Below are 54602 nucleotides of genomic sequence, written 5' to 3'. Positions count from 1 at the left end.
ACGACGGTCTCAAGGACGAGATCGAGGAAGGCGTGAACATCCTGCTGGGACGCGAGTGGACCCCTTATGACGTGCTGACCAAGGCCCTGGTCGCCGGCATGACGATCGTCGGCCACGACTTTCGCGACGGCATCCTGTTCGTGCCCGAAGTGCTGCTTGCTGCCAACGCCATGAAGGCGGGCATGGCGATCCTCAAGCCGCTTCTGGCCGAAACCGGCGCGCCGCGCATGGGCAAGATGGTGATCGGCACCGTCAAGGGCGACATCCACGACATCGGCAAGAACCTTGTCGGCATGATGATGGAAGGCGCCGGCTTCGAGGTGGTGGACCTGGGTATCAACAACCCGGTCGAAAAATACCTCGATGCGCTGGAAGCCGAGGACGCGGATATCCTGGGCATGTCGGCGCTGCTGACCACGACCATGCCCTACATGAAGGTCGTGATCGACACGCTCAAGGAAACCGGCCGGCGCGACGACATCATCGTGCTGGTGGGCGGCGCCCCCCTGAACGAGGAATTCGGCCGCGCCATTGGCGCCGACGCCTATTGCCGCGATGCCGCGGTCGCGGTGGAAACCGCAAAGATGCTGGTCGCGCGCAAGCACAACCAGGGCGCCGCGCGGGCCTGAATCGCGGCCATTCTCCGAACGCAACAGGACCCCCGGCCCGACCGGGGGTCTTTTCGTTTTCGGCCCTCGCGTTCAACGCCCCCCCCCTTTCGTCCGCCGCGCATCCCCCCTATCCTGCGCGCCGAATGAACCGGAGTATCCCATGACCGACCTGCCTTCCGCCGCCGAGATCCTCGCCGCCTGCGGCTTCGACGCCGCCACGCTGTCCGGCGGGACCCTGGCGGTGCACAGCCCCATCGACGGGGCCGAGATTGCCCGAATCGCCGAAACCCCGCTGGCCGACATGCCCGCCGTGATCGGCCGCGCCACCGCCGCCTTCGAGGCCTGGCGCCGCGTGCCCGCGCCCCGGCGCGGCGAGCTGGTGCGCCTGCTGGGCGAAGAATTGCGCGCGGCAAAAGCGGCGCTGGGCGCGCTGGTCACGCTCGAGGCCGGCAAGATCGTGTCCGAAGGGCTGGGCGAAGTGCAGGAGATGATCGACATCTGCGACTTTGCCGTGGGCCTGTCGCGCCAGCTCTACGGGCTGACCATCGCCTCGGAACGGCCGGGCCACGTGATGCGCGAAACCTGGCACCCGCTGGGCCCGGCGGCGGTCATCACGGCGTTCAACTTTCCGGTCGCGGTGTGGTCGTGGAACGCCGCGCTGGCGCTGGTCTGCGGCGATCCCGTGATCTGGAAACCGTCGGAAAAGACGCCGCTGACCGCGCTGGCCTGCGCGGCGATCTTTGCCCGCGCGGTGGCGCGCTTTGGCGACGACGCCCCCGAGGGCCTGATGCAGGTCGTCATCGGCGGCGCCGATCTGGGCGCCGCGCTGACCGCCGCGCCCGCGGTGCCGCTGGTCTCGGCCACCGGCTCGACCCGCATGGGGCGCATCGTCGGCCCGGCGGTGGCCAGCCGTTTCGGCCGGTCGATCCTGGAACTCGGCGGCAACAACGCCATGATTGTCGCGCCCTCGGCGGACCTGGAAATGGCGGTGCGCGCGATCGTCTTTTCAGCCGTGGGCACGGCCGGGCAGCGCTGCACCTCGTTGCGCCGCCTGATCGTGCACCATTCGATCCGCGACGCGCTGCTGGAGCGGCTGATCCGCGCCTATGCCAGCCTGCCCATCGGCGACCCGCGCAAGGCCACGACGCTGGTCGGGCCGCTGGTCGATGCCGCCTCGCACGAGCGGATGCAGGCGGCGCTCGACCGCGCGCGCGCGGATGGCGGTATCGTCCACGGCGGCCGCGCGGCCTCGGGCGCGCCGCAGGGCGGTGCCTATGTCGAACCGGCCATCGTCGAAATGCCCGGCCAGACCGCGGTGGTGCGCGAGGAAACCTTTGCGCCGATCCTCTATGTCATGGGCTACGAGGACTTCGACGAGGCCCTTGCGCTGCAAAACGACGTGCCACAGGGCCTGTCGTCGTGCATCTTCACGTTGAACCTGCGCGAGGCCGAGGACTTCCTGCAACGCTCGGATTGCGGGATCGCCAACGTCAACATCGGCCCCTCGGGCGCCGAGATCGGCGGCGCGTTCGGCGGCGAGAAGGAAACCGGCGGCGGTCGCGAGAGCGGTTCGGACGCCTGGAAGGGCTACATGCGCCGCGCCACGAACACCGTCAACCACTCGGCCTCGCTGCCGCTGGCGCAGGGCGTTCGTTTCGACGTCTGAGCGTGCGGACCCCGCCGGGAGGGTTTTCCACCCTCCCGGACCCTCCCGGAGGATATTTGCGGCACAAAGAAGGGCCGGATTGACAGGGCGTCGATCGGCCCCGTCCCTGGGCGTCCCATACCCCGGGGCCAGGCATTCGCGGCCCGCCACCAAGGGGGCCGCGCCCCCCTGACCGACCCTGGGTCTGGCCGCAAACGGGGTCCCTTGCGTCGCTGTCAGTCGCGGGGGCCGGGCCGTCGGCGGATAGGGTGCAGAAAATCCAACGGGGCATCTGCATGTTTCTCTCCGTCTTCGATATTTTCAAGATCGGTATCGGCCCGTCGTCGTCGCATACGATGGGGCCGATGGTGGCGGCGGCGCGCTTCCTGGACCGGCTCAGGGCGTCGCCCTTTCGGGTGCACGGTCTGCGGGCGTCGCTGCATGGCTCGCTGGCCTTTACCGGCGTCGGGCACGCAACCGATCGGGCGGTGATCCTGGGTCTGGCCGGCTTTCAGCCCGAAAGCTACGACGCCGACCGGGCCGAGACCGCGCTCGCCGCGATCCGCGCGACACGGACCGTCACGCCGCCCGATCTGCCGGTTCTGGCCTTCGATCCCGACAAGGACCTTCAGTTCGATTACGGCCCCGCGCTGGCCGGGCATGCGAACGGTCTGATCCTGATGGCGACCGATGCACAGGGCGACGTGATCGCGCAAGAGACCTATTTCTCGATCGGCGGCGGTTTCGTGGTGACCGAGGCCGAGCACGCGGCCGGTGCCGCGGCGCAGGCCGGCCCCAGGGTGCGCTATCCGTTCGAAAGCGCCGCGGCGATGCTGGACATGGCGCGCGCCTCGGGCCTGTCGATCGCCGCGATGAAGCGCGCGAACGAGTTGAGCCTGCGCGACGAGGCGGCGCTCAAGGCCGGGCTGCACCGCATCTGGGCGGTGATGAACGCCTGTATCGAGCGCGGCCTGGCCGGCGAGGGCATTCTGCCCGGCGGGTTGAAGGTGCGCCGCCGTGCCAAGGCGATCCACGATGCGCTGCTGGCCGAGCGGGGCCTGAACCTGACGGCACCGCATGTCATCAACGACTGGATGTCCACCTATGCGATGGCCGTGAACGAGGAGAACGCGGCCGGCGGGCAGGTGGTCACGGCGCCGACAAACGGTGCTGCCGGGGTGATGCCGGCGGTCATCCGCTATTGGCTGGACCATGTGCCGGGCGCCAGTCACGACCGGGTCGAGGACTTCCTGCTGACCGCAGCGGCGATCGGCGGGTTGATCAAGCACAACGCCTCGATCAGCGGGGCGGAATGCGGCTGTCAGGCCGAGGTTGGCAGCGCCGCGGCGATGGCGGCGGCGGGGCTCTGCGCGGTGCTGGGCGGCACCCCCGAGCAGGTCGAGAACGCCGCCGAAATCGCGCTGGAGCATCACCTGGGCATGACCTGCGACCCGGTGAAGGGGCTGGTGCAGGTGCCCTGCATCGAGCGCAACGGCCTGGGCGCGATCAAGGCCGTCAGTGCGGCCTCGTTGGCGTTGCGCGGCGACGGGCAGCATTTCATGCCGCTCGACAATTGCATCGAGGCGATGCGCCAGACCGGCGCCGACATGAGCGAGAAATACAAGGAAACCGCGCTGGGCGGGCTGGCGGTGAACGTGCCCAACTGCTGAGGGGCGAAGAACGTCAGACACCGGCCTGTGATCGCATTTGTCGCAGCCGGTGCGGGTCTTGCGGCGGTTTCTCGGCGGGATAGATCGGTTTCCTGTCAGCCGGGATGGCCGGGTGCCCTGGATCGGCGGCCCCCTGTGCCAGCCCAGGCACGGACCGGCGCGCGGCGGTTTTTGGGCGAAAGCGAGCGGCAGGTCGCGGACAGAGTAGACGCGTCGCGAACCGGAGTTTAGGTCCGGCGTCATGACCCTTGCAGCCTCACCTTCCAGCACCGACCGGGTGCCATTGGGCATCGTGCTGATGGTGGCCTTTTGCGCCATTGCGCCCTTGATCGACGTGGCGGCGAAATTCGCCTCGCAGTCGGTGACCGTCACGCAGGTGACGTTCTTCCGCATGGTGGTGCAGGCGCTGTTGATGGCGCCGGTGGTGGCGGTGATGCGCCAGTCGCTGCGCCTGTCGGCCAAATCGGCGGGGCTGCTCATGGCGCGCGCGCTCATGCTGATCGGTTCGACCTATGCCTTTGTCGGGGCGGTTCAGGTCATGCCGATCGCCGACGCGCTGGCGATCGTCTTCGTGGAACCCTTCATCCTGCTGGCGCTGGGCTTTCTGCTGTTCGGCGATCAGGTTGGCCCGCGCCGGATCCTGGCCTCGGTCATCGGCTTTCTGGGCGCGCTGCTGGTGATCCAGCCCAATTTCGCGATCTTCGGCGCGATTGCGCTGTATCCGCTGGCGACCGCAGGGTTCTTTGCCGTCTACATGCTGCTGACCCGCCGCATCGCGCGCGACCACCCGCCTGAATCGATGCAGTTCCACACCGCCTGGATGGGCATGGCGCTGATGGTGCCGGTGCTGGCCCTGGGTCACGGCGCCGACCTGCCCCTTTTGCAACTGAGCAATCCGCCCCTGGCTGTCTGGGGGCAGCTTGCCGGGCTGGGGCTGGCGGCCACGGTGTCGCATATCGCGATCACCTATGCGCTGCGCTACGCGCCCTCGGCCACGCTGGCCCCGCTGCACTATCTGGAGATCGTCAACGCCGCACTGTTCGGCTGGCTGTTCTTTGGTGACTGGCCCAATCCGATGAGCTGGGCGGGCATCGTCGTGATCGTCGCCTCGGGGCTCTACATCATCGCGCGTGAGCGGCATCTGGCCAGAGCGGCGCGCCGGCAAGCGCCGCCAGCAGTTCGTCCAGTTCGCTGACCGGCAGCAGCAGCAGCATCGACGGGCCATCGGGGGTCAGCACCACAGGTCCGCCGGTCGCCGCGTTCGAGGTGCCGATGCGGGCGTCCGGGGCGAAATGCAGCGGCGAGGTGGGCCAGCGCAACCCCACCGAGTCGCAGCGCATCGGCGCCGTCGGATACAGCGAGACCCGCGTGCCCCGGGGCAGCGACAGCGCCAGCCGGGGCGGGCACAGCAGGCACAGGTCGTGGCCGGTGTCCAGGATCACGCGGCGCGACGGGTTGCGCAGAAGTGTGCTCATCGCCGCCAGCGTGTGGTCCAGCCGCGCGCCGGTAAAGCCGACCGCCAGGGCAAAGGGCGCGTCGACAAACGCCAGCGCCTTGTCAAAGTCGGTTTCCTCCTGATCGGGGGTATGGCGCAGGCGGTCGGGGCCCAGCGCGGCCCGGGCCCGGGGGCTGATCGAATCGAAATCGCCGGTCGCCAGGTCTGGCAGGTGTCCCATGGCCAGCGCGGCGTCGGCGCCGCCATCCACCGCGATCAGGCGGGGCGCGCGGGCGAGGGCGCGGGTCAGGGCCTCGGCGCTGGAGGCGCCACCTCCCACCAACGTGATGCCCGGGGCTTTTGCAAAAGGGTCCGACATAGGGTTTTCTTGTCAATTGCGGCGCGGGAAGGCAAGCTGCGCCACAATCCGATCAAGAAATTACCTTGCGCGTTTCATACTGGCGCACCCTGAGGCAGGCACTGTCGGGCTTGAAAGTAATAGGGGACTTAAGCGTATGGTCGGTCCGAACAAAATCCTGACGGTGTCTTATGGCACTTTCTCGTGCACGCTCGAAGGGTTCGACGAGCCGTTCGACACGATGAAGGCGATTGCCGAGTATTTCCGCGATCTGGCCGCCGAGGACCGGTATTTCGGGGCCGAGCCGCCGACGCCCGACGCCGAAATGCTGCACCGCATCGCCGAGCGCGAGATCAAGCGCCGCGTCGATGCCAAGATCGAGGACAACGGCGTCATACTGCGCCCGCAGATCGACTCCGACGCCGAGGGGGCGGCGCAGGCCGGGATCCCCGCTGAGAGACATGCCGATGTGCGCGGCGGTCGGTCCCACGCCCGCAACGCCGTGCGGGCTGGCGCCGACGCGGCCGTCGCAGCCGCCCCGGTCGTGCCTGCCGCCGCCCTCGCCGCCGCCCTCCCCGCCGACGACGCGGCAGACGATGGCGCGGCGCTGAGCGGTATCTCGGCCAAACTGCAACGCATCCGCGCCGCCGTCGCCCAGGTCCGCGCCTTCGAGACCAGCGACGACGACGAGCCCGTCGCGACGCTGATGCACGCGCCCGAAGAAACCCCCGAAGACACCATTGTCGAATCCGAACGCCTCGCCGCCGAGGAAGCCGCCCGGTTTGAAGCCGAGCGCGCCGCCGCCGAGGAGGCCGCCCGTGTTGAGGCTGAACGCCTCGCCGCCGAGGAGGCCGCCCGGGTTGAAGCCGAGCGCGCCGCCGCTGAGGAGGCCGCCCGGGTTGAAGCCGAGCGCGCCGCCGCTGAGGAAGCCACCCGGGTTGAGGCCGAACGCCTCGCCGCCGAGGAGGCCGCCCGTGTTGAGGCTGAACGCCTCGCCGCCGAGGAGGCCGCCCGGGCTGTGGCGCCGGCCACCTCGGACGATCTCGCGGACGAGGGCACCACCGAGGCGCAGCCCGAACCTTTCCGCGACGCCGACAGCGATCGGCTGGCCGCCGAACGGCGCCGCCTGGAAGAGTCGGTCCGCGCGGATATCGCCCGCCGCAATGCCGAGCGCGGCGCGCAGCCCGCCGCTGACGCTGAACAGCCGGCGGCCCCGCGTCGCCGCGTGGTGGTCGTCCGTCCCGGGCAGCCCGCGGCCCCGGCCCAGACGCTGGCCCAGACGCCTGCCCAGACCGCGGCCCAACCGCAAGCCCGCGAACAGGCCGCGCCTGGTGCCGCCGCTCCGGCGACCGAGGCGGCGCGCCAGGCGCCGGAACGCACCGACGGCCTGTCCGAAGCGGCGCTTCTGGCGGCGGTTGCGGCCGCGACCCCGGAAGCCGCCGCCGCCCTGGCCCCGACGTCGCCCACCCCGGCGACCGAAGCCGCCCCGCAGACCGATACGCAAGACACCGTGCGCGCCGCGCTGGCCGCCTTTGCCGATGCCGGTTCCGTCGAGGATACCGCCGCCGCAAGGTCCGGGGTGGCCGAGGATCTGGCCGACGAGGACGACGACTCGGCCGATCCGCGCGACCTGATCGCCGAGGACGAGATCGACGAGGCCGCGATCGAGCGCCGCGTCGTCGAGGCCCTGGGCGACACCGGCTTGGGCGCCGAGGACGAGGCCGGACTGGTCGCCGAACTGGCGGCGGTCGAACGCGACGCCGAGGCCCAGCGCCGGGCCGAGCGCCTGCGCCGCGCCGCGCTGAACAGCGAGGCGGATGCCTCGATGGATCGGCTCATCACCGAGGCCGATTCGCACCTGTCCGGGGCCGAGGCCCAGCGCCGGCAATCGACCATCTCGCACCTCAAGGCCGCGGTCGTGGCGACCCGTGCCGACGAAGAGGCCGGCGCCGCGCGCAATCCCGAGGACGAGGAACGCGCCGAGATCGCCCGCTATCGCCAGGATCTGGAACGCACCGTGCGCCGCCCGGCGGCCGAGGGCAGCGACGATGGCACGCCGCGGCGCCCCAGCCGGCCCCAGGCCCAACGCACCGAACGGCCGCGCAACGCCCAGCCGCCCCTGGTGCTGGTCAGCGAACAGCGCATCGACCGCCCCGCCCAAAGCGAGGCCGAGGCCGTCCGTCCGCGCCGGATCGCCACGGGTGCGCTGGCGATGGAGGAACTCTTCGACGAGGACACGCCCGCGCCCGCCGCCCCGCGCGGCAAGGCCTTCACCGATTTCGTGGGGCCGATGCACCTGACCACGCTGGCCGAACTGACCGAGGCCGCGGCTGCCTATGTCACGCATGTCGAGGGGCTGGAGGAATTCACGCGCCCGCAGGTCATGCGTCACGTCGTGGCGACCGGCCAGCCGATGACCCGCTCGCGCGAGAACCTGCTGCGCACCTTTGGCACGCTGATGCGGCAGGGCACGATGCAACGCTCGCGCCGGGGGCAATTCGAACTGTCGCGCGATTCGGAATTCGGCGAGCAGGCCCGCCGCTTTGCGCAGGGCTGACCCGCCGGACCCTGGACAGGGCCCCCGGAAACGACAAAAGGCACCGCGCAGGCGGTGCCTTTTTCGCTGACGGGCGGCGCGGCGCGGGCGGCGGGGTCTAGTCCCCGTTCCTGCCGGATTCGGCGGGGTCCGCCTGGCCGACGCCCTTGAACACCGCCTTCAGCGGGAACGCCCAAAGCACGCCCAGGCCCACGTAGATCGCCAGCTCGGCCAGGATCGGGGGCCGCCCGAACAGCCGTTGCGCCAACCCCATGAGGCTGACCGCGACAACGATATAGGCCGGCAGGGCGACCACCAGCACGAACAGGGACCAGCGGCGGCGCGCTTTGTAGGACAGGGCCATGGTTCAGTCCGCGAACGGGTCGGTGACAAGGATCGTGTCTTCGCGCTCGGGCGAGGTCGAGAGCAGCGCCACGGGGCACTGGATCAACTCCTCGATCCGGCGGACATACTTGATCGCCGCGCCTGGCAGGTCGGCCCAGCTGCGCGCACCCTCGGTCGATTGCGACCAGCCCTCGATCTCCTCGTAGATCGGGGTGCAGCGCGCCTGCTGGTCGGCGGCGGTGGGCAGATAGTCCAGCCGCTGCCCGTCCAGTGCATAGCCGACGCAGATCTTCAGCGTCTCGAACCCGTCGAGCACGTCGAGCTTGGTCAGCGCGATGCCGTTGATGCCGGAAATCGCGCAGGTCTGGCGAACCAGCGCGGCGTCGAACCAGCCGCAGCGGCGCTTGCGGCCGGTGACGGTGCCGAATTCATGCCCGCGGGTGCCCAGACGCTCGCCATCGGCGTCGAACAATTCGGTGGGGAAGGGGCCCTCGCCCACGCGGGTGGTATAGGCCTTGACGATGCCCAGCACGAAATCGATCGCGTTCGGTCCCATGCCCACGCCGGTCGCGGCCTGACCGGCGATCACGTTCGACGAGGTGACATAGGGGTAGGTGCCGAAGTCGATATCCAGAAGCGATCCCTGCGCGCCCTCGAACAGGATGCGTTTGCCGGCGCGGCGCATGTCGTTCATCACCTTCCAGACCGGGGCCGCATAGGGCAGGATCTGCGGCGCGATCGCGTTCAGCATCGCCACGGTGGCGTCACGGTCGATCGGCTCCAGCCCCAGACCGGCGCGCAGCGGGTTGTGATGCATCAGCGCGCGGTCCACGCGCAGTTCCAGCGTCGCCGGGTCGGCCAGATCCGCCACGCGGATCACCCGGCGGCCGACCTTGTCCTCATAGGCCGGGCCGATACCGCGCCCGGTGGTGCCGATCTTGGCCTTGCTGTCGGCGGCCGAGGCCTCGCGCGCGCGGTCCAACTCGCCGTGATAGGGCATGATCAGCGGCGTGTTCTCGGCGATCATCAGCGTTTCGGGACTGATCTCGACGCCCTGTTCACGGATCTTGGCGATCTCGGTCACCAGGTGCCAGGGGTCCAGAACCACGCCGTTGCCGATGACCGACAGTTTGCCGCCGCGCACCACGCCCGAGGGCAGCGCGTTGAGCTTGTAGACCTTGCCATCGATGACCAGCGTGTGGCCGGCGTTGTGCCCGCCCTGGAACCGCGCGATCACATCCGCGCGCTCACTGAGCCAATCGACGATCTTGCCTTTGCCCTCGTCGCCCCACTGGGCGCCCACGACAACAACATTGGCCATGACAGGAATCCTTCCCGGTTTGCTGAAGCCGAGCGTTCTATAGCGATGTGTGCGGTGCAGCGAAACAGTCTTTTCGCCCCACCGGGCCCGAGGCGGGCGCAAAGCCCGCTCTGGACAGGGGCGCCGGCAGTTGGCACGAAGGGAACGAACCGGACAAGGAGCCCCCGCATGGCCATTCTTTCCCGCTGGGCGATCGCCTTCGTGTTGCTGGCGCTGACCTGGAACCCGACGTCGTGGAACTACCTGCGCTGGGCCGAGCGGAACTGGCAGGCGCAGATGCCGCTGGCCGTTCTGGGCGGGTTGCTGCTGGCGGTCGGCTATATCGTCTACCTGCGCGCCACGCTGCGCTCGATCGGGCCGATCGGCATGGCGCTGGTGGCGGCGGTGTTCGCGGCGCTGATCTGGGTGCTGGTCGATTGGGGGGTGCTCAGGGCCGACAATCCCGTGATGAACCAGTGGCTGGGGATCGTCGCGGCCTCGCTGGTGCTGGGGATCGGGCTGAGCTGGTCGATCCTGAGACGGCGAATCAGCGGGCAGGCAGATGTGGATGACGTGGACGAGGTGTGACCCGCGATGCTCGGTTACCTGACCTTTGGCACCGACGATCCGGCGCGCGCGGCGCGGTTCTACGATCCGGTTCTGGGCGCGCTGGGCTATGCGCGGCTGGAAACCGACCCGAACGGCTGCGGCTATGGCCGGCCGGGCGCGGATCACTGCGATTTCTGGATCAACGCGCCGTATGACGGGCGGCCGGCCAGCGCGGGCAACGGCACGATGGCCTGTTTCGTCGCCCCCTCGCGCGCGGCGGTCGATGCGTTTCACGCCGCCGGGCTGGCCCATGGTGGCCGGGACGAGGGCGCGCCGGGCCTGCGCGCCTATGGTCCGCATTTCTACGCCGCCTATCTGCGCGACCCCGACGGCAACAAACTGTCGGCCGTTTGCGAGGCCGCGCCCTGACCAAAGCCGCGGCCAAAGGGCTTGCACCCTATTCCCGCTGGGCATAGATAGGCGCGAACCGTTGCAAAGGCCGCCCCATGCAGACTGTCGTCCTGATCATCCACCTTGTCCTGGCGCTGTCGCTGATGGGCGTCGTGTTGCTTCAGCGGTCGGAAGGCGGCGGTCTGGGGATCGGCGGGTCGATGGGCCCGCAGGCGGGTCGCCCGCCGATGACGGGGCTGGCCAAACTGACCTGGGCATTCGCCGCGGCCTTCATCTGCACCTCGCTGGCGCTGACGGTGATCGGGGCCTCGAATTCGGCGGAAACGTCGGTGCTTGAGCGACTGGGCGTGTCCGCCCCGGCAACCGCGCCGGCACCCGCCCCCGCGACGCCCGATGTGCAACTGCCCGATGTCCAGTTGCCCCCGGCCGGCGACAGCCCGGTCCTGCCCCCGCGCGGCAACTGAGCCATTACCTAGATTTTGGGCCGGACGGTCCGTTGACGCTGCATGTTGCGTCCGTCTTGCGGAGAGCCGGGACTTGGGGTATATCCCGACTCCCGTGATCCGTTTCTTTTTGCTGCGACGAACACGGGAGTTTCCAGCATGGCGCGCTATGTCTTCATCACCGGCGGCGTGGTGTCCAGCCTGGGCAAGGGGCTGGCCTCGGCCGCGCTGGGCGCGCTGTTGCAGGCCCGGGGCTTTACCGTCCGGTTGCGCAAGCTGGACCCCTATCTGAACGTCGATCCGGGCACCATGTCGCCTTTCGAACACGGCGAGGTGTTCGTCACGGACGATGGCGCCGAAACCGACCTGGACCTCGGCCATTACGAGCGATTCACCGGCGTGCCCGCGCGCAAGACGGATTCGATTTCCTCGGGGCGGATCTATTCCAACGTTCTCGAAAAGGAACGCCGCGGCGATTACCTGGGCAAGACGATCCAGGTGGTTCCCCACGTGACCAACGAGATCAAGGATTTCCTGCGCATCGGCGACGACGAGGTCGATTTCATGCTCTGCGAGATCGGCGGCACGGTGGGCGACATCGAAGGCCTGCCCTTCTTCGAGGCGATCCGCCAGTTCATCCACGAACGCCCGCGCGGCCAGTCGATCCTGATGCACCTGACGTTGCTGCCCTATCTGGCGGCCTCGGGCGAGTTGAAGACCAAGCCGACGCAGCATTCGGTCAAGGAACTGCAATCCATCGGCCTGGCCCCCGATGTGCTGGTCTGCCGGTCCGAACACCCGATCCCCGAAAAGGAACGCGCCAAGATCGCGCTGTTTTGCAACGTCCGCCCTGAGGCCGTGATCCCCGCCTACGACCTGAAAACCATCTACGAGGCGCCGCTGGCCTATCACCGCGAAGGGCTGGATCAGGCGGTGCTGGACGCCTTTGGCATCACCCCCGCGCCGCGCCCCAACCTGGCCCGGTGGGAGGACGTCATGGACCGCTTGACCCACGCCGAGGGGCAGGTGCGCATCGCGGTGGTCGGGAAATACACGCAGCTCGAAGACGCCTACAAATCCATCGCCGAGGCCCTGACCCACGGCGGCATGGCCAACCGGGTCAAGGTCAAGGCCGAGTGGATCGATGCCGAGCTCTTTGAAAAGGGCGACCCCACGGCGGTGCTGGAAGGGTTCCACGCGGTTCTTGTGCCCGGGGGCTTCGGCGAGCGCGGCACCGAGGGAAAGATCCGTGCCGCGCAATGGGCGCGTGAGAAGAAGATCCCCTACCTGGGCATTTGCCTGGGGATGCAGATGGCGGTGATCGAGGCCGCGCGCAACCTCGCCGGCATCGAGAACGCGGGATCCGAGGAATTCGACCACGAACGCGGCGCCAGACGGTTCGAACCGGTGGTCTATCACCTCAAGGAATGGGTGCAGGGCAACCATGTCGTCGAACGCAAGGTCGGCGACGACAAGGGCGGCACGATGCGGCTGGGCGCCTATGACGCGGCGCTGGACAGCGAATCGCTGGTCGCCCAGGTCTATGGCAGCACCCGGATCGAGGAACGCCACCGCCACCGCTACGAAGTGGACATCCGCTACCGCGACAAGCTGGAAGCCTGCGGGCTGCATTTTTCCGGCATGTCGCCCGACGGCCGTCTGCCCGAGATTGTCGAGCATCGCGGCCACCCGTGGTTCATCGGCGTCCAGTTCCACCCCGAGTTGAAGTCGAAACCCTTCAAACCGCACCCCCTGTTCGCCGATTTCGTGCGCGCCGCGGTCGAGGTCTCGCGCCTGGTCTGACCCGGTTACGGCGCGCCGCAAAGCGCGTCGCGCAGCGCCGTCTCGTGGCCCAGGCCCAGGATCCAGCCCTCGTCTGCCGGCCCCGGGGGCGGGGCGAGGAGCGGCGCGAGCGTGGGCAGCGCGGCCAGCGCGCGCGCCATCACGCGGACCTGCACCTGATCCTTGACGGTCCCGGGGCCCAGCCGGGCCGCCACCTCGGCCCCCAGGATCGAGGGAAACACCTCGGCCAGGATCACGGGGCGGGTCGGCGGATCGAAGGGCCAGACGGCGATCTGACCGGGAAAGGCGCCGCGCAGGTGCTCCAGCGCGGCGATGCCGGTCAGGGTCTGCGAGCCGACCGCCCCCGCGCCGCCCAGCTTCCACACCGATTGCGCGCCGCGCGCCTGCCGGTCGCAGGTGCGCAGGTCGTCGAACCCGTGGTCGCGGCGCGCGCGGCCCTTGCGCGGCAGATGCGCGATGTCGCGCCGGGTCGGGTTGAACCAGAACGGGCCGATCCCCGGCATGCGCGCATTGATCGCCGCCGCCACCTCGAACCGGTTCGAGCGGTTGTCCGCGCTGTCGCTCAGATGCCGCGCCAGCCACGCCCAGACCGCCATCGCCCGCGGCTGGCCGGTCAGGGCCTGGGCAAAACCCCGCGGATAGCCAAAGGCGAAATCGGCACCGATCAGCAGGGTCTGCCCGGCGGCCAGGGTCTGGGCAATCAGCGCGCGCAGCCGTTCCAGCGCCAGGGCCCGGGTCGCAAGATTCCAGCATTGACCATCGTCCAGCCCCAGCCAGATCGAATCGGCGCCCAACCGGGGCCGGTTGGCGGCGGACCAGTCGAGAATGGCGATCCGGTCCGGTGTCATGCCCGGGCCTCGGCCTGCGCCAGGTCCTGGGGGGTGTTGACGTTGAAGAACGGGTCCGGCGGCTGATCCCAGCAGACCACGCCCGCGCCCTGTTCGGCGGCCCAGCGGCCAACCTTGCGTTCCCCGCGCGACAACGCCGCGCGCAGCGCCTCGCGCAGGCGGACGGGCCAAAGCGCGACCGTCGGGTGACGCCGCATCCGCCCCTCGGTGTCGGGGCTGGCGGCCATGGCGAACCCGGCCGCGCCGAGCCGAACCGCCAGATCGGCCGGCGGAAACGGGGTGTCGGCCGCCAGACTCAGCACCGCCGTCGCGCCCTGCGCGGCGGCCCAGTCCATGCCCGCCAGAACGCCGGCAAGCGGCCCCGGAAAGCCCGGCACGCCGTCGGCCAGGACGGGCAGGCCGAACGCGGCAAAGCGCGCCGGGTCGCCGTTCGCGCTGATCGCCAGAAGCGGAACCTGCGGCGCCAGCCGCGCCAGCGCGTGCGCCAGCATCGGCCGCCCCGCAAGCGGCATCAGGGCCTTGTCGGTGCCCCCCATCCGCGTGCCCAGCCCGCCCGCCAGAACGATCCCTGCGATCATCGTCTTTCCCCTGCGTCGCGGGCAGGCTATCAGGGCAGCGAACCGGAACAAAGGGGGGCGCATGGGCGCGCTGGGGTATGTCATGGCCGGGGCGCGCGGCGCGGGCGACAGGCTGCTGGCCGACGTCGCCGCGACGCTGGCCGCCGAAGGCTGGCCTCTGGCGGGCGTGGTGCAGGTGAACACCGACCGCCCCGGCTCGCGGCGGTGCGACATGGACCTGCGCGTTCTGGGCCGTCCCGAGGTGATCCGCATCAGCCAGTCTCTGGGCGAGGCCAGCCAGGGTTGCCGGCTGGACCCCGAGGGGCTGGAAACCGCCGTCGCGCTTGTCCAGCGCACGATGACGCCTCTGCCGCGCCTGCTGATCGTGAACAAGTTCGGCAAGGCCGAGATCGAGGGTCGCGGCTTTCGCGCGTTGATCGGCGACGCGCTCTCGCAGGGCGTGCCCGTCGTCCTGGGCCTGAAACCGGACAATCTGCCCGGGTTTCAGGCCTTTGCGCAGGGATTCGGCCAACCCCTGCCCGAGAACGCCGCGGCGGTTGTCGCCTGGTGCCGGTCGCAGGCGACGGAAATCTGAAACGCCCCCTTGATCTTCCAGTGACTGGAAGCCTCATATGAGAGAGGACCGGATACAGGAGGTCCCGATGACCGATACCCAAACCCTGCGCGTTGACGGCATGACCTGCGCAGCCTGCACCGCCCGGATCGAGCGGATGCTGGGCCGCGAAGAGGGCGTCACCGGGGTGCGCGCCAATCTGATGACCGGCACCGTCGCCGTGGACGGCGCCGCCGAACCCGCCCGCCTGGCCGAACGGCTGACGGCCGCGGGCTTCACCGCCGCCGAGGATGTGACGCGGCTGGCGATCGGCGGGATGACCTGCGCCTCGTGCGTGGCGCGGGTGGAACGGGTGCTGGAAAAGGTGCCCGGTGTGACCGCGGCCAGCGTGAATCTGGCGGGCGAAAGCGCGACGATCCACCATCTTGCACTCAACGGTCTGTCCGAACGCCTGGCACAGGCCGTGCGCGCCGCCGGATACGAGGCCCGGGTGGCGACGGAAACCAGCCGCGCCGATGTCGTCCGCCAAAAGGCCCGGGATCAGGCCCGTCTGGCCCGCGCCGTGCTTCTGGCTGCCGTGCTGACCGTGCCCGTCTTCGTGCTGGAGATGGGCGGCCACCTGGTTCCAGGCTTTCACCATTGGCTTTATGCGCAGGTCAGCCAGAAAACGCTGTGGATCGCGCAATTCCTGCTGACCTCGGCGGTGCTGTTCGGCCCGGGGCTCAGGTTCTTTCGCGCGGGGGTGCCGGCTCTCCTGCACGGCGCGCCCGACATGAACAGCCTGGTCGTGCTGGGATCGACCGCGGCGTGGGGCTATTCCACGGTCGCCACGTTTGCACCCGGTCTGCTGCCCGAAGGGTCCCGCGCGGTCTATTTCGAGGCCGCGGCGATGATCGTCACGCTGATCCTGCTGGGGCGCTGGCTGGAAGCGCGCGCCAAGGGGCGCACCGGGGCCGCGATCACGCGGTTGGTCGGCCTGCAACCGCAGACCGCGCGCCGCGACCGGGCCGGCCTGCTCGAGGAGGTCGCGATCGCCGAGATCGCCGTCGGCGATCTCTTGCACCTGGCGCCGGGGGAACGGGTGGCGGTGGACGGCACGGTCGCCAGCGGGCACTCGTGGCTGGATGAGAGCATGATCTCGGGCGAGCCGGTGCCGGTGGAAAAGGCCGAGGGCGCGGCGCTGACCGGCGGCACGGTGAACGGCACGGGCGCGCTGACCTACCGCGCCACGGCGGTGGGCGGGGACACCGTCCTGGCCCGCATCATCCGCATGGTCGAGGAAGCCCAGGGCGCCAAGCTGCCGATCCAGGCGGCGGTGGACAAGGTGACGCGGGTGTTCGTGCCGGTGGTGATGGCGGCGGCGGCGCTGACCTTTGTCGCGTGGATGGTCTGGGGCCCGGGCCTGTCCCATGCGCTGGTCGCGGGGGTCGCGGTGCTCATCATCGCGTGCCCTTGCGCGATGGGGCTGGCGACGCCGACCTCGATCATGGTGGGCACCGGGCGCGGGGCCGAGATGGGCGTGCTGTTCCGGCGCGGCGACGCGCTGCAAACCATGCAGGCGGTGCGGGTCGTGGCCTTTGACAAGACCGGCACCCTGACCGAGGGCCGCCCCGAGCTGGTCGCGATCCATCCCGACGACAGCCTGCTGGCGCTGGCCGCGGCCGCGGAATCGGGGTCCGAACATCCGATCGCCCACGCCATCGTGCGCGCGGCCCGGGACCGCGGCCTGACCCTGCCCGTGGCCCGCGATGTCACCGCGCTGACCGGCTTTGGCCTGTCCGCAACGGTCAACGGCGCGCGCGTGCTGATCGGGGCCGAGCGTCTGATGACGCGCGAGGGGATCGCGCTGGGCGATCTGCCCGCGCGCGCCGCAGCGCACGCCAGCCGGGGCGAGACCCCGCTCTATGTCGCGGTCGAGGGCCAGCCGCCCGCGCTGATCGTTGTCGCGGACCGGGTGAAACCCTCGGCCCGCGCGGCCATCGACGCCCTGCATGACATGGGCGTCCAGACGGCGATGATCACCGGCGACACGCGCGCCACGGCGCAGGCCATCGCCGCCGACCTGGGCATCGACCATGTGGTGGCCGAGGTCCTGCCCGACGGCAAGGTCGCCGCCATCGAGGCCTTGCGCGCCGGCGGCCGGACGGTGGCCTTTACCGGCGACGGCATCAACGACGCGCCGGCGCTGGCGGCGGCCGACGTGGGGCTGGCCATCGGCACGGGCACCGATGTCGCGGTCGAGGCCGCCGAGGTGGTGCTCATGTCTGGCGACCTGCGCGCCGTGGTCAACGCGATCCACCTCAGCCGGCAGGTGATCCGCAACATCCGCCAGAACCTGTTCTGGGCCTTTGCCTATAACGCGGCGCTGATCCCGGTGGCGGCGGGCGTGCTGTATCCGGTCTATGGCCTCAGCCTGTCGCCGGTCCTGGGGGCGGGGGCCATGGCGCTGTCGTCGATCTTCGTGCTGACCAATGCGCTCAGGCTCAGGCGCTTGCGCCCGGCGATGGAGGGCACCGCATGAGCATCTCCGACGCCGCCCGGGCCTCAGGGCTGCCGGCCAAGACGATCCGCTACTACGAGGCGATCGGCTTGATCCGCCCCGCGCGCAACGCCAACGGCTACCGCAGCTTTTCGGACGCCGATATTCATCGCCTGGCGTTTCTGAACCGCGCGCGCGGCCTGGGTTTCTCGATCGAGGATTGCCGCGCCCTGCTGGGTCTTTACGACGATCAGGACCGCGCCAGCGAGGACGTCAGGCGCCTCGCCTCGGCGCATCTGGCGCGGATCGACGCGCGCATCGCCGAACTGCGGGCGCTGCGCGCCACCGTGGCCGGCCTGGTCCACGCCTGTGCCGGCGATGGCCGGCCGGATTGCCCGATCCTCGACGATCTGGCCGACGGCCCGATCCGCGCCCGCCGCATGCCTCCCCCGACCTGAGAAAACCCCATGACCATCGAGATCCTTGGCCTGAAAACCTGCGATACCTGCCGAACGGCGCGCAAGGCGCTGCCCGAGGCCGCCTTTCGCGACATCCGCGACAGCCCCCTTGCCCCCGACGAGATCGCGGGACTGCTGGCGCGGTTCGGCACGGCGCTGGTGAACCGCTCTTCGACCACCTGGCGCGCCCTGTCCGAGGCCGAGCGCGCCGTCGATCCGGCCACGCTGCTGGCGCGGCATCCCGCGCTGATGAAGCGTCCGGTGATTCGTCACGGTGATTCGCTGCTGCTGGGCTGGACGCCCGCCACCCGCGCGGCGCTTGGCCTGGCATGAGGCGATTCGTCGTCGTCTCGGGGGCTTCAGGCGGCGGAAAATCGACCCTGATCGCGGCGCTGGCGGCCCAGGGGATCGCCACCGTCCCCGAACCGGGCCGCCGGATCGTCGCCGCCGCGCTGGCCGGGGACGGGCGCGGGCTGCCCTGGGCCGAGCCCGCGCTCTTTGCCCGCCGCGCGGTCGCGCTGGCGCTTCAGGACTGGCAGGCAGCCTGCGCCTTGAGCGGGCCGGTGGTCTTCGATCGCGGCCTTCTGGATGCCGTCGCGGCGTTCGAACACGCGACCGGCGCCTTGCCGCCCCAGGCCGAGGGGCTGGGCGCCCGCTACCATCGGCAGGTCTGGCTGGCGCCGCCTTGGCCGGCACTCTACCGGCAGGATGCCGAACGCCGGCAAGGTCCCGCGCAGGCGCTGGCCGAATACCACCGCCTGCGCGCGTTCTTGCCGCGATTCGGATATGAAATCAAAGATTTGCCCAGGGTGCCGGTCCTCACGCGCGCGGCGATCCTGCGCGCCGCGCTGGCATGAGAAAACCCGCCGAGCGCCCCGGCGGGTTTCGGTTCCGCCCGGCGTGGCCCGGTCAGAGCAGCTTGAGGTCGCTCGCCGACGCGCGGCCGTCACGTCCGGACTGCATTTCGAAGGAAATCTTCTGGTTGTCCTGAAGACCCTTCAATCCGGCGCGTTCCACGGCTGAAATATGCACAAAGACATCCTTGCCGCCGCCGTCCGGCGCGATGAAACCATAGCCCTTCGTCGCGTTGAACCATTTTACGGTGCCAGTGGCCATTTCCGTATTCCATCCTCTTTCAGTTTCCCCACGACGAGATTGTCGGGAGCCGTGCAGCCAGGCCTTCGGATCGTGCGGGCTGCCTGAGCAAGGCGGGCGGACGCAGGAAGTCTGTTGTCACGGCGGCAGGATGACACGAATCGTCAACAAATCAAGGGTGCTCTTGGGGGCGGGACGGCTTCGCGCTTGACTTCGCCGGGCCAAAGTCCCATCTGCCGTGGTTCCCGCGTGGCGCCTTCGGGACGGGCCGCGCCCAGGCTCAAGCGTCGCCCCCGTGCCGGCGCCCGAAAGGACCACGATGACCGATTTCTCGATGCTGGGGCTGAACCCGGCGCTGCTGGCCGCGCTGACCCGCGCCGGGCTGGAAACTCCGACGCCGATCCAGGCGCGCGCGATTCCGCCGCTGATGGACGGGCGCGACCTAATGGGGCTGGCGCAGACCGGCACCGGCAAGACCCTGGCCTTTGGCCTGCCGATGCTGCACCGGCTGGCCGGGCAGGGCAAACCCGCCGCCAAATCCGCGCGGGCGCTGATCCTGGCCCCGACGCGCGAACTGGTCCAGCAAATCGCCGAGGCGCTGTCGTCCCTCGGACAGGGCAGCCAGACCTCGATCGTCACGGTGGTCGGCGGGGCGTCGATCAACCGGCAGACCGACCGGCTGGTGCGCGGCTGCGACGTGCTGGTGGCGACGCCCGGCCGGCTGATCGACCTGCTCGATCGCGGCGCCGTGTCGCTGGCGCGCGTGCAGATGCTGGTTCTGGACGAGGCCGACCAGATGCTCGACCTCGGCTTCATCCATGCCCTGCGCAAGATCGCCCGCCACCTGCCGGCCGAGCGCCAGACGATGCTGTTCAGCGCCACCATGCCCAAGGACATGTCCGAGGTCGCCGACACCTATCTGAACCGTCCCGTGCGCGTGCAGGTCGCCCCCCCCGGAAAGACCGCCGAAAAGATCGACCAGGCCGTGCATTTCGTCGCCCAGGGGGACAAGGCGACGCTGCTGGCCGAGTATCTGCGCAAGCACCCCGGCGAGCTGGCGCTGGTCTTCGGCCGCACCAAGCACGGGTCGGAAAAGCTGTCGCGGCTGCTGGACAGCTGGGGTTTCTCGGTCGGATCGATCCACGGCAACAAAAGCCAGAGCCAGCGCGAACGCACGCTCGCGGCCTTCCGCGCCGGCGAGATCCAGGTGCTGGTGGCGACCGATGTCGCGGCGCGGGGGCTCGATATTCCACTGGTCGCGCATGTCTACAATTTCGACCTGCCGAACGTGCCGGAAAACTACGTGCACCGTATCGGCCGCACCGCGCGCGCCGGACGCGAGGGGCGCGCGGTGGCCCTCTGCGCCCCGGCCGAAATGGCCGACCTGCGCGCGATCGAGGCCCTCACCCGGCAACCGATCGAGGTGATCGGAGGCACCGCCTGGCCCGAGACCATGGCCGCCGAGGCCCGCACAAAGGCGCGCGCGGCAGCGAACCAGGGCCGGGGCGGCCGGCCAGGCGGCGGGCGCCCGGGCCAGCCGGCGGGCCAGAAGCCCGGCGCCAAGCCCAACCCGAGAACCGGCCAGAAGCCGGCGCCGCGAACGGGCGCGAAATCCGGCGCGGCGCCGGCGACCGACGGCGCGGCGAAACCCGCCAAACCCCGCCAAAACCGGGTGCACCCCGCCTATGCCGAGGCCATGGCCGCCGGGAAACCGCGCCGCCCGCGCCGCCCGCGTCCCGATCGCTCGCAGGGCTGATCCGCCCCATCATCTTGTCGGAAATACGCACGGGGTTTCCAAAGGGGGGCGTGCCCCCCTTTGGGCGGGGTGCAGGGGGCGGCCCCCCCGGTTCATTCCGCCGCCCGGGAATAGTCGGTCAGGGGCGGACAGACGCAAAACAGGTTGCGGTCTCCCCAGACGTTGTCCACTCGACCCACGGGCGGCCAGTATTTGTCCACCCGGAACGATCCCGGCGGAAAGCAGCCCTGCTCGCGCGAATAGGCGCGGTCCCAGTCCGCGACCAGGTCCTCGACCGTGTGCGGCGCGTGGCGCAGCGGGCTGTCCTCGGCGCGGATCTCGCCCGTTTCCACGGCGTCGATTTCCGCGCGGATCGCCAGCAGCGCGGTGACGAACCGGTCGATCTCGGCCTTGGTTTCGCTTTCCGTGGGCTCCACCATCAACGTGCCGGCCACCGGCCAGCTCATGGTCGGCGCGTGAAAGCCGTTGTCGATCAATCGCTTGGCGATGTCCTCGACGGTGACGCCAGCCTCGGCGAACGGCCGGGTGTCCAGAATGCATTCATGCGCGACGCGGCCCTTGTTGCCCATGAACAGCACCTTGTAGGCGCCGCGAAGCCGCGCCGCGATATAGTTCGCGTTCAAGATCGCCACGCGCGTCGCCTGGGTCAGGCCGGGCCCGCCCATCATCAGCACATAGGCCCACGAGATCAGCAGGATCGAGGCCGAGCCATAGGGCGCGGCGCTGACCGGCCCCTCGGTGCCGCCGGTCTCGGGGTGACCGGGCAGGTGGGGGGCCAGATGCGCCTTGACACCGATCGGCCCCATGCCCGGCCCGCCGCCGCCATGCGGGATGGCAAAGGTCTTGTGCAGGTTCAGGTGGCTCACGTCGCCGCCGATCTCGCCGGGTTTCACCAGGCCCACCATGGCGTTCATGTTCGCGCCGTCGATATAGACCTGGCCGCCCTGGTCATGGGTGATGCGGCAGACCTCGCGCACGGTTTCCTCGAACACGCCATGGGTCGAGGGATAGGTGATCATGCACGCCGCCAGCCGGTCGCCCGCCGCGGTGGCCTTGTCGCGGAAATCCTCGACATCGATGTCGCCGTTGGGCGCGGACTGGACGACCACCACCTCCATCCCCGCCATCTGCGCCGACGCCGGGTTGGTGCCGTGCGCGGACATCGGGATCAGGCAGACCTTGCGCTGGGCGTCGCCCCGCGCGCGGTGATAGGCGAGGATCGTCATCAGCCCCGCGTATTCCCCCTGCGCGCCCGAGTTGGGCTGCATGGACATCGCGTCATAGCCGGTGATCTCGCACAGTTTCGCGCTCAGGTCGGCGATCACCTCGGCATAGCCCTGCGCCTGGTCGGGCGGGCAGAACGGGTGCAGGCTGCTGAACTCGGGCCAGGTGATGGGCATCATTTCGGCGGCGGCGTTCAGCTTCATGGTGCACGACCCCAGCGGGATCATCGCCCGATCCAGCGCCAGGTCGCGGTCGCTGAGCCGGCGCATGTAGCGCATCATCTCGGATTCGGCGCGGTTCATGTGGAAGATCGGATGCGTCAGATAGGCGCTTTCGCGTGCCATCGCCTGCGGAAAGCCCAGTTGCGCGCGGTGCGGGGGAACGCCGTCGATGCCAAAGGCCCGCAGCACGCTGACCAGCACCGTCTCGTCCGTGGTCTCGTCCAGCGCGATGCCGACCCGGTCGCGACCAATCTTGCGAAAGTTCAGCCCCTCGTGCCGGGCCGCGGCAAGGATGCCGGCCTGCCCGACGCCGACCTCGACGGTGATCGTGTCGAAAAACGCCGCGGGTTCGACCCTGGCACCCGCCGCCTTCAACGCGCGGGCCAGCCGTTCGGTCATGAAATGCACCCGTTCGGCGATCGCGCGCAGACCGGCGGGGCCGTGGAACACCGCATACATCGACGCCATCACCGCCAGCAGCGCCTGCGCCGTGCAGACATTCGAGGTGGCCTTTTCGCGGCGGATATGCTGCTCGCGGGTTTGCAGCGCCAGGCGATACGCCTTGTTGCCGCGCGAATCGACCGACACACCGACCAGCCGCCCCGGCATCTGGCGCTTGTGCGCGTCGGCGCAGGACAGGAAGGCCGCGTGCGGGCCGCCATAGCCCATCGGCACGCCGAACCGCTGCGCCGAACCGACGGCGATGTCGGCGCCCATCGCACCGGGTTCCTTCACCATGCACAGCGCCAGCAGATCGGTCGCCACCACCGCCACCGCCCGGGCGGCGTGCAGCGCGGCGATCGCGTCGGTGAAGTCGCGCACATGCCCATAGGTGCCGGGATACTGGAAGATCGCGCCAAAGACGGCCGAGGGGTCCAGGTCCTCGGGTTGGGCGACGATCACGGCGATGCCCAGTGGCGCGGCACGGGTTTGGATCACGGCGATGGTCTGCGGGTGGCAGTTCGCATCGACGAAAAAGCCCGTGGCCCTGGATTTCGCGACACGGTGCGCCATCACCATAGCCTCGGCCGCGGCGGTCGCCTCGTCCAGCAGCGAGGCATTCGCCACCGGCAACCCGGTCAGATCCGCGACCATGGTCTGGAAATTCAGCAAGGCCTCGAGCCGCCCTTGCGCGATCTCGGGCTGATAGGGGGTGTAGGCGGTATACCAGGCGGGGTTTTCCAGGATGTTGCGCTGGATCGCCGGCGGCGTGATCGTGCCGTAATATCCCTGCCCGATGAGCGAGGTCATCACGGTGTTCTTTTCCGCCACCGCGCGCATCCGCGCCAGCAGGCCGCCCTCGGACAACGGCGCCCAGGGCAGCGGTTGTTCCTGACGGATCGACGGCGGCACGGTCTCGTCGATCAGCGCCTCGAGGGACGGGCACCCGACCGCCTCCAGCATATCGGCCATCTCGGCGGGCGAGGGGCCGATGTGGCGGCGGTTGGCGAAATCGTAGGGGTTATAGTCGGTGGGCGTGTAGGGCATGGGGCACTCTCGCGGGGGGCGGTGACGGGGCCGTCAGAGTCAACGGCCCGGCCAGGCGATTGCGGCGCGGGCGCTCAGCCGCCCGGACCGGGCGGACCTCAGGCGATGAAGTCCTTGTAGGCGTCCTCGGACATGTAGGCATCCAGCGCGGACAGGTCGTCGATCTTCATCTTGAAGAACCAGGCCGCGCCCAGCGGGTCCTCGTTCACCAGCGCAGGATTGTCTGACAATGCGTCGTTCACGGCGACGATCTCACCATCCAGCGGGGCCAGGATGTCGCTGGCCGCTTTCACGGATTCGATCACGCAGACCTCGTCGCCCTTGGAAACCTGCGATTCCAGCTCGGGCAGTTCCACAAAGACAACATCGCCCAGTTGTTCGGCGGCGTGCTCGGTGATGCCGACAACGACCAGATCGCCATCGACGCGCAGCCATTCGTGTTCTTCGGTGAATTTCATGTCAGGGCCTCATTTGCGGAAGTTGGAAGGACGGAAGGGCAGGGCGGTGACGCGCGCGGGCAGGCGTTTGCCGCGCACCTCGCCAAAGACCGGGGTGCCGGGGGCGGCCAGTTCGGCGGGCAGATAGCCCATTGCGACGGGCGCTTGCAGCGAGGGACCGAAGCCGCCCGAGGTCACGATTCCCACCGGATCGGCGGCGTCGGCGGTGGCGAACAGCGGCGTGCCCTCGCGCATCGGCGCGCGCCCCTCGGGCAGCAGGCCCACGCGCAGGCGGCCCGTCCCCTGGGCCAGGTCGCGCTGGATGCGCGCGGCGCCGGGAAAGCCACCCTCGATGCGGCGGCGCTTCTGGATCGCCCAGCCCAGCGCCGCCTCGATGGGCGAGGTGGTGGTGTCGATGTCGTGGCCATAGAGGCACAGCCCGGCCTCGAGCCGGAGCGAATCGCGCGCGCCCAGTCCGATCGGCGCGACCTCGGGCATGGCCAGCAGCGCGCGGCACAGGGCCTCGGCCTGCGCGTCAGGCACGGAAATCTCGAACCCGTCCTCGCCGGTATAGCCCGAGCGCGAGATCCACAGCGCGACCCCGTCCCAATCCAGCACGCCAACATCCATGAACCGCATCGCGGCGACGCCCGGCACCAGGCGGGCCAGCGCCTGTTCGGCCTCGGGGCCTTGCAGGGCGATCAGGGCGCGGTCGGTGATCGGCTCGACCCCCGGCAGATGCGCGCGCAGATGGGCGATATCGGCGTCCTTGCAGGCGGCGTTGACCACCAGGAACAGGTGATCGCCCCGATTCGCGATCATCAGGTCATCGAGAATGCCGCCCGCCTCGTTGGTGAACAGGGCATAGCGTTGCCGCCAGGGCGCCAGGCCCTGCACGTCCACCGGCACCAGCGCCTCGAGCGCCTGCGCCGGGGCACGCAGGATCACCTGCCCCATGTGCGAGACATCGAACAGCCCGGCGCGGGCGCGGGTGTGATTGTGTTCGCCCATCACGCCCATCGGGTATTGCACCGGCATTTCGTAGCCGGCAAAGGGCACCATCTTTGCCCCCAGCGCGATATGCAGATCATAGAGCGGGGTGCGCCGCAGCTCGGTCATGCCGTCCCTCATTCGTTGGCCGGATGACCCGGCACCAATCCCGGCGCGATCCTCGCGCCCTTGGTGCCCCCTCTGTCCCTGCCCGGTGAAACCGGACGCCTGAGATCGTTATCCCTTCGGCGGGCGCGGCTGCGCCACTCTCCAGAGCTGTCGTTGTGAATACGGTCCCTTGCGCCTGAGAGATTACCGGGGCGGTTGCTCCTTCGGCACCGGCGGGGGTGGAGCCCGCCGGATTCTCCCGTCTTCACGACGCTTTCGATAGCAACTGCGACATGGGGCTGGCAAGGGGTTTGTATGCCGGTGCACACGGGGCCTCTTGCAACCCGCCCGGTGCCCGGGCATCCCTGTACGGACAGCAAACCGAGGCCGCGCATGTCCGACCCTTTCTTCTTTGGCTATGGCTCGTTGGTGAACCGGGCGACGCATATCTACACCCCGGCGCACCGGGCCCGACTGTCGGGCTGGCGGCGGGCGTGGAAGCACACGCAAGGCCGCCAGACGCCCTTTCTGACCGGGGTGCGCGATGCGGGCAGCGCGATCGACGGGCTTGTGGCGCTGGTGCCCGGCGCGGATTGGGCTGCCCTCGATCAGCGCGAGGAGGGCTACGGGCGCCACCCGATCGACCAGGGCCTGACGGTCGAGGGCGCGATGCCGGTCGCCGCCCAGGTCTATGCCGTGGCCCCCGAAACGATGGTCGTCCAGGCCGATCCGGCGCCGATCCTGATGAGCTATCTCGACGTCGTGGTGCAGGGCTACCTGCGCGAGTTCGGCGAACGGGGCGCGCGCGATTTCTTCGCCACCACCGACGGTTGGGACACCCCGGTCCTGAACGACCGCGCCGCGCCGCGCTATCCCCGCGCGCAGGTGCTGACGGGGGCGGAAACCGCGTTGGTCGATGCGCTGCTGGCTTCGGTCGGCGGGCGGGTGATCTGACCCGAACTCGCGGCATCAGGGCATGAAAAAACCGGGCGCGAGCGCCCGGTTTCGGGATCGTGGGCCAGGAACCCTCAGTTGATCGACAGCGCGACAAAGCGCGGGTCGCCGTTCGAGCGCACCATCAGCAGAAGCGTGCGGCGACCGGCCTCGTGCGCGGCATCGAGCTGCGCTTGCAGATCGGCGGCCGAGGTGACGGGTTGCTGCCCGGCTTCGGTGATCAGGTCGCCGGCGCGCAGGCCCTTGGTTTCCGCGTCCGAGCCGGGCTCGACGCTGCGGATCACCAGGCCGTTCACCCCGGCGTCCAGGCCCATGTCATTGCGCATCTGGTCGGTGAGCGGCATCACCTCGAGGCCCAGAACAGTGGTCGGCGCCTGCGGTTGACCGGGCGCCACACTGCCCGAGGCGGGCATCAGGCGTTCCTCGTCGCGCTGGCCCAGCGTCACATGCAGCGTCTGCTCCTGGCCATCGCGGAACACCACGACCTCGACCGCGCGGCCGATGCCGGCGTCGGCGACGCGGCGCACCAGGTCGCGGGTGTCGGCCACGTCGCGGCCGTCAAAGCGGGTGATGACGTCGCCGGTTTCGACCCCGCCGGCGCGCGACGGGCCGTCCATGACCTCGGTCACCAGGGCGCCGTGCGGGCTGGGCAGGCCCAGCGAATCCGCGATGTCGGCGCTGACGTCCTGGATGCGCACGCCCAGCCAGCCGCGGCGGGTTTCGCCGAACTGCTGAAGCTGGTCCACGACGCGCTGCACCACATGCGAGGACATCGCGAAACCGATGCCGATCGACCCGCCGTTGGGCGACAGGATCGCGGTGTTCACGCCGATCACCTGGCCGCTCATGTTGAACAGCGGTCCACCCGAGTTGCCCCGGTTGATGGCGGCGTCGGTCTGGATGAAGTCGTCGTAATTGCCTTGCAGAGCGCGGCCCCGGGCGGACACGATCCCGGCCGAAACCGAAAAGCCCTGTCCCAGCGGGTTGCCCACGGCCAGCACCCAGTCGCCGACGCGGGCGGCGTCGCTGTCGCCGAAGCTGACAAAGGGCAGGTCGTGTTGGGTGTCCACTTTCAGCAGCGCGATGTCGGTCGCGGTGTCGGTGCCGACCAGCGTGGCATCGGCGCGGGTGCCGTCGAAGAACTCGATCGAGATCTCGTCGGCATTCTCGATCACGTGATTGTTCGTGACGATATAGCCGTCAGCCGAGATGACAAAGCCCGACCCCAGCGCCTGGCTCTGACGCGGGCGCGGTTGCTGCTGCGGGCCGCCGTTCGGTCCATTGTGGTTGAAGAAGTCGTTGAAGAAGTCCTGGAACGGCGAGCCGTCCGGCAGTTGCGGAATGCCCTGGTCGAGGTTCGCGGTGACCGTCGTCGATGTCGTGATGTTGACGACAGCCGGGCTGACCTGATCGGCCAGATCGGCAAAGCTGACCGGACGGTCCTGCGCGTAGACGGGCAGGGCCAGGGCGGCCACGAGCAACACCACTCCCAGGAGGTTCAGCCAGCGCAAGACCGTCCATCCGGCGGTCGGTCGTGCGATGGCAAAGGCGCTGCTGGCGCCTGCCCGGTGATGCATCATGATGAATTCCCCTTGGTCTTTGTCCTGAACACCCGGGCGTCCCGGCCCGGGGGCGTGGCCGACTGTAGGGGCATCGCCGGCGAAGGCAAACACACAAACCCGTTTCCACGGCGGGCTTTCAAGCGAAGGTGAAAACCGGTGACGCTACCGCGAGGCGAAGGGCGGCCCTCAGCCGTGGATGCGTTCGAGCGCGCGCGCCAGATCCTCGCGCAGCGCGTCAAAGGGGCGGTCCACGGTGACCCCCGGCTTGCCGACCAGCACATAGTCCCAGCCGGCGCGCCCGCGCGTGCCCAGCATCGCCTGCGCCAGCGCCCGCAGGCGGCGCTTGGCGCGGTTGCGGGTGACGGCATTGCCGACCTTCTTGGAACAGGTAAAGCCCACGCGGATGCCCTGCGCGGCTTCGCCGCTGTCGCGCTGTCGCGCTTGCAGCAGAAAGCCCGCCACGGGGGCGCGGCGGGCACGCGCGGCGGCCAGGAATTCGCCGCGCTTTGTCAGGACCGTCAGGCATGACAAAACCGCCGGGTCCACCTGGGCCCCCGGTGTCGGGGTGATCAGGGGCACATCCGGCGGTGTCATCGTGGTGACGGGCTGCTGGCCTCAGGCCGGCAGGCTTACGCCGAAAGGCGCTTGCGGCCGCGGGCGCGGCGAGCGTTCAGAACCTTCTGGCCGCCTTTGGTCGCCATGCGGGCGCGGAAGCCGTGGCGCTTCTTGCGAACCAGGTTCGAGGGCTGATAGGTGCGTTTCATCGCTCCGGTCCTTTGTCTTGCACCCGAATACACTCGGGGATTCGGATGGGAATTCCTTCTGAAGGCCGGGCAATAGCCGGGCCTTGGGGCCAAGTCAATCGACCGGCGCCCGCGAAAGCGGAAAAAAGCGCCCGCCGCGTGACTGTTTCCCGCGCGCGGGGCCCGATGGCGCATCGCCCCGCCCCGAATGCACCGCGCAGGCCGGCGACGCTTGCGGTTTCGGACGGGGCCTGCCACCTAGTCTGTAACGATTGCCCGTCGGGTTCCGTCTTGCCCGGGGAACGGAAGAGGACCGACATGACCCTGCGCCGCTGGTTGCCGCTGATCGTCATCGCCCTGGGGGCGGCCCTGGGCTTCGTGTTGCTTCGCGACCGCGTCGGCTTTGACGTGCTGCGCGACAACCAGTTGGCGCTGCTGGCCTATCGGGCAGATCATCCCGTGCTGATGCCGGTGCTTTTCGTCGGAGCCTACGCCCTGTTCGTGGCCTTTTCGCTGCCCGGGGCCATCTGGTTCACGCTGGCCGGCGGCTTTCTGTTCGGGGTGATTCCCGGCGTGCTCTACAATGTCGGTGCGGCGACGATCGGGGCGCTGGCGCTGTTTCTGGCGGTGCGCACCGGCCTGGGCGAGGGGTTGCGGGCGCGCATCGACGCCTCGGACGGGGCCGTCCGGCGGCTGACGGACGGCCTGCGCGCCAACGAGGTGCCGGTGCTGTTGTCGATGCGGCTGATCCCGGTGGTGCCGTTCTTCATCGCCAACCTGATCCCCGCGTTCCTGGGGGTCGGCGCGGCGCGCTTTGCCTGGACGACCGCGCTGGGCATCGTGCCGGGGGGGCTGGTCTATACCTGGGTCGGCGCCGGGACGGGCGCGGTGTTCGCGCGGGGCGAGGCCCCCGACCTGGGCATCATCTTCGAGCCCTTCGTGCTGGGGCCGATCCTGGGGCTGGCGGCGTTGTCGCTGCTGCCCGTCTATCTGAAAAGCCGGAGGCGCTGATGCAACGGATCAAGACCGACCTTTGCGTGATCGGCGCTGGCTCGGGCGGGTTGTCGGTGGCGGCCGGCGCGGTCCAGATGGGCGCGCGCGTCGTCTTGATCGAGGGCGCCCTGATGGGCGGCGACTGCCTGAACCACGGCTGCGTGCCCTCGAAGGCGCTGCTGGCGGCGGGCAAGGCCGCGGCCGCGCACCGGCGCGGCTTTGCCGGCGTCGCGGCGGATGAGCCCGCGCTGGATTTCGCCGCCGCCGGGGACCATGTCGCGCGGGTGATCGCCGCCATCGCCCCCCACGATTCGCAAGAGAGGTTCGAAGGGCTGGGCGTCGAGGTGATCCGCGACTGGGCCGAATTCACCAGCCCGCGCGAGGTGCGGGCGGGCAAGACGCTGATCCGCGCCCGCCGCTTTGTCATCGCCACCGGCGCGCGGCCGCTGATCCCGCCGATCCCGGGGCTGGACGCGGTGCCCTGTCTGACGAACGAGACGCTCTTTTCCCTGCGCGAGCCTCCGGGCCATCTGCTGATTGTCGGGGGCGGGCCGATCGGGCTGGAAATGGCCCAGGCGCATCGGCGTCTGGGGTGCAAGGTCACGGTGATCGATGGCGCCGCCGCGCTGGGCCGCGAGGACCCCGAGGCCGCCGCACTGGTGCTGGCCCGCCTGCGCGCCGAGGGGGTCGAGATCGTCGAGCACGCGCCGATCGAGCGGATCGCCGGGCGCGCGGGCGCGATCGAGGTGCAGGTCGCCGGTGGCACGGTGATGATGGGCACGCATCTGTTGATGGCCGTCGGGCGCAAACCGTCGCTGGAGCGGCTGAATCTGGACGCGGCGGGCGTGCGGACGGACCGCGGCGCCGTGGCGGTGGACGACCGTCTGCGCAGTTCGAACCGGCGGGTCTACGCCATCGGTGACGCGGCCGGGCGCGGCCAGTTCACCCATGTCGCGGGGTATCAGGCCGGGGTGGTCCTCAGGTCGCTGTTGTTCGCGCTGCCCGCCCGGGCGCGCACCGACCACATCCCGCGCGTGACCTACACCGATCCCGAACTGGCCCAGATCGGCCTGACCGAGACCGAGGCCCACCGTGCCCATGGCGCCGAACTGACCGTCCTTCGGCAGGCGTTTGCGGACAATGACCGCGCCCGCGCCGAGGGGCACGACGAGGGGATGCTGAAGCTGATGGTGGTGCGTGGGCGCGCGGTCGGGGTGACCATCGCCGGACCCGGGGCCGGCGACTTGATCGCGCCCTGGGCGCTGGTTCTGGCCAACCGCTTGAAACTGGGCGCGATTGCCGCGGCCGTTTTGCCCTATCCCACGATGGGAGAACTTTCAAAACGCGCCGCAGGTGCCTATTTTACGCCCAGACTTTTTGATAATGCCTTGGTGAAGCGGGTGGTCAGACTGGTGCAGACTTTGGTGCCGTGATCGCCCTTCGGTGGGTCAGGTATGTTCTTTCGGACGCTCTCGGGCCGATTTCTGCTGTTGATGCTGCTCTTCGTGCTGTTGGCCGAGGTGCTCATCTTCGTGCCCTCGGTCGCCCGCTTCCGCGAGGACTATCTGCTGACCCGCCTGGAACGGGCGCAGATCGCGGCGCTTGCGCTGCTGGCCTCGGACGGGCAGATCAGCGACAAGCTGGCCGAGGAACTGCTGAACACTGCCGGCGTCTACAACGTGGTCCTGCGCCGCGACGCGGTGCGCGAACTGGTGCTGTCCTCGCCCGTGCCGGGGCCCATTTCGGCGACCTACGACCTGCGCAACCCGCCCTTGCCCGACCTGATGCAGGACGGGATCAGCGCGATGTTCGTCGAGGACGGCACCGTGATCCGCCTGATCGGCGACCCGGTGCAGGAAGCCGGCCTGCTGATCGAGGTGACGATGGACGCCGGCCCCCTGCGCGACGGCATCCGCGATTATGCGCTCAGGCTCTTGTGGTTGTCGCTGGTCATCACCCTGGCCACCGCCGCGCTGCTGTTCCTGTCGGTGCAAACCCTGATCGTCACGCCGATTCGCCGCGTCGTCGCCTCGATGGCGGCCTATGCCAAGGCCCCCGAGGACGCGCGCAGCATCATCGCCCCCGACGCCCGCGTCACCGAACTGCGCGAGGCCGAGGAAGCCCTGCAACACATGCAGGAGGACCTGACCCAGGCGCTCAGGCAAAAGGAACGTCTGGCGCAACTGGGCGGGGCCGTGGCGCGGATCAGCCACGATCTGCGCAACATCCTGTCCACCGCGTCCCTGGTCGCAGACCGGATGGAGGGGTCCTCGGACCCGGCCGTCAACCGCGCCGCGCCAAAGCTGCTGAACGCGATCAACCGGGCGGTCAACCTGTGCGAAAGCACGCTGGCCTTCGGCAAGGCCGAGGAACCGCCGCCCCGCCTGACCCAGATCGCCCTGCGCCCGCTGATCGAGGACGTGACCGATGCCGAACGCCTGGCCGGCGCCGGCTCCGAGGCAGTCGAATTCCTGGTGGACGTGCCCGCGTCGCTGACGCTGCGCGCCGACGCCGAGCAGATCTTCCGCGTGCTCTCGAACCTGATCCGCAACGCCCGCCAGGCGATCGAGGCCACCGGCCAGCCCGGCACGATCGAGATCAGCGCCCAGGATCAGGACGACGGCACGGTGATCCGCGTCATCGACACCGGCCCCGGCCTGCCGCAACGCGCCCGCGACAATCTGTTCGCTGCGTTCCAGGGCGGTGCGCGCAAAGGGGGCACGGGGCTGGGGCTGGTCATCGCCGCCGAGTTGGTGCGCGGTCACGGCGGGCGGCTCGAACTGGTGCGCAGCGATGCCGAGGGCACCGAGTTCCGTCTCTGGCTGCCGCATGGCGGGTGATCGCGGCGGGTGAAAAAAAGGCACGCAGAAAACCGTTCTTACCCCCTTGCAATGCCCGGCGGCTGACGGTAGATCACCCCCCACAGCGGACCCGTAGCTCAGCTGGATAGAGCACCAGACTACGAATCTGGGGGTCGGGCGTTCGAATCGCTCCGGGTCCGCCATGAAATTCAAGGGCTTAGACGGAAACGTCTGGGCCCTTTTTCTTGCCCCGGACCACCCGGTCCGCCGCATCGAACGCATCAGGCTTTCGCATCGTTCGGCGCACATTTCCGAATTTGCCAGAACCGCCGCGCCCCGGCATTCTGGGCCGAAAAGGGAGATGCGCCATGACCCGCAACCCGGGCCCCTACGACCTCTGCATTGCCGATCGCGCCTATTCCAGCTGGTCGCTGCGCGGCTGGCTGCTGTTCGACGCCTTCGGGCTTGTGCCCCGGCTGGTGGTGACCCGGCTCTACGAGCCCGGCTTTGCCGAATCGCTCAAGGCCTTCGCGCCGGCCCGCACCGTGCCGGCCCTGCGTCTGCCCGAGGGGGTCTGCATCGGCGACAGCCTCGCCATCGCCGAGGAACTGGCCAGCCGTCATCCCGGGGCCGGGCATTGGCCATCGGATCCGCGGGCGCGCGCCGTTGCCCGCGCGCTGGCGGCCGAAATGCACGCCTCGTTCCCCGCGTTGCGCAGCCATTGCCCGATGAATCTGCGCGTATCCTACAGCGATTGCAGCCTGCCGCAGCCGGTGCGCGAAGACCTTCACCGTCTGGAAACGCTGTGGGCCTGGGCGCGGGCGGAATGCGGGGCTGGGGGGACATGGCTGTGCGGCGCTTACAGTGCCGCCGATGCATTCTTTGCCCCTGTCGCGGCGCGGGTCGCGGGATACAACCTGCCGATGGGGCCGCAGGCCATGGACTATGTCCAGGCGCATCTGGCGCACCCCTCGTTCCGGCGCTGGCGGGCGATGGGGCAGGTGGACGGGGCGGATCAGCCCTTTTACGACCGGCCCTATCCGCGCCGCCCCTGGCCCGGTCCCGCGCCCTTGCCGGCCGAGGTCTGCGACGGCCCTTCGGTCAACGCGACCTGCCCCTACTCCGGGCGGAAGGTCACGCATTTCCTGCGTGTCGGCGTCACGGTGCTGGGCTTTTGCAACGCCTTTTGCCGCGACAAGACGCTTGCCGATGTCGAAGCCTGGCCCCAGGCGCTGTCATGTCTCGAGACGTGACAAGGCCCAGCGGGCGGCATCGCGCACCGTGTCGTCAGCATCCGCCAGCCGATCCCGCGCCGCCCCGGCCAGCCGGGGGGACCCGCTGTTGCCGATGGCATAGAGCACATTGCGCACGAATCGGTCCCGCCCGATCCGCTTGATGGGCGAGCCCGAGAAGCGCGCGCGAAACCCGGCGTCGTCCAACGCGGCCAGGTCGGCCAGCGGCGGCGCGATCAGGTCCGCGCGCGCCGCGTAGCGGACCTCGCGCGCCCGGACCGCGAACTTGTTCCACGGGCAGACCGCCAGACAATCGTCGCACCCGTAGATGCGGTTCCCCAGACCCGGGCGAAGAGCCGGGTCCACGGGACCGTGATGTTCGATCGTCAGATACGAAATGCAGCGCCGCGCATCGATCTGGTAGGGCGCGGGAAAGGCCCCCGTCGGGCAGGCATCCAGACAGGCCCGGCACGCGCCGCAGCGATCCACGCCCGGCGCGTCGTGGTCCAGCGCCAGCGTGGTGAAGATCGCGCCCAGAAAGAACCAGTTCCCCAACGCGCGGCTCACCAGATTGGTGTGCTTGCCCTGCCAACCCAGACCCGCGGCGGCGGCCAGCGGCTTTTCCATCACCGGCGCGGTATCGACAAAGACCTTGATCTCGCCCCCCGCGCGTTCGATCAGCCAGCGGCCCAGCCGCTTCAACCGCTTCTTCACCACGTCGTGGTAGTCGCGGTTTCGCGCATAGACGCTGATCGCCCCCGCCTCTGGCCGCGCGATCGCGGTCATCGGGTCGTCGTCCGGAGAATAGACCTCGGCCAGCATCACCACCGACCGGGCCTCGGGCCACAACGCGGCGGGATCGCCCCGCCAGGTCATCCGCTCTGCCATCCATCCCATCTGGCCGTGGCGCCCCTCGGCCACGAATCGCGCCAGCCGCCCGGCGGCCTCGGGGATCGCGTCGGGCCGCGTGACACCCATCGCCGAGAACCCCTCGGCCAGCGCCTGCGCCCGCAAGGCGGCGGTCAGCGACATGTCCTCGCCCCTTCTTTGTGCCGGAAATATCCTCGGGGGGTGAGCGCCTTGGCGCGAGGGGGGCTGACAGCCCCCCTGCCCGTGGCACACGGGCGCGGGGCTCGATGCCCCCGCGCCGCGCCGGGCAGGGTTCAGAAATCGAGATCGGCATAGCGCCGGGGCGGGGGAAAGCCCGGGACCTGGTCGGCCAGCAGCGGTCGAAAGGCGGGGCGCGACTTGATCGTCTGATACCAGGCCTTCACCGCCGGCGCCCGCTCCCAATCGATGTCGTTGATGTAATCCAGGCAACTCAGATGCGCCGCGGCGGCGAAATCGGCCAGCGTCATCGCGTTGCCGGCGATCCAGCGGCGGTGCTCCAGCAGCCAGCCCAGGTAATCCAGGTGATACTTGATCCGCGCCGAGCCCAGCTTGATCTTCTCGGAATCGGGGTAGCCTCGGCCCATGATCTTCTTGTTCACCCGCTCGTAGAGCAGGTTTGCCGTCACCTCGGTGTGGAACTTGTCGTCGAACCAGGCGCACAGGCGGCGCACCTCGTAGCGCCCGGCCGGGTCTTCGGGCATCAGGGCGGGGGCGGGGTGAACCTCGTCCAGGAATTCGCAGATCGCCTGGCTTTCGGTCAGCAGCCGACCCTCGTAGCGCAGGATCGGCACCTTGCCCGCAGGGTTCAGGCGCAGGAACTCGGTCCCGCCTTCCCAATAGCGTTCTTCCTTCAGCGTGAAGGGGATGCGCTTTTCCGCCAGCGTCAGCCGCACCTTGCGGCAAAAGGGCGACAGCGCGACGTGGTGCAGTTGATAGGGCGCGGCTTGCATGGCGGCTCGGGGCTGGACCCTATCCCTTTGCACGCGACGGCCGGGAATTTCAACCGCCGAAACAGGCCGAGCGGTTGTCGCGCGCAATCGTCGCGGCGCCGTCGGCGATCGATGCGGCCCTGCGGCCGAGGAACCCGTCGGGCCGCGCCGCGTCGCGGGTTTGCGGCGCGGGCAGCACGGCGGCCAGCAGCGCGGCCTCCTGCGCCGTCAGCGCGCGCGCGTCGCGGGCAAAGTAGCGTTGCGCGGCGGCCTGCACGCCAAAAATGCCCTCGTCGAATTCCGCCAGGTTCAGGTAAACCTCGAGTATGCGCTGTTTGGGCCACAGGATTTCGACTAGCGGGGTCATGACCGCCTCGAGCGCCTTTCGCAGCCAACTGCGCCCGTGCCACAGAAAGGTGTTCTTCACCACTTGCTGGGTGATGGTCGAGGCGCCGCGATCCGCGCCCTCGGCAAGGGCCGCGCGGATCGCGCGCAGGTCGAACCCCCAGTGGTTGCAGAAATTCACGTCCTCGGCGGCAACGACCGAGCGCGCCATCACCGGCGCGATGGCGTCGAAATCGACCCATTCCTGGGTGATGCCGCCCAGGCGCCGCGATTCGCCCCACATGTAGAGGCCCCCCGGCGGATCGACCACCCGATAGAGCGCGATCCACGCCACCAGCAACGCCGCCACACCCGAGGCGGCCAGCGCAGCCCAGCGCGCCAGCCGCCGCAGCCCCATCGCCGCGCGGTCCAGCAGCCGCGGTTTCGACGTCTTCCTGTTTCTGCGTTTGCCTGCCATGCGCGCAGTTAACGGCCCCCGCGCCCCGGCTGCAAGCCCGTGGATGGGGCATGGACAGGCCCGCGCGCTGTGATAGCGTCGCGTCGATCACAGTCAACGAGGCCCCCAGATGATGAGACTTCACTACAGCCCGACCTCTCCCTACGCGCGCAAGGTTCTGGTGTTGCTGAAGGAAACCGGGCAAGAGGCGACAGTGACGCTGCAAGGCGCCATGGGCTCGCCCGTCGATCCCGGCTCGATGCCGCTGGGGGCGAACCCGTTGGGCAAGATCCCGGCGCTGGAACGGCCCGACGGCTGCACCCTTTACGACAGCCGGGTGATCTGCCGTTACCTGGCGACACTGGCCGGGTCGGGCCCGGCGCTCTATCCCGAGGGCGCCCGCCTGTGGGAGGTCCTGACGCTGGAAGCCACCGCCGACGGCATCCTGGATGCGGCGATCCTCATGCGCTACGAGACCGCGCTGCGCACGCCCGCGCAACAATTGCCCGAATGGATCGAGGGGCAGTGGGCCAAGATTGCCCGCGCCCTCGACGCGATCGAGGAACGCTGGATGGCGCATCTCGAAGGGCCCCTGTGCATGGGCCAGATCGCCGTCGGCTGCGCGCTCACCTATCTGGACTTCCGCCACGCGGCCCGCGACTGGCGCGCCGGCCGTCCCGCCCTCGCCGCGTGGGAGGCGCGCTTTGCGCAACGCGCCGCGATGCAGGCGACCCTGCCGCCCGCCGCCTGACGGGGGGCATCATGGGGGCATCGCTGTTGCCCGCGTCGGCCTATCTGGCGGCGTGGGGGTTTCTGGTGATGAATGTCGCCACGCCCGGACCCAACGTGCTGAACACGATCGCACTGGCGATCGGGTCGGGGCGGAGGGCGGCGCTGGGCGCGGCGCTGGGCACCGGCCTGGGCATCACCGTGTGGTGCCTGGGCATGGTGCTGGGGGTATCCGCGCTGCTGGCGGCGTTGCCGGTGGCGCGGATGCTTCTGACCCTGGTCGCCATTGGCCTGCTGCTGTGGTTCGCCAGCCGCTACCTGAGCCGGGCGCGCGCCGGCATCGCCGCGCGCCGCAATCGTGCACCGCCCGCGCCGCAGGGGCGGGCAGGGGTGACCCTGACCGGGGGCCTGCTGCGGTCGGTGTCGATTCTGCTGGCCAACCCCAAGGCACTGACGACCTGGCTGACGATGACGGCGATCTTTCCCGTCGCCCAGGCCAGCCCGGCCGACGTGGCGCTGCTGTGCCTGGGATCGTGCATCGTCGCGGGCGGCGTGCACGCGCTTTATGCGCTGGCCTTTTCGACCGCGCCGGCCGCGCGCGCCTTTCTTCACGCCGCGCCCTGGATCAATCTGGGCGTCGGGCTGTTCTTCGGCGGCTTCGCGGCAACCCTTGCAGCAGGGCTTTTGCGGCTTATCTGAACGGTGTGCCGGGCGACGGCACGCCCGCACCCCAGAGGCCATGGTGCGGCATAATTCCCCATTTTCGCGGCTGGACGGACGTTCAAATCGCCGTTAAACACCCGGCTTGGAGGCTGCAGGACACTGCGGCTCGTTTCGGCGTATCTGCCGGACCCATGACCTTGAAATGGAGAATGCTCGTGTCCCAAGCAGACGACAACGCAGGCACTCGCCGGGATTTTCTGTATTACGCGACCGCCGGTGCGGGCGCCGTGGCGACAGGGGCGGCCGTCTGGCCGCTGGTCAACCAGATGAATCCCTCGGCTGACGTGCAGGCCCTGTCTTCGATCTTCGTCGACATCAGTGGCGTTGCCGTCGGCACGCAGCTGACCGTGAACTTCCTGGGCAAGCCGGTGTTCATTCGCCACCGCACCCAGGACGAGATCGACGCCGCCCGTGCGGTGGCGCTGAGCGATCTGGTCGATCCGACCGCCGAGAACGCGAATCTCCCGTCCACAGCCGAGGCCACCGACGAAAACCGGACCACCCCCGGCAAGGAAGAATGGCTGATCATGACCGGCGTGTGCACCCACCTGGGTTGCGTCCCGCTGGGCAACGGCGCCGGCGATTTCGGCGGCTGGTTCTGCCCCTGCCACGGGTCGCACTATGACACCGCGGGCCGCATCCGCAAAGGTCCGGCGCCGCAGAACCTGCATATCCCCGTTGTCGCCTTTGTCGACGACACCACCATCCAGCTCGGCTAAGGGAGACGAGGCATGTCCGGGATTCCCCACGACCATTACGAGCCCAAGACCGGCCTGGAGAAGTGGCTTGACCGCCGCCTGCCGATCGTCGGGCTGATCTATGATACCCTGATGATCCCCACCCCCAAGAACCTGAACTGGTGGTGGATCTGGGGTATCGTCCTGGCGTTCTGCCTGGTGTTGCAGATCGTCACCGGTATCGTTCTGGTGATGCACTACACGCCGGAATCGACGATGGCGTTCAATTCGGTCGAGCATATCATGCGCGACGTGAACGGCGGCTACATGCTGCGCTACCTGCACGCCAACGGCGCCTCGCTGTTCTTCTTCGCGGTCTATATCCACATCTTCCGCGGCCTCTACTACGGCAGCTACAAGGCCCCGCGCGAGGTGACCTGGATCATCGGCATGCTGATCTACCTGGCGATGATGGCGACCGGCTTCATGGGCTATGTGCTGCCCTGGGGGCTGATGTCGTTCTGGGGCGCCACGGTGATCACCGGCCTGTTCGGGGCGATCCCGGGCATCGGCCCGACCATCCAGGAATGGCTGCTGGGCGGACCGGCGGTCGGCAACTATACGCTGAACCGCTTCTTCTCGCTGCACTACCTGCTGCCCTTCGTGATCGCCGGTCTGGTGATCCTGCACATCTGGGCCTTCCACACCACGGGCAACAACAATCCCGCCGGCATCGACGTGCGCAAGGGATCGAAAGAGGAAGCCGAGAAGGACACGCTGCCCTTCTGGCCCTATTTCGTCATCAAGGACCTGTTCGCGCTGGTCGTCGTGCTGCTGGTGTTCTGGGCGATCGTCGCCTTCATGCCGAACTTCCTGGGCCACCCCGACAACTACCGTCTGGCGAACCCGATGCAGACCCCGGCGCATATCGTGCCCGAATGGTATTTCCTGCCATTCTACGCGATCCTGCGCGCCTTTACCGCGGATGTCTGGGTCGTGATCGCGGCGCATTGGGTCAGCTTCGGCATCATCGACGCCAAGTTCTTTGGCGTGCTGGCGATGTTCGGCGCGATCCTGGTGCTGGCGCTGACGCCCTGGCTGGACACCTCGTCGGTGCGTTCGGGACGGTTCCGCCCGATGTTCAAGTCGTTCTTCTGGCTGCTGGTGGTGGACTTCGTCGTGCTGATGTGGGCCGGTTCCATGCCGGCCGAGGGCATCTACACCAACATCGCGCTGATCGGTGCGGCATACTGGTTCGCCTATTTCCTGGTGATCCTGCCGTTGCTGGGCGTGCTGGAGCGTCCGACCACCCCGCCGGCCACGATCGAGCAGGATTTCAAGGCGACCGTGAAAGCGCACGCCAAGAAATCGGGCCCCGCGCCCGAGCAGATCCCGGCCGAGTGATCGAGAGGAAGAGGTGAATACCATGATCCGCAAACTTGCCCTTTCGACCCTGACGGTCGCGGCGCTGTGCACCGCGCCGGTGATGGCGGCGGAAGGCGGTCATATCCATGACTACGCCTTCTCGTTCGAGGGCCCCTTCGGCACCTATGACCGCGCGCAGCTTCAGCGCGGCCTTCAGGTCTACAACGAGGTCTGCTCGGCCTGTCACGGCCTGGAGCTGGTGACGTTCCGTTCGCTCACCGATGCGACCGGCCCCGGCCTGGACCCCGACATCATGCGCGCCTTCGCGGCCGAGCATGAGGTGCCGGACGGCCAGGGCGGCTATCGCACCGCCGGCGCGCCCGACCACTTCCCCGGCTCGTCGCTGGAGAACGCGCCCGACCTCAGCCTGATGGCCAAGGCGCGCGCGGGCTTCCACGGCCCCTATGGGCTGGGCATCAACCAGCTTCTGCACGGCATGGGCGGCCCGGAATACATCGCCTCGTTCGTGACCGGCTTCACCGGTCAGGAAACCGAACAGGGCGGCGCGATCTTCTACGAGAACGCGGCCTTTGGCGGCAATGTCGCCATGCCTCCGATCCTGTCGGACGGGCTGGTCGAATACTCGGACGGGACCGAGGCGACCGAGCACCAGATGGCGCAGGACGTCGCCGCCTTCCTGATGTGGGCCGCCGAACCGCATCTGGTTCAGCGCAAGATGTGGGGCTTTGTCGGCGTCGTCTTCCTTGTGCTGCTGGCTTCGCTGCTCTACCTGACCAACAAGCGCCTGTGGGCGCCGGTCAAGGATCAGGCCAAGAACAGCTGATCCGACCCGGATCACAGACCCGTGAAACGCGCCCCCTGGGGCGCGTTTTGCATTCCGGGGCTCTGGCAAGGGGCGCTGGGCTTGGCTAGGTTTGCACGAAACGCACGGGTTTTCGCATGAAAGTTGCCGTTTTCTGCCTGACGACGCTGGCCGCCGGCCTGGGCGGTTTGCCTGCCGCGGCGCAATGGGTCGCCGTCGGCCGCTGGGGCGAGCCCGACAACTTCCGCTTTGTCGCGCCCGGCACCTGGATGGTCTGGACCGCCGGCCGCGACGCGGTCGAGGTCAGCGCCGAGGGGGACAACCACGACGGCCGGCTGACCTTCTGGTGCCGGCCCGACGCACCCGAGGGCGGGATCCGCTTCAGCCAGTATTTCGGTGACGCGCTGCCTCCCGGCCCCGAGGGCAAGGACCAGCCCGTCGTGCTGGTCGTGGACGGCCAGCGGTTCGAGCGCGTCCTGGCCTATGAGCCCGCCGGCCGGCAGTGGCAGGTCAGCGGCGGGCTGGAACAGGATTTCCTCGAGGCGTTCGGCTGGGGCACCCGGATGGAGGTGCAGACCCCCTCGGGCACGTTGGTGACCCGGCTGGGGTTGAACGGCAGCGGCACCGCGCGCAGCGCGCTACGCCGGGCCTGCGGGCTTTGATCCGGGCCGGAAGAGGCGCCCGCGCAGGGGTCAACGCCCCAGATAGGCGGCCAACGCCGGCGGCGGGTTGTCCAGCAGCGCCCGTGTCGGCGCCGGGGGATGGGCGCGCCCCTCGGCCACCAGCAAGGTCTGGTCGCACAGCCGCAGCGCATCCGCCGGATCGTGGGTGATCATCAGCACCGTTGCGCCGGTTTCCGCGGCGATCCGGCCAACCAGGTCCAGCATCGCGGATTTCAGCGCCGGCCCCAGCGCGGCAAAGGGTTCGTCCAGCAACATCAGGGGGCGCGCGCGCAACAGCACCCGGGCAAGGCCCGCGCGGCTGATCTGCCCGCCCGAAAGCTGCGCGGGCTTGCGCGACTCGAGCCCCCCGAGCCCTGTGTCGGCCAGGGCGCGCAGCACCGCGGCACGATCGTCGGGGCCGAGCCGCAGATCGGGGTCGAGGCCCAGCGCGACATTGTCGAAAACGCTGAGATGGGGCAGCAGGTTGTGATCCTGGAACAGGATGCTGAGCGGTCGGCGCGCGGGGGGCAGCCCGTCGATGCGCGTGCCCTGCCAGCGGATCGCCCCTGCGGCAAGCGGCACGAACCCGGCCAGCGCGCCCATCAGCGTCGATTTTCCGGCCCCCGACGGCCCCATGACCGCGACACGCGCGCCCATCGGCACGCCGAGGTCGGCCTCAAGGCGAAAGTCGTCCTGCACGATCGACAGGGATTCAAGCGTCAGCATCGCGGCCTCCGACCAGGCGTTCCACCAGCACAAAGGCGCCCAGCGCAAGCGCCAGCAGCAGCACCGCCACGCCCTGCGCGGCATCGCTGCGATAGGCGCCCATCAGCCGTTGCATGGCCATGGGCAAGGTTTCGGTTCCGGTTTGCCCGAACAGCACGATGACACCCAGGTCACCGATCGACAGGGCCGCACCCAGCCCCAGCGCAAAGCCCATCGGGCGGCGCAACCGGGGCCACAGGACCAGCCGCAGATGCGCGCGCGCGGACAGACCCAGCGCGGCCGAGAGGCGGGCGAAATCGGCCTCGGCCTGGCGGGCGGCGGGCAGGGTGGCGCGCAGCGCAAAGGGCAGGGCCATGGCGGCGTTGACCAGCGCGGTGACCGGCAGCGCCAGGGTCGCGGGGGCAACCAGGGGATTGAGCACGATGAACAGCCCGGTGCCGATCACCAGCGGCGAGGCGACCAGAGCAGCCATGCCCAACCCCTCGGGCCAGCGGCGGGCCCGTCCGGCCAGGGTCAGGGCGAGCGTAAAACCCGCCAGCAGCAACGTGGAGCCGAGCGCCACCGCCAGCGACCGCCCGGCCGCGGCCCAGACGGTGACCGGCATCGCCGCCAGATGCGGCACGCCGCGCAGCAGAACCACCGCCAGCGGCACCAGAAGGAACAGTGCGGCGGCCGCGATCGCCAGTGAATCGAGGCCCCGCGCCAGGCCGCCGGGCGGGGCGGGGGCCGTGCGGTCAAGACTGGCCAGCGCCGATCCGGGCAGCGGCACCAGCGCCAGGGCCGCCAGCGCCAGCCCGCCGACACCCGCCTGCATCAGCGCCAGAAGCGCCGCGCGGCCCAGGTCGAAATCGAAGCGAAAGGCCTGATAGATGGCCAGTTCCAGCGTGGTCGCTGCCGGTCCCCCGCCCAGCACGAGCGCCACCGCGAACGAGGTCAGGCAGATCAGGAACACCGCCGCCAGTGCCCCGGGCAGGACACGGGCCAGCATCGGGCCCTCGATCAGGCGGAACCGGGCGCGCGCGCCAAAGCCCAGCGACTGCGCCAGGCGCAGATGCTCGGCCGGAATGCGCCCCCAGCCTTGCAAGAGCAGGCGCACCGACAGCGGCAGGTTGAAGAACACATGCGCCAGCACCACGCCGTGCAACCCGTAGATGCCGATCCGCGCCAATCCCAGCGCGGCCAGCGCCTCGTTCAGCAGCCCGTTGCGGCCAAAGACCGCCAGCAAGCCCGACACGGCGACCAGCACCGGCAGCAGGAACGGCGCGCCCATGACCGCGATCAGAGCCCCGCGCCCGGCAAAGCGGCGGCGCGCCAGCGCGCGCGCGACCGGCACCGCCAGCGCCACCGACAGCAGCGCCGACAGCGCGGCTTGCAGCACGGTGAAGCGCAGCGCGGCCCAGTCGGCCGGCTGCAACCCCTGCGTCGATTCGGCGCGCCACAGAACGGCGCCCAGCGCCCCCAGGTTCAGGGCCACCAGCACCGCCGCCACAAGGGCGGCGGCCAGGGGCCAGACCGGGGGGTCACTGCGCCAGCGCATTCCGCCACTCGGCCAGCGCCGGGTCCCGCGCCGCCAGCGCCGCCTCGGGCGCGAGCAGCAGCGACGGGTCGGGCTGGATCAGCGTGTCGAACCCGTCGGGCAGCCCGTTCGCGGGGGTGACGGCGGGATACATCCAGTTCGTTTCCGGGATGACCGACTGGAACGCGTCCGAGGTCATGAACGCCAGAAAGCGGCGCGCCAGTTCGGGTTGGTCGGTCGTCGCGACCATGCCCGCGACCTCGATTTGCAGGTAGTGCCCCTCGGAAAAGCGGGCGGCGGCCTTGGTCGCGTCGCCTTCGGCGATCAGGTGATACGCGGGCGAGGTCGTGTAGCTGAGCACCATGTCGGCCTCGCCGTTCAGGAACAGGTCGTAGGCCTCGCTCCAGCCCGGTGTGACGGTCAGGATGCGCGGCGCCAGCCCGCGCCAGATGTCGGCGGCTTCGTCGCCATAGGCGGCCTTGACCCACATCAGCAGCCCCAGCCCCGGCGTGGACGAGCGCGGGTCCTCGATCACCACGCTGAGGTCGCTGGCGATCAGCTCGCGAAAGCTGGCCGGCGGGTTGGTCACGCGCGTGCTGTCATAGACAAAGGCGAACCAGCCCCAGTCGAAGGGCACGAACAGCGGATCGGACCAATCCACGGGCAGGTCCAGCGCCGGGGTCTGTCCGTGCGGCGCGAACAGGCCCGATTGCGTCGCCTGCGCCGTCAGGTTGGTGTCCAGGCCCAGCACGACATCGGCGTCGGTGCGCGCGCCCTCCAGCATCAGCCGGGCCAGCACCGCGGCGCCGTCGCCCGCGGTGTCGAACACCAGGTCGCAGCCACATTCGGCCTCGAACGCGGACTCGACTTGGGGGCCGGGGCCCCAGTCGCTGGCAAAGCTGTCATAGGTCAGGACGTGCAAGACGGGTGTGTCTGCCAGGGCCGCATGCGTGAAAACGCACAGCAGTCCCGCGGCAAGGATGGAACGGGTCATGTCTTTCCTCCATTGCGACGGGCGGGGTCGGGGTGGAGGATCAACCTGTCACCTTCCCTCCGCCGGTCTTAACCGGTTCAGGTTCAACGGGTCCGCGGTCATCCGCATCTCAGCCGGTTCAAGCCGGCACCCCGAGGTAAGGCGCAACATAACCCTTTCGCCCGGCGCCGCAAGGGGGCACCATGGCCTCAGCCATTGGAGGAAACCATGTCCCTGACCATCACCCCGGATTTCGACGGCCAGACGGTCGTGTCCACTTTCGAGATGACGCCCGGCACCTGCTCGGACGTTCTGGACGCGCTGACCGATGCCTATGACAAGGTGATCCGCCATCAGCCCGGCTTTCTGGGCGGCGCGATCCATGTGAACGACGCGCAGACGCGGATTTCCACCTATTCACGCTGGCAGAAGCGCGGCGATTTCCAGGCGATGCTGCGCACGCCCGAGATGCGCGAGCGCAACCGCGTCATCTCGGCGATGTGCGCCCGGTTCGAGCCGGTGATGTATGACGTCGCCGCCGTTTTCTGACGCCGACGCGAAAGGATGCCAATGCTTCGCTTGCTATTGTCCGCCGCGCTCTTGGCGCTGCCCCTGGGCGTCCTGCCGGCCACGGCCCAGGACCTCGCTGCCTATGACCGGGCGGAAGCCGCCGCCATCGCCGCCTGGGACCAGATGCCGCTCACGGCGCGCTCGGTCACCTTCGTGACCCGCGAGGCCGAGGGCTTCGGCCTCTATGACCCGCGCGCCTCGGCGGTCTTTGCCCCGTCCGAGCCGCTGATCCTCTATGCCGAGCCGATGGGCTTTGGCTGGCGTGGCAACGGCGACGGGACATGGACCTTCGGTTTCAGCATCGACGTGGTCCTGCGCGATGGCGCCGGCGCCATCGTCGCCAGCCAGCCGGCCTTTCAGCGGCAGGAACTGACCAGCCGGGCGCGCAACCGCGAGTTCTACCTGACCCTCACGCTGAACCTGAGGGGCGCACCCGCTGGCGACTATCGGGTCGAGTATGTGCTGCACGACCTGGCCTCGGACGACACGGCGACGATCGCGCTGCCCTTCACGCTGACCGGGTCCTAGGCCGCGGACGCGGGCAAGCGGCGGCGGAAAACGGCACTTGAGCGGCGCGCCCCGGGCGGCTAGGACGGGCGCCAGCAAAGGGGGCGCCCATGTCGTTCAACAGTTTCGGCCATCTGTTCCGCGTGACCACCTGGGGCGAAAGTCACGGCCCGGCGCTGGGGGCGACGGTCGATGGGTGTCCGCCCGGCGTGCCGCTGGACGCGGCCGATATCCAGCCCTGGCTGGATCGGCGCAAACCCGGGCAGAACCGCTTCACCACCCAGCGGCGCGAGGACGACACGGTCGAGATCCTGTCCGGCGTCTTCGAGGGGCGCACCACCGGCACGCCGATCCAGCTGATGATCCGCAACACCGATCAGCGGTCCAAGGATTACTCGGACATCGCCCGCAGCTTCCGCCCGGGACACGCCGACATCACCTATTGGCAGAAATACGGCATCCGCGATCCGCGCGGCGGCGGGCGGTCCTCGGCGCGCGAAACGGCGGCACGGGTGGCGGCGGGCGGCGTCGCGCGGCAGGTGCTGACGGCGCTGGTGCCGGGGCTGTCGGTGACGGGCTACATGGTGCAGATGGGACCGCGCGCGATCGACCGCGCGCGTTTCGACTGGGCCGAAATCGACCGCAACCCGTTCTGGGGCCCCGATGCCGAAACCGCCGGCCTCTGGGCCGCGGATCTCGACGCGCTGCGCAAGGACGGCAATTCCGTGGGCGCCGTGGTCGAGGTCGTGGCGCGCGGCGTCCCAGCGGGCCTGGGCGCGCCGATCTACGCCAAGCTCGACAGCGAACTGGCGGCCGCGATGATGAGCATCAACGCGGTCAAGGGGGTCGAGATCGGCGAAGGCTTCGCCGCCGCCGCGCTCACCGGGGTCGCGAACGCGGACGAAATCCACATGCGCGACGGCACCCCGCACTACCTGTCCAATCATGCGGGCGGGATCCTGGGCGGGATCGCCACCGGGCAGGACGTGGTGGTGCGCTTTGCCGTGAAACCCACCTCCTCGATCCTGACGCCGCGCCGTTCCGTCACCCTGGACGGTCAGGACACCCAGGTCGTGACCAGGGGCCGCCACGACCCATGCGTCGGGATTCGCGCCGTGCCTGTGGGCGAGGCGATGATGGCCTGCGTGCTGCTCGACCAGTTCCTGTTGCACCGCGCCCAGATGGGCGAAACGCCCCGCGGCGTGATCGGATGATCCTCATCTTGTCGCCAATACGCACGGGGACTTTCAAGGGGGGCGTGCCCCCCTTGAAGCGGGGGGTGCGGGGGGCGGCAGCCCCCCGCCGCACCCGGTGACGATCGCGGGGCTGCGCCCCGCCAGTCCCGGCGACCGCCCCGCGATCGAGGCGCTGGTCCCCGCCGCCTATGGCCCCTATGTCGCCGAATTCGGCCAGTGTCCCGGCCCGATGCAGGACGATTACGGCGCTCTCGTCGCCGCGCACCGCGTTCAGGTGGTCGAACGCGCGGGGCATATCCTCGGCCTTCTGGTGCTGATCCCCCAACCCGACGCGCTGCTTCTCGACAACATCGCCGTCGCGCCCGCGCTGCACGGTCAGGGCCTCGGCCGCACCCTGCTGACCCGGGCCGAGGCCCAGGCTCGGGCCCTGGGCCACACCCGCATCCGGCTCTATACGCATGAGAAGATGACGCGAAACCGGCGCATCTACGCGGCGGCGGGCTACCACGAGACGCACCGTGTCACCGAACGGGGCCTGCCGCGCGTCTACATGGAAAAGCCGCTCTAGCCGTGCATCCCGCCGCAGACCGGGCACCCCGTGCGCGATCTCGTGGTGATGCGCCGCGATTCGGCATAGAGCCCGTCATAGATCAGCATCGCGCCCCTGAGACCCTCGCCCGCGCCGGTCAGCAGCTTGATCGCCTCCAGCGCCATCATCGATCCCATCACCCCGGGCAGCGCGGCGACCACACCGGCCTCGGCGCAACTGGGCACCAGCCCCGGGGCCGGGCGTTCAGGGAACACGCATTCGTAACACGGCCCGCCCCGCACCGGATCATAGAGGGCAATCTGCCCTTCCCACTGGGTGATCGCGGCGGCGATCAGCGGCGTTCCCTGGCGCGCCGCCACCCGATTCGCCAGATAGCGCGTGTCGAAATTGTCGGTCCCGTCCAGGACCAGATCATAGCCTGCGAACAGCGCGCCGGCGTCCGCCTCGGTCAGGCGGCGGTGATAGGGGCGCACGGTAATGAAGGGGTTCAGCGCCTCCATCTGCATCTGCGCGGAAAAGACCTTTGGGGTGCCGATCCGCGCATCGGTATGGATCACCTGACGTTGCAGGTTCGATCCCTCGACCAGATCGTCGTCGATCACGCCGATCGTGCCCACGCCCGCCGCCGCCAGATACAGCAGCAGCGGAGAGCCCAGCCCCCCCGCGCCGATCACCAGCACCTTCGCGTCCTTGAGCCGCCTCTGACCCGGGCCGCCGATCTCGCGCAGCATCATGTGGCGCGCATACCGGCCCAGCTCGGCCTCAGAGAACGGCGGCGCCTTCGCCGGCCCGTGACCGGCCGCCGTAGTCGCCGCCGCCGCCGCCGCTGTCGCCGCCCGCGACCGCAGCCGGCGCAGGCCCGCGCGATAGGCCCAGACCGCCAGCACCGCCATCGCCAGCACCAGCCAGGGCCGTGCGTCGCCACCGTTGGCCACGCGCAGCGGATGCGTCGCCGGAAGCAGCAGGTGCCCGATCACCACCGCCAGCCATAGCAGCGCCAGCATCCCCAGCCTGACTCGCATCGGCACCTTCAGCGCCGTTCCGACGGCGAACAACACCAGCGCCAGCAGCAGAACCTGCATGCCTACCCCCGCCCGGTCGAGCCGAATCCACCCGCGCCCCGCCCCGTTTCCCCCAGCACGGCGACCTCGGCAAAGCGCCCCTGAACCACGGGCGCCACGACCATCTGGGCAATGCGCTCGCCGTGGTGGATGGTGTAGGGCGTGTCGGACAGGTTGATCAGCGGCACGCCCACGGGTCCCCGATAATCGCTGTCGATGGTGCCCGGCGTGTTGGGCAGGGTGATCCCGTGCTTCAGCGCCAGTCCCGAGCGCGGCCGCACCTGGATTTCATAGCCCTCGGGGATCTCGACGATCAGCCCTGCCGGCAACAGCGCGCGCTGCCAGGGATCCAGGGTGAAGCCGCTCGCGCGGTCCTCGGGGCGCAGGTTGGCGCGGATGTCGGCGCCGGCCGATCCCGGGGTCGCATAGGCCGGCAGGGCGATCGCCGGATCGGCCCAGTCCTCGCGCCGCACCTTGATGAGCACGCTCATGACGACACCGCGCCCGACAGGGCCTCGGCGATTCGCAGGGCCAGTCGGCGTGCGACCTCGGGCTTGGGCAGGCGCGGCCAGTCCTCGACCCGGTCGGCGGTGATCAGATGCACGGCATTCTCGGCGCCGCCCATGATGCCGCTGGCGGGCGAGACATCGTTGGCCACGATCCAGTCGCAGCCCTTGCGCAGGCGCTTGGCCTGGGCGTGGGCGACCACGGTTTCCGTTTCGGCGGCAAAGCCGACGACTAGCCCGGGACGCCGCGCATGGTGGCTGATGGTGGCCAGGATGTCGGGGTTTTCGGCGAATTCCAGAACGGGCAGGGGGGCGCCCGCCTGCTTCTTCATCTTCTGCCCTGCCGCGTTCTTCACCCGCCAGTCGGCGACGGCGGCGGCAAAGACGGCGGCGTCGGCGGGCAGCGCGGCCTCGACCGCGGCCAGCATCTCGCGCGCGGTCTCGACCCGGACCAGCGTCACGCCCCCGGGCGGCGGCGCGGTGGCCGGCCCGGTGACGAAGGTCACGCGCGCCCCCAGATCGCGCAGCGCCTCGGCCAGGGCGGCACCCTGCTGGCCCGACGAGCGGTTGGCGATGTAGCGCACCGGGTCGATCGGCTCGTGCGTGGGGCCCGAGGTCACCAGGACGTGCCGCCCCTTGAGCGGCCCGTCCGCCAGCGCCGCCCCGATCGCCGCCCCGATCGCCGCCAGGATCGCGCGCGGCTCGGCCAGACGCCCCGGCCCATGCTCGCCGCAGGCCATGTCGCCGCTGTCGGGGCCGACGCACAGGACCCCGTCGGCGACCAGTTGCGCCAGATTGCGCTGCAAGGCCGGGTGCTGCCACATGCGCACGTTCATCGCCGGCGCGATCAGGACCCGCTTGTCCGTCGCCATCAGCAATGTGGACGCCAGGTCATTCGCCAGCCCCCCGGCCATCCGCGCCATCAGATCGGCGGTGGCGGGCGCGACAACCACCAGATCGGCGGCGCGGCTCAACTGGATATGGCCCATTTCGGCCTCGGCCGTCAGGTCGAACAGGTCCTGATGCACTGGCGCGCCGGCCAGCGCGGCGACCGACAGCGGGGTAACGAACTCGGCCCCGGCCCGGGTCAGCACCGGCGTGACGGTGGCGCCCTGTGCCTTCAGCAGGCGGATCAGTTCCAGCGACTTGTAGGCCGCGATACCGCCGCCGATGATCAGAAGTATGCGCTTTCCGGCCAGCATGGGATCCTCGCGAAACGATCCCCTTGGTGTAGGGTCCAGGGCGCGGCTTGGCAACCGGGTGGCGCCCGGCCGGATTGGCCCCGTCCCCCGGCCCCCCGGCCCCGTCCCGGTCCTTCTTTGTGCCCCAAATATCCTGCGGGGGTGAATTCGCGCAGCGAAGAGGGGGCGCAAGGCCCCCTTGCGCGCGGCGCGTCAGCGCCGCGCCCGGTCGCCCGAGGGCTGCGGCCTGGAAGGCCGCCGGCCGAGGGCGAACCCCCCGCCCGGTCGCCGGACTGGGAACCCGCCGAAACACGAAAAACGCCCCTTGATTTCCCCGCGCCGCTGCCGTAACCCCCGCCTCAGGCCTAGGGGTATAGCTCAGCTGGTAGAGCGACGGTCTCCAAAACCGTAGGTCGCGGGTTCGAACCCTGCTGCCCCTGCCAGGCCTTTTTCCGCCAGCGTCCGTTTCGACTGTGCAGTGTTGCAGAAACGTCATCATTGGCGGGTTCCTGCGCGTCGCCGGCCCGCAGGGTTGAACTCGTTTCCCCCCGGGCGTATCTGGGCGCCAACCGCCGCGTGCTGCCCGCGTGGCCGCTCAATCGCCCAGAGGTGCCAAGATGGCCAGGACCAATCCGTTGACCTTCCTTCAGCAGGTGCGCTCGGAAACCGCCAAGGTTTCCTGGCCGACCCGTCGCGAGGTCGGTGTGAGCACGGTGATGGTGCTGGTGCTGACCAGCCTGACCGCGGTGTTCTTCGCGTTGGTCGATTTCGTGATCCGCACCGGTCTGGCGGCGATTCTCGGCTGGGTCAGCTGAACCGGCGCCGGGCGCCGGCGCGGCCGTCCGCGCGACCCCGCAATGGCCCCGGATCGGCCAATGACCCCTTGAACAAGTCGGTCCTTGGCGATAAGTGCAGCACCAACACCCGGCATGATGGCGCGCACCGATTCGGTGCGCACATTTTTTGTCTGCCGGAGAGCCGTGACCACGAAAAGCGCAAGCTGCTGGTCGCAAAGGGAATTTCGGGGCGGGTCAGGCTCGCCGTTGACGGGGAAGACGCATGGCCAAGCGCTGGTATTCGGTGAGCGTGCTCTCGAATTTCGAGAAGAAGGTCGCCGAAGCGATCCGTCAGGCCGCTTCCGAAGCGGGCATGGAAGACGAGATCGAAGAGGTTCTCGTTCCGACCGAGGAAGTGATCGAGGTCCGTCGCGGCAAGAAGGTCACCTCCGAGCGTCGCTTCATGCCGGGCTATGTTCTGGTCCGCATGGAAATGACGAACCGCAGCTATCACCTGGTCACCTCGATCAATCGCGTCACCGGCTTCCTGGGGCAACCCGGCAAGCCCAGCCCGATGCGCGACGAGGAAGTGAACCTGATCCTGAACCGTGTCGAGGAAGGCCAGGACGCGCCGCGCAACCTGATCCGCTTCGAGATCGGCGAGCAGGTCAAGGTTTCGGACGGTCCCTTCGACGGGTTCTCGGGCATGGTCGAGGAAGTCGATGACGACAACGGCCGCCTGAAGGTGATGGTGTCGATCTTTGGCCGGCCGACGCCGGTCGAACTGGAATTCACCCAGGTGACCAAGGGCGCCTGAGTGTTGGTGTGGGAGGCTGGCACCCGACGGGTGCGGTCGGACCACTAAGCAGGCCCGCGAGCGGATGATCCGGCGGCGGGCGTTGTGACAAAGGAGCGGCCACATGGCCAAGAAAGTGATCGGGCAGCTGAAGCTGCAAGTGAAGGCGGGGCAAGCCAACCCCTCGCCGCCCGTGGGTCCGGCCCTGGGTCAGCGCGGCATCAACATCATGCAGTTCTGCAAGGACTTCAACGCGAAGACCGCAGACATGGAGCAGGGTGCGCCGATTCCGGTGGTCATCACCTACTACCAGGACAAGTCGTTCAGCCTGGATCTGAAGACCTCGCCCGCCTCGTGGTATCTGAAGAAGGCCGCGGGCCTGAAGCCGGTCGGCAAGCGCAACCGCGCCAAGGGCTCGGCGAAACCCGGTCGCGAGACCGCCGGTTTTGTCACCGTGAAGCAGGTGCGCGAGATCGCCGAAGCGAAGATGAAGGACCTGAACGCCAACGATATCGAAGGCGCGATGCAGATCATCCTCGGCTCGGCCAAGTCCTGCGGCATCGAGGTCAAGGGGTAAGTCATGGCCAAGCTCGGTAAACGCACCCGCGCCGCGCGCGACGCCTTCGGCACCAAGACCAACGTGTCGCTCGAAGACGCGCTGACCCTGATCAAGGGCGCCGCCTCGGCCAAGTTCGACGAAACCGTCGAAGTCGCCATCAACCTGGGCGTTGACCCGCGCCATGCCGACCAGATGGTCCGCGGCGTCGTCTCGCTGCCCAACGGCACCGGCAAGACCGTCCGCGTGGCGGTGTTCGCCCGTGGCGCCAAGGCCGAGGAAGCCCAGGCAGCCGGGGCCGATATCGTCGGCGCCGAAGAGCTGATGCAGGCGATCCAGGGCGGCGAGATCAACTTCGACCGCTGCATCGCCACGCCCGACATGATGCCGCTGGTCGGTCGTCTGGGCAAGATCCTGGGCCCGCGCAACCTGATGCCGAACCCCAAGGTCGGCACCGTGACGATGGACGTGGCGCAAGCCGTGGCCAACGCCAAGGGCGGCGAAGTCCAGTTCAAGGTCGAAAAGGCGGGGATCATCCACGCCGGCGTCGGCAAGGTCTCGTTCCCGGCCGACAAGCTGGCCGAAAACGTCCGCGCCATCGTTGACGCGGTCTCGCGCGCGAAGCCGACGGGCGCCAAGGGCACCTACATGAAAAAGGTTTCGCTGAGCTCGACCATGGGTCCGGGCGTGAGCGTGGACCTGGCGTCGGCCTCGGGCGCGGCGTGAGTTTCGCAGGATGGGCGTTCGCGCCCGTCCTGCCCAGAATTCCCCGGGGTCGCCCCTGGGGATGGCGGGGCGGAAACGCCCTGTCCTGTCCGAGACGGTGGGTGCCCTGCCGCTGATCCGCCCGGATCATGCAAGGCTTAATGTCCTGCCTGAGATGGGGAACGAGACGAATTTGGCTGGGGACCCGCGACCGCGGGAGTTTCCTCGGGCGGTTTTGGCCTCGGTTCCTTTCGGACCCGACTGTCCCGGTGCCGTTTCGGCGGAGCCGGGGCTCAAATGAGCCGGGGGGCAACCCCCAAACTTGGAGCAAACCTGTGGATAGAGCCCAAAAAGAAGCGGTGGTCGAGGAACTCGGCCAGATCTTCGAAAGCTCTGGCGTGGTTGTGGTTGCACACTACGCGGGTCTGACGGTTGCCGAGATGCAGGCCCTGCGCGCGAAGATGCGTGCTGTCGGTGGGGCCGTGCGCGTTGCCAAGAACAAGCTCGCCAAGATCGCCCTTGAAGGAAAGCCCTGCGCCAGCATCGGTGACCTTCTGACGGGCATGACCGTGCTCGCCTATTCCGAGGACCCCGTCGCCGCGGCGAAGGTGGTTGTCGACTACGCCAAGGACAACAAGAAGTTGGAAATCCTTGGCGGGGCCATGGGCGGCACGGCCCTGGACCAGAACGGTGTGAAGGCCGTGTCCGAACTGCCGTCGCGCGAGGAGCTCATCGCTTCCGTCGTGGCGTGCATCGGCGCTCCGGCCTCGAACATCGCTGGTGCCATTGGCGCGCCTGCTTCGAACATCGCGGGCATCCTCTCCACCCTGGAGGAGCGGGAAGCCGCTTGAGCAACCTACGGCCCGCATGGCGCGTAACCTTACCCCATGTCGGCATAACCCTGTTAGAATGGAACTGAAAAATGGCTGATCTGAAAGCTCTCGCCGAGCAAATCGTGAACCTGACCCTGCTGCAGGCTCAGGAACTGAAGCAAATCCTGAAGGACGACTACGGCATCGAGCCCGCCGCTGGCGGCGCTGTCATGATGGCCGCCGGTCCGGCCGCGGCTGCCGAAGCCGTGGAAGAAAAGACCGAGTTCGACGTGATCCTCGTCGACGCCGGCGCCAACAAGATCAACGTGATCAAGGAAGTGCGCGGCATCACCGGTCTGGGCCTGAAGGAAGCCAAGGACCTGGTCGAAGCCGGCGGCAAGGCCGTGAAGGAACAGGCCCCGAAGGCCGAAGCCGAAGAGATCAAGAAAAAGCTCGAAGCGGCTGGCGCCAAGGTCGAGCTGAAGTAATTGGCGGGGTGCGACGCACCCTGACCGCATGACATGGCTGGGTCCGGCGTTGTCCGGGCCCGGCCAAAGCTGTTTCTGGCAGGGGCGCCCGTCGCGACGGGTGTGCATCGGGGCAGGGCGCCCCTTCCAGAAGCAGCCGGGGCTCGGGAGCGGACCGGTGGGACGGTCGGCAGGAATGGAGCCCCAGCTTCTGTTTCGCATGGGGCGCAGCCACGCCGAGGCCCGACGGCAGGCGCGCCCGCGAAAAAATGAAAGGTGATACCGAGCATGGCTCAGTCCTATGTTGGTCAGAAGCGCATCCGCCGGATGTTCGGCAAGATCCGTGAAGTCCTGGAGATGCCCAACCTGATCGAGGTGCAGAAGTCGTCCTACGACCTGTTCCTGCGGTCGGGGGACAGCGACAAGCCGCTGGATGGCGAAGGTCTCATGGGGACTTTCCAGTCCGTGTTCCCGATCAAGGACTTCAACGAGACGGCG

58 protein-coding genes, 2 tRNA genes and 2 riboswitches (1 of these 62 running past the window's edge) are annotated in these 54602 nt (G+C 69.2%); of the genes, 39 read left to right on the top strand and 21 right to left on the bottom strand.

Annotated elements, in window-relative coordinates; all coding sequences use genetic code 11:
- From H6900_16345 to H6900_16330, 4 genes are all read left to right on the top strand, one after another.
- A protein-coding gene (locus tag H6900_16345; GenBank protein MCC0074849.1) for a cobalamin B12-binding domain-containing protein crosses the window boundary here: on the top strand, window positions 1-629 show its 3' portion. It extends 76 nt beyond the left edge of the window; 629 of the gene's 705 nt are visible here — the last part of the coding sequence; the start codon falls outside the window, past its left edge; the stop codon is at window positions 627-629.
- Window positions 630-771: 142 nt separating this feature from the next.
- Window positions 772-2277, top strand: coding sequence for an aldehyde dehydrogenase family protein (locus tag H6900_16340; GenBank protein MCC0074848.1), 1506 nt, complete (start codon window positions 772-774; stop codon window positions 2275-2277).
- A gap of 275 nt (window positions 2278-2552) precedes the next feature.
- The gene (locus H6900_16335; GenBank protein MCC0074847.1) at window positions 2553-3926 is read left to right on the top strand and encodes an L-serine ammonia-lyase; all 1374 of its coding nucleotides are present in this window, start codon (window positions 2553-2555) and stop codon (window positions 3924-3926) included.
- 298 nt (window positions 3927-4224) lie between these two features.
- Window positions 4225-5121 carry an EamA family transporter gene (locus tag H6900_16330; GenBank protein MCC0074846.1) on the top strand — a complete coding sequence of 299 codons (897 nt, stop codon included), beginning with the start codon at window positions 4225-4227 and terminating at the stop codon, window positions 5119-5121.
- Here H6900_16330 and H6900_16325 read toward each other — a convergent pair.
- A complete protein-coding gene (locus H6900_16325) occupies window positions 5048-5740 on the bottom strand; it encodes a thiamine diphosphokinase (protein ID MCC0074845.1) in 693 nt (230 codons plus the stop codon). The two genes, H6900_16330 and H6900_16325, sit on opposite strands and share 74 nt — an antisense overlap.
- 136 nt (window positions 5741-5876) lie before the next feature.
- Between H6900_16325 and H6900_16320 the strand changes: the two genes are divergently transcribed.
- Complete coding sequence (locus H6900_16320) at window positions 5877-8276, top strand: hypothetical protein (GenBank protein ID MCC0074844.1); 2400 nt, start codon at window positions 5877-5879, stop codon at window positions 8274-8276.
- A gap of 97 nt (window positions 8277-8373) precedes the next feature.
- On the opposite strand, the gene H6900_16315 is transcribed toward H6900_16320, so the two are convergent.
- Window positions 8374-8619, bottom strand: a complete 246-nt coding sequence (locus H6900_16315; GenBank protein MCC0074843.1) for a DUF2842 domain-containing protein — start codon at window positions 8617-8619, stop codon at window positions 8374-8376.
- A gap of 3 nt (window positions 8620-8622) precedes the next feature.
- On the bottom strand, window positions 8623-9921 hold the full coding sequence (locus H6900_16310) for an adenylosuccinate synthase (GenBank protein ID MCC0074842.1): 1299 nt from the start codon (window positions 9919-9921) through the stop codon (window positions 8623-8625).
- 168 nt (window positions 9922-10089) lie between these two features.
- Here H6900_16310 and H6900_16305 point away from each other — a divergent pair, with 168 nt between their 5' ends.
- The 4 genes from H6900_16305 to H6900_16290 all read left to right on the top strand — a co-directional run bounded on the left by H6900_16305 (window position 10090) and on the right by H6900_16290 (window position 13106).
- A complete protein-coding gene (locus H6900_16305; protein MCC0074841.1) occupies window positions 10090-10488 on the top strand; it encodes a hypothetical protein in 399 nt (132 codons plus the stop codon).
- Between the two features lie 6 nt (window positions 10489-10494).
- Complete coding sequence (locus H6900_16300; GenBank protein MCC0074840.1) at window positions 10495-10878, top strand: VOC family protein; 384 nt, start codon at window positions 10495-10497, stop codon at window positions 10876-10878.
- Window positions 10879-10955: 77 nt separating this feature from the next.
- Window positions 10956-11324 carry a preprotein translocase subunit SecG gene (secG, locus tag H6900_16295; GenBank protein MCC0074839.1) on the top strand — a complete coding sequence of 123 codons (369 nt, stop codon included), beginning with the start codon at window positions 10956-10958 and terminating at the stop codon, window positions 11322-11324.
- A gap of 138 nt (window positions 11325-11462) precedes the next feature.
- A complete protein-coding gene (locus tag H6900_16290; protein MCC0074838.1) occupies window positions 11463-13106 on the top strand; it encodes a CTP synthase in 1644 nt (547 codons plus the stop codon).
- 5 nt (window positions 13107-13111) lie between these two features.
- On the opposite strand, the gene H6900_16285 is transcribed toward H6900_16290, so the two are convergent.
- Window positions 13112-13954 (bottom strand): molybdopterin guanine dinucleotide synthesis, encoded by an 843-nt coding sequence (locus H6900_16285; protein MCC0074837.1) that lies wholly within the window; start codon window positions 13952-13954, stop codon window positions 13112-13114.
- Window positions 13951-14532 (bottom strand): molybdenum cofactor guanylyltransferase MobA, encoded by a 582-nt coding sequence (gene mobA / locus H6900_16280; protein ID MCC0074836.1) that lies wholly within the window; start codon window positions 14530-14532, stop codon window positions 13951-13953. The genes H6900_16285 and mobA overlap by 4 nt, the downstream gene beginning before the upstream one ends.
- Window positions 14533-14593: 61 nt before the next feature.
- Here mobA and H6900_16275 point away from each other — a divergent pair, with 61 nt between their 5' ends.
- Genes H6900_16275 through H6900_16255 form a run of 5 tightly spaced genes read left to right on the top strand, consistent with a single transcriptional unit; the run spans window position 14594 to window position 18879 of the window.
- The gene (locus H6900_16275; protein MCC0074835.1) at window positions 14594-15106 is read left to right on the top strand and encodes a DUF2478 domain-containing protein; all 513 of its coding nucleotides are present in this window, start codon (window positions 14594-14596) and stop codon (window positions 15104-15106) included.
- A 37-nt stretch (window positions 15107-15143) separates the two neighbouring features.
- Window positions 15144-17606 carry a copper-translocating P-type ATPase gene (locus H6900_16270; GenBank protein ID MCC0074834.1) on the top strand — a complete coding sequence of 821 codons (2463 nt, stop codon included), beginning with the start codon at window positions 15144-15146 and terminating at the stop codon, window positions 17604-17606.
- The gene (locus H6900_16265; protein MCC0074833.1) at window positions 17603-18022 is read left to right on the top strand and encodes a MerR family DNA-binding protein; all 420 of its coding nucleotides are present in this window, start codon (window positions 17603-17605) and stop codon (window positions 18020-18022) included. The genes H6900_16270 and H6900_16265 overlap by 4 nt, the downstream gene beginning before the upstream one ends.
- A gap of 15 nt (window positions 18023-18037) precedes the next feature.
- Window positions 18038-18355, top strand: a complete 318-nt coding sequence (locus H6900_16260; GenBank protein ID MCC0074832.1) for an arsenate reductase — start codon at window positions 18038-18040, stop codon at window positions 18353-18355.
- A complete protein-coding gene (locus H6900_16255; protein ID MCC0074831.1) occupies window positions 18352-18879 on the top strand; it encodes an AAA family ATPase in 528 nt (175 codons plus the stop codon). The genes H6900_16260 and H6900_16255 overlap by 4 nt, the downstream gene beginning before the upstream one ends.
- A 52-nt stretch (window positions 18880-18931) precedes the next feature.
- Here H6900_16255 and H6900_16250 read toward each other — a convergent pair whose 3' ends face one another.
- The gene (locus tag H6900_16250) at window positions 18932-19138 is read right to left on the bottom strand and encodes a cold-shock protein (protein MCC0074830.1); all 207 of its coding nucleotides are present in this window, start codon (window positions 19136-19138) and stop codon (window positions 18932-18934) included.
- Between the two features lie 298 nt (window positions 19139-19436).
- Here H6900_16250 and H6900_16245 point away from each other — a divergent pair, with 298 nt between their 5' ends.
- The gene (locus H6900_16245; protein ID MCC0074829.1) at window positions 19437-20873 is read left to right on the top strand and encodes a DEAD/DEAH box helicase; all 1437 of its coding nucleotides are present in this window, start codon (window positions 19437-19439) and stop codon (window positions 20871-20873) included.
- Between the two features lie 92 nt (window positions 20874-20965).
- Here the strand turns inward: H6900_16245 and gcvP are convergent, their stop codons facing one another.
- The 3 genes from gcvP to gcvT form a co-directional block, all read right to left on the bottom strand.
- On the bottom strand, window positions 20966-23806 hold the full coding sequence (gcvP, locus tag H6900_16240) for an aminomethyl-transferring glycine dehydrogenase (GenBank protein MCC0074828.1): 2841 nt from the start codon (window positions 23804-23806) through the stop codon (window positions 20966-20968).
- A gap of 98 nt (window positions 23807-23904) precedes the next feature.
- Window positions 23905-24264 carry a glycine cleavage system protein GcvH gene (gene gcvH, locus H6900_16235; GenBank protein ID MCC0074827.1) on the bottom strand — a complete coding sequence of 120 codons (360 nt, stop codon included), beginning with the start codon at window positions 24262-24264 and terminating at the stop codon, window positions 23905-23907.
- Window positions 24265-24273: 9 nt separating this feature from the next.
- Window positions 24274-25362 (bottom strand): glycine cleavage system aminomethyltransferase GcvT, encoded by a 1089-nt coding sequence (gene gcvT / locus H6900_16230; protein ID MCC0074826.1) that lies wholly within the window; start codon window positions 25360-25362, stop codon window positions 24274-24276.
- Window positions 25363-25514: 152 nt separating this feature from the next.
- A riboswitch (glycine riboswitch) is annotated at window positions 25515-25613 on the bottom strand.
- A gap of 121 nt (window positions 25614-25734) precedes the next feature.
- Here gcvT and H6900_16225 point away from each other — a divergent pair.
- Window positions 25735-26295 (top strand): gamma-glutamylcyclotransferase, encoded by a 561-nt coding sequence (locus H6900_16225; protein MCC0074825.1) that lies wholly within the window; start codon window positions 25735-25737, stop codon window positions 26293-26295.
- 74 nt (window positions 26296-26369) lie between these two features.
- Here the strand turns inward: H6900_16225 and H6900_16220 are convergent, their stop codons facing one another.
- The 3 genes from H6900_16220 to rpmH form a co-directional block, all read right to left on the bottom strand.
- Complete coding sequence (locus H6900_16220; GenBank protein MCC0074824.1) at window positions 26370-27872, bottom strand: Do family serine endopeptidase; 1503 nt, start codon at window positions 27870-27872, stop codon at window positions 26370-26372.
- Between the two features lie 171 nt (window positions 27873-28043).
- A complete protein-coding gene (gene rnpA / locus H6900_16215) occupies window positions 28044-28451 on the bottom strand; it encodes a ribonuclease P protein component (protein MCC0074823.1) in 408 nt (135 codons plus the stop codon).
- A 35-nt stretch (window positions 28452-28486) separates the two neighbouring features.
- The gene (gene rpmH / locus H6900_16210) at window positions 28487-28621 is read right to left on the bottom strand and encodes a 50S ribosomal protein L34 (GenBank protein MCC0074822.1); all 135 of its coding nucleotides are present in this window, start codon (window positions 28619-28621) and stop codon (window positions 28487-28489) included.
- A gap of 297 nt (window positions 28622-28918) precedes the next feature.
- Here rpmH and H6900_16205 point away from each other — a divergent pair, with 297 nt between their 5' ends.
- The 5 genes from H6900_16205 (at window position 28919) to H6900_16185 (ending at window position 33647) form a co-directional block, all read left to right on the top strand.
- Window positions 28919-29611 carry a TVP38/TMEM64 family protein gene (locus tag H6900_16205; protein ID MCC0074821.1) on the top strand — a complete coding sequence of 231 codons (693 nt, stop codon included), beginning with the start codon at window positions 28919-28921 and terminating at the stop codon, window positions 29609-29611.
- Window positions 29611-31026 carry an FAD-dependent oxidoreductase gene (locus H6900_16200; GenBank protein ID MCC0074820.1) on the top strand — a complete coding sequence of 472 codons (1416 nt, stop codon included), beginning with the start codon at window positions 29611-29613 and terminating at the stop codon, window positions 31024-31026. Before H6900_16205 ends, H6900_16200 begins: the two co-directional genes overlap by 1 nt.
- Before the next feature lie 21 nt (window positions 31027-31047).
- On the top strand, window positions 31048-32433 hold the full coding sequence (locus H6900_16195) for a HAMP domain-containing histidine kinase (protein ID MCC0074819.1): 1386 nt from the start codon (window positions 31048-31050) through the stop codon (window positions 32431-32433).
- Window positions 32434-32520: 87 nt separating this feature from the next.
- Window positions 32521-32597 (top strand) — tRNA-Arg (locus H6900_16190).
- A gap of 165 nt (window positions 32598-32762) precedes the next feature.
- Window positions 32763-33647 carry a glutathione S-transferase gene (locus H6900_16185; GenBank protein ID MCC0074818.1) on the top strand — a complete coding sequence of 295 codons (885 nt, stop codon included), beginning with the start codon at window positions 32763-32765 and terminating at the stop codon, window positions 33645-33647.
- On the opposite strand, the gene queG is transcribed toward H6900_16185, so the two are convergent.
- From queG to mtgA, 3 genes are all read right to left on the bottom strand, one after another.
- A complete protein-coding gene (queG, locus tag H6900_16180; protein ID MCC0074817.1) occupies window positions 33630-34658 on the bottom strand; it encodes a tRNA epoxyqueuosine(34) reductase QueG in 1029 nt (342 codons plus the stop codon). The genes H6900_16185 and queG overlap by 18 nt on opposite strands.
- Window positions 34659-34789: 131 nt before the next feature.
- Complete coding sequence (locus tag H6900_16175; protein MCC0074816.1) at window positions 34790-35467, bottom strand: glutathione S-transferase family protein; 678 nt, start codon at window positions 35465-35467, stop codon at window positions 34790-34792.
- Between the two features lie 49 nt (window positions 35468-35516).
- Window positions 35517-36248 (bottom strand): monofunctional biosynthetic peptidoglycan transglycosylase, encoded by a 732-nt coding sequence (gene mtgA / locus H6900_16170; GenBank protein MCC0074815.1) that lies wholly within the window; start codon window positions 36246-36248, stop codon window positions 35517-35519.
- Between the two features lie 112 nt (window positions 36249-36360).
- Here mtgA and H6900_16165 point away from each other — a divergent pair, with 112 nt between their 5' ends.
- The 6 genes from H6900_16165 (at window position 36361) to H6900_16140 (ending at window position 41206) form a co-directional block, all read left to right on the top strand.
- Entirely contained in the window at window positions 36361-36978 is a 618-nt protein-coding gene (locus H6900_16165) for a glutathione S-transferase (GenBank protein ID MCC0074814.1), read from the top strand.
- An 11-nt stretch (window positions 36979-36989) separates the two neighbouring features.
- Window positions 36990-37655, top strand: coding sequence for a LysE family transporter (locus H6900_16160; protein ID MCC0074813.1), 666 nt, complete (start codon window positions 36990-36992; stop codon window positions 37653-37655).
- Window positions 37656-37834: 179 nt separating this feature from the next.
- A complete protein-coding gene (gene petA / locus H6900_16155; GenBank protein ID MCC0074812.1) occupies window positions 37835-38398 on the top strand; it encodes a ubiquinol-cytochrome c reductase iron-sulfur subunit in 564 nt (187 codons plus the stop codon).
- Window positions 38399-38410: 12 nt separating this feature from the next.
- Complete coding sequence (locus tag H6900_16150) at window positions 38411-39760, top strand: cytochrome b N-terminal domain-containing protein (GenBank protein MCC0074811.1); 1350 nt, start codon at window positions 38411-38413, stop codon at window positions 39758-39760.
- Between the two features lie 22 nt (window positions 39761-39782).
- Window positions 39783-40565, top strand: a complete 783-nt coding sequence (locus tag H6900_16145; protein ID MCC0074810.1) for a cytochrome c1 — start codon at window positions 39783-39785, stop codon at window positions 40563-40565.
- A gap of 116 nt (window positions 40566-40681) precedes the next feature.
- Entirely contained in the window at window positions 40682-41206 is a 525-nt protein-coding gene (locus H6900_16140; GenBank protein MCC0074809.1) for a hypothetical protein, read from the top strand.
- 30 nt (window positions 41207-41236) lie between these two features.
- Here H6900_16140 and H6900_16135 read toward each other — a convergent pair whose 3' ends face one another.
- From H6900_16135 to H6900_16125, 3 genes are read right to left on the bottom strand one after another with little or no spacing between them, the layout of a single operon-like run.
- Window positions 41237-41932, bottom strand: coding sequence for an ATP-binding cassette domain-containing protein (locus H6900_16135; protein MCC0074808.1), 696 nt, complete (start codon window positions 41930-41932; stop codon window positions 41237-41239).
- Window positions 41919-43469, bottom strand: a complete 1551-nt coding sequence (locus H6900_16130) for a thiamine/thiamine pyrophosphate ABC transporter permease ThiP (protein ID MCC0074807.1) — start codon at window positions 43467-43469, stop codon at window positions 41919-41921. Before H6900_16130 ends, H6900_16135 begins: the two co-directional genes overlap by 14 nt.
- On the bottom strand, window positions 43453-44442 hold the full coding sequence (locus H6900_16125) for a thiamine ABC transporter substrate binding subunit (GenBank protein MCC0074806.1): 990 nt from the start codon (window positions 44440-44442) through the stop codon (window positions 43453-43455). The genes H6900_16130 and H6900_16125 overlap by 17 nt, the downstream gene beginning before the upstream one ends.
- Window positions 44443-44479: 37 nt before the next feature.
- Window positions 44480-44586, bottom strand: a riboswitch (TPP riboswitch).
- Window positions 44587-44649: 63 nt separating this feature from the next.
- On the opposite strand from H6900_16125, the gene H6900_16120 reads away from it, so the two are divergent.
- From H6900_16120 to H6900_16105, 4 genes are all read left to right on the top strand, one after another.
- Window positions 44650-44970: an antibiotic biosynthesis monooxygenase gene (locus tag H6900_16120; protein MCC0074805.1), complete on the top strand. Its 321-nt coding sequence runs from the start codon at window positions 44650-44652 to the stop codon at window positions 44968-44970.
- 21 nt (window positions 44971-44991) lie between these two features.
- On the top strand, window positions 44992-45519 hold the full coding sequence (locus H6900_16115) for a hypothetical protein (protein ID MCC0074804.1): 528 nt from the start codon (window positions 44992-44994) through the stop codon (window positions 45517-45519).
- Between the two features lie 89 nt (window positions 45520-45608).
- Window positions 45609-46712 carry a chorismate synthase gene (gene aroC, locus H6900_16110; protein ID MCC0074803.1) on the top strand — a complete coding sequence of 368 codons (1104 nt, stop codon included), beginning with the start codon at window positions 45609-45611 and terminating at the stop codon, window positions 46710-46712.
- A 97-nt stretch (window positions 46713-46809) separates the two neighbouring features.
- Complete coding sequence (locus H6900_16105) at window positions 46810-47262, top strand: GNAT family N-acetyltransferase (GenBank protein MCC0074802.1); 453 nt, start codon at window positions 46810-46812, stop codon at window positions 47260-47262.
- Here H6900_16105 and H6900_16100 read toward each other — a convergent pair.
- The 3 genes from H6900_16100 to coaBC are packed head-to-tail and all read right to left on the bottom strand — an operon-like array spanning window position 47259 to window position 50013.
- Entirely contained in the window at window positions 47259-48326 is a 1068-nt protein-coding gene (locus H6900_16100) for a HesA/MoeB/ThiF family protein (GenBank protein ID MCC0074801.1), read from the bottom strand. The two genes, H6900_16105 and H6900_16100, sit on opposite strands and share 4 nt — an antisense overlap.
- A 2-nt stretch (window positions 48327-48328) precedes the next feature.
- Window positions 48329-48796, bottom strand: coding sequence for a dUTP diphosphatase (gene dut / locus H6900_16095; protein ID MCC0074800.1), 468 nt, complete (start codon window positions 48794-48796; stop codon window positions 48329-48331).
- A complete protein-coding gene (gene coaBC / locus H6900_16090) occupies window positions 48793-50013 on the bottom strand; it encodes a bifunctional phosphopantothenoylcysteine decarboxylase/phosphopantothenate--cysteine ligase CoaBC (protein ID MCC0074799.1) in 1221 nt (406 codons plus the stop codon). Before coaBC ends, dut begins: the two co-directional genes overlap by 4 nt.
- A gap of 346 nt (window positions 50014-50359) precedes the next feature.
- Between coaBC and H6900_16085 the strand changes: the two genes are divergently transcribed.
- The 8 genes from H6900_16085 to H6900_16050 form a co-directional block, all read left to right on the top strand.
- Window positions 50360-50435, top strand: a tRNA-Trp gene (locus H6900_16085).
- A gap of 174 nt (window positions 50436-50609) precedes the next feature.
- A complete protein-coding gene (gene secE, locus H6900_16080; GenBank protein ID MCC0074798.1) occupies window positions 50610-50807 on the top strand; it encodes a preprotein translocase subunit SecE in 198 nt (65 codons plus the stop codon).
- A 244-nt stretch (window positions 50808-51051) separates the two neighbouring features.
- Window positions 51052-51585: a transcription termination/antitermination protein NusG gene (nusG, locus tag H6900_16075; protein MCC0074797.1), complete on the top strand. Its 534-nt coding sequence runs from the start codon at window positions 51052-51054 to the stop codon at window positions 51583-51585.
- Window positions 51586-51688: 103 nt separating this feature from the next.
- Complete coding sequence (gene rplK / locus H6900_16070; protein MCC0074796.1) at window positions 51689-52141, top strand: 50S ribosomal protein L11; 453 nt, start codon at window positions 51689-51691, stop codon at window positions 52139-52141.
- Between the two features lie 3 nt (window positions 52142-52144).
- Window positions 52145-52846, top strand: coding sequence for a 50S ribosomal protein L1 (gene rplA / locus H6900_16065; protein MCC0074795.1), 702 nt, complete (start codon window positions 52145-52147; stop codon window positions 52844-52846).
- A gap of 314 nt (window positions 52847-53160) precedes the next feature.
- Window positions 53161-53676: a 50S ribosomal protein L10 gene (gene rplJ / locus H6900_16060; GenBank protein MCC0074794.1), complete on the top strand. Its 516-nt coding sequence runs from the start codon at window positions 53161-53163 to the stop codon at window positions 53674-53676.
- Window positions 53677-53747: 71 nt separating this feature from the next.
- On the top strand, window positions 53748-54125 hold the full coding sequence (gene rplL / locus H6900_16055; GenBank protein MCC0074793.1) for a 50S ribosomal protein L7/L12: 378 nt from the start codon (window positions 53748-53750) through the stop codon (window positions 54123-54125).
- Window positions 54126-54392: 267 nt separating this feature from the next.
- Window positions 54393-54602, top strand: a 210-nt coding sequence (locus tag H6900_16050) for a hypothetical protein (protein ID MCC0074792.1), incomplete at its 3' end; no start/stop codon positions are given.

The organism is Rhodobacter sp. (assembly GCA_020637515.1).
In the GTDB taxonomy this organism is placed as follows: domain Bacteria; phylum Pseudomonadota; class Alphaproteobacteria; order Rhodobacterales; family Rhodobacteraceae; genus Pararhodobacter.
This window is presented reverse-complemented; position numbering and strand designations above follow the sequence as displayed.

Bases quoted from the DNA above. Each gene is read 5' to 3' on its own strand.
- H6900_16340 (MCC0074848.1), top strand. From the start codon at position 772: ATGACCGACCTGCCTTCCGCCGCCGAGATCCTCGCCGCCTGCGGCTTC.
- H6900_16335 (MCC0074847.1), top strand. From the start codon at position 2,553: ATGTTTCTCTCCGTCTTCGATATTTTCAAGATCGGTATCGGCCCGTCG.
- H6900_16330 (MCC0074846.1), top strand. From the start codon at position 4,225: ATGGTGGCCTTTTGCGCCATTGCGCCCTTGATCGACGTGGCGGCGAAA.
- H6900_16325 (MCC0074845.1), bottom strand. From the start codon at position 5,740: ATGTCGGACCCTTTTGCAAAAGCCCCGGGCATCACGTTGGTGGGAGGT.
- H6900_16320 (MCC0074844.1), top strand. From the start codon at position 5,877: ATGGTCGGTCCGAACAAAATCCTGACGGTGTCTTATGGCACTTTCTCG.
- H6900_16315 (MCC0074843.1), bottom strand. From the start codon at position 8,619: ATGGCCCTGTCCTACAAAGCGCGCCGCCGCTGGTCCCTGTTCGTGCTG.
- H6900_16310 (MCC0074842.1), bottom strand. From the start codon at position 9,921: ATGGCCAATGTTGTTGTCGTGGGCGCCCAGTGGGGCGACGAGGGCAAA.
- H6900_16305 (MCC0074841.1), top strand. From the start codon at position 10,090: ATGGCCATTCTTTCCCGCTGGGCGATCGCCTTCGTGTTGCTGGCGCTG.
- H6900_16300 (MCC0074840.1), top strand. From the start codon at position 10,495: ATGCTCGGTTACCTGACCTTTGGCACCGACGATCCGGCGCGCGCGGCG.
- secG (MCC0074839.1), top strand. From the start codon at position 10,956: ATGCAGACTGTCGTCCTGATCATCCACCTTGTCCTGGCGCTGTCGCTG.
- H6900_16290 (MCC0074838.1), top strand. From the start codon at position 11,463: ATGGCGCGCTATGTCTTCATCACCGGCGGCGTGGTGTCCAGCCTGGGC.
- H6900_16285 (MCC0074837.1), bottom strand. From the start codon at position 13,954: ATGACACCGGACCGGATCGCCATTCTCGACTGGTCCGCCGCCAACCGG.
- mobA (MCC0074836.1), bottom strand. From the start codon at position 14,532: ATGATCGCAGGGATCGTTCTGGCGGGCGGGCTGGGCACGCGGATGGGG.
- H6900_16275 (MCC0074835.1), top strand. From the start codon at position 14,594: ATGGGCGCGCTGGGGTATGTCATGGCCGGGGCGCGCGGCGCGGGCGAC.
- H6900_16270 (MCC0074834.1), top strand. From the start codon at position 15,144: ATGAGAGAGGACCGGATACAGGAGGTCCCGATGACCGATACCCAAACC.
- H6900_16265 (MCC0074833.1), top strand. From the start codon at position 17,603: ATGAGCATCTCCGACGCCGCCCGGGCCTCAGGGCTGCCGGCCAAGACG.
- H6900_16255 (MCC0074831.1), top strand. From the start codon at position 18,352: ATGAGGCGATTCGTCGTCGTCTCGGGGGCTTCAGGCGGCGGAAAATCG.
- H6900_16250 (MCC0074830.1), bottom strand. From the start codon at position 19,138: ATGGCCACTGGCACCGTAAAATGGTTCAACGCGACGAAGGGCTATGGT.
- H6900_16245 (MCC0074829.1), top strand. From the start codon at position 19,437: ATGACCGATTTCTCGATGCTGGGGCTGAACCCGGCGCTGCTGGCCGCG.
- gcvP (MCC0074828.1), bottom strand. From the start codon at position 23,806: ATGCCCTACACGCCCACCGACTATAACCCCTACGATTTCGCCAACCGC.
- gcvH (MCC0074827.1), bottom strand. From the start codon at position 24,264: ATGAAATTCACCGAAGAACACGAATGGCTGCGCGTCGATGGCGATCTG.
- gcvT (MCC0074826.1), bottom strand. From the start codon at position 25,362: ATGACCGAGCTGCGGCGCACCCCGCTCTATGATCTGCATATCGCGCTG.
- H6900_16225 (MCC0074825.1), top strand. From the start codon at position 25,735: ATGTCCGACCCTTTCTTCTTTGGCTATGGCTCGTTGGTGAACCGGGCG.
- H6900_16220 (MCC0074824.1), bottom strand. From the start codon at position 27,872: ATGCATCACCGGGCAGGCGCCAGCAGCGCCTTTGCCATCGCACGACCG.
- rnpA (MCC0074823.1), bottom strand. From the start codon at position 28,451: ATGACACCGCCGGATGTGCCCCTGATCACCCCGACACCGGGGGCCCAG.
- rpmH (MCC0074822.1), bottom strand. From the start codon at position 28,621: ATGAAACGCACCTATCAGCCCTCGAACCTGGTTCGCAAGAAGCGCCAC.
- H6900_16205 (MCC0074821.1), top strand. From the start codon at position 28,919: ATGACCCTGCGCCGCTGGTTGCCGCTGATCGTCATCGCCCTGGGGGCG.
- H6900_16200 (MCC0074820.1), top strand. From the start codon at position 29,611: ATGCAACGGATCAAGACCGACCTTTGCGTGATCGGCGCTGGCTCGGGC.
- H6900_16195 (MCC0074819.1), top strand. From the start codon at position 31,048: ATGTTCTTTCGGACGCTCTCGGGCCGATTTCTGCTGTTGATGCTGCTC.
- H6900_16185 (MCC0074818.1), top strand. From the start codon at position 32,763: ATGACCCGCAACCCGGGCCCCTACGACCTCTGCATTGCCGATCGCGCC.
- queG (MCC0074817.1), bottom strand. From the start codon at position 34,658: ATGTCGCTGACCGCCGCCTTGCGGGCGCAGGCGCTGGCCGAGGGGTTC.
- H6900_16175 (MCC0074816.1), bottom strand. From the start codon at position 35,467: ATGCAAGCCGCGCCCTATCAACTGCACCACGTCGCGCTGTCGCCCTTT.
- mtgA (MCC0074815.1), bottom strand. From the start codon at position 36,248: ATGGCAGGCAAACGCAGAAACAGGAAGACGTCGAAACCGCGGCTGCTG.
- H6900_16165 (MCC0074814.1), top strand. From the start codon at position 36,361: ATGAGACTTCACTACAGCCCGACCTCTCCCTACGCGCGCAAGGTTCTG.
- H6900_16160 (MCC0074813.1), top strand. From the start codon at position 36,990: ATGGGGGCATCGCTGTTGCCCGCGTCGGCCTATCTGGCGGCGTGGGGG.
- H6900_16150 (MCC0074811.1), top strand. From the start codon at position 38,411: ATGTCCGGGATTCCCCACGACCATTACGAGCCCAAGACCGGCCTGGAG.
- H6900_16145 (MCC0074810.1), top strand. From the start codon at position 39,783: ATGATCCGCAAACTTGCCCTTTCGACCCTGACGGTCGCGGCGCTGTGC.
- H6900_16140 (MCC0074809.1), top strand. From the start codon at position 40,682: ATGAAAGTTGCCGTTTTCTGCCTGACGACGCTGGCCGCCGGCCTGGGC.
- H6900_16135 (MCC0074808.1), bottom strand. From the start codon at position 41,932: ATGCTGACGCTTGAATCCCTGTCGATCGTGCAGGACGACTTTCGCCTT.
- H6900_16130 (MCC0074807.1), bottom strand. From the start codon at position 43,469: ATGCGCTGGCGCAGTGACCCCCCGGTCTGGCCCCTGGCCGCCGCCCTT.
- H6900_16125 (MCC0074806.1), bottom strand. From the start codon at position 44,442: ATGACCCGTTCCATCCTTGCCGCGGGACTGCTGTGCGTTTTCACGCAT.
- H6900_16120 (MCC0074805.1), top strand. From the start codon at position 44,650: ATGTCCCTGACCATCACCCCGGATTTCGACGGCCAGACGGTCGTGTCC.
- H6900_16115 (MCC0074804.1), top strand. From the start codon at position 44,992: ATGCTTCGCTTGCTATTGTCCGCCGCGCTCTTGGCGCTGCCCCTGGGC.
- aroC (MCC0074803.1), top strand. From the start codon at position 45,609: ATGTCGTTCAACAGTTTCGGCCATCTGTTCCGCGTGACCACCTGGGGC.
- H6900_16100 (MCC0074801.1), bottom strand. From the start codon at position 48,326: ATGCAGGTTCTGCTGCTGGCGCTGGTGTTGTTCGCCGTCGGAACGGCG.
- dut (MCC0074800.1), bottom strand. From the start codon at position 48,796: ATGAGCGTGCTCATCAAGGTGCGGCGCGAGGACTGGGCCGATCCGGCG.
- coaBC (MCC0074799.1), bottom strand. From the start codon at position 50,013: ATGCTGGCCGGAAAGCGCATACTTCTGATCATCGGCGGCGGTATCGCG.
- secE (MCC0074798.1), top strand. From the start codon at position 50,610: ATGGCCAGGACCAATCCGTTGACCTTCCTTCAGCAGGTGCGCTCGGAA.
- nusG (MCC0074797.1), top strand. From the start codon at position 51,052: ATGGCCAAGCGCTGGTATTCGGTGAGCGTGCTCTCGAATTTCGAGAAG.
- rplK (MCC0074796.1), top strand. From the start codon at position 51,689: ATGGCCAAGAAAGTGATCGGGCAGCTGAAGCTGCAAGTGAAGGCGGGG.
- rplA (MCC0074795.1), top strand. From the start codon at position 52,145: ATGGCCAAGCTCGGTAAACGCACCCGCGCCGCGCGCGACGCCTTCGGC.
- rplL (MCC0074793.1), top strand. From the start codon at position 53,748: ATGGCTGATCTGAAAGCTCTCGCCGAGCAAATCGTGAACCTGACCCTG.